53 protein-coding genes (1 of these 53 running past the window's edge) are annotated in these 57,539 nt (G+C 54.1%); 33 read left to right on the top strand and 20 right to left on the bottom strand.

Annotated elements, in window-relative coordinates:
• Window positions 1-279 carry the end of a heparinase II/III domain-containing protein gene (locus tag ACR0EZ_RS20725; protein ID WP_480616584.1) on the top strand. Its footprint begins 1,704 nt before the window's first position, so 279 of the gene's 1,983 nt are visible here — the last part of the coding sequence; its start codon lies off the left edge, out of view; its stop codon occupies window positions 277-279.
• A 239-nt stretch (window positions 280-518) separates the two neighbouring features.
• On the opposite strand, the gene ACR0EZ_RS20720 is transcribed toward ACR0EZ_RS20725, so the two are convergent.
• Complete coding sequence (locus ACR0EZ_RS20720; protein WP_480616583.1) at window positions 519-2,201, bottom strand: FAD-dependent oxidoreductase; 1,683 nt, start codon at window positions 2,199-2,201, stop codon at window positions 519-521.
• A gap of 29 nt (window positions 2,202-2,230) precedes the next feature.
• Between ACR0EZ_RS20720 and ACR0EZ_RS20715 the strand changes: the two genes are divergently transcribed.
• On the top strand, window positions 2,231-2,959 hold the full coding sequence (locus ACR0EZ_RS20715) for an alpha/beta fold hydrolase (protein WP_480616582.1): 729 nt from the start codon (window positions 2,231-2,233) through the stop codon (window positions 2,957-2,959).
• A 374-nt stretch (window positions 2,960-3,333) separates the two neighbouring features.
• On the opposite strand, the gene ACR0EZ_RS20710 is transcribed toward ACR0EZ_RS20715, so the two are convergent.
• The 3 genes from ACR0EZ_RS20710 to ACR0EZ_RS20700 form a co-directional block, all read right to left on the bottom strand.
• A complete protein-coding gene (locus ACR0EZ_RS20710; RefSeq protein WP_480616581.1) occupies window positions 3,334-4,017 on the bottom strand; it encodes a hypothetical protein in 684 nt (227 codons plus the stop codon).
• A 153-nt stretch (window positions 4,018-4,170) separates the two neighbouring features.
• Window positions 4,171-4,431, bottom strand: a complete 261-nt coding sequence (locus ACR0EZ_RS20705) for an ArsR/SmtB family transcription factor (RefSeq protein ID WP_480616580.1) — start codon at window positions 4,429-4,431, stop codon at window positions 4,171-4,173.
• A gap of 281 nt (window positions 4,432-4,712) precedes the next feature.
• On the bottom strand, window positions 4,713-4,925 hold the full coding sequence (locus tag ACR0EZ_RS20700) for a hypothetical protein (protein WP_480616579.1): 213 nt from the start codon (window positions 4,923-4,925) through the stop codon (window positions 4,713-4,715).
• Window positions 4,926-5,211: 286 nt separating this feature from the next.
• On the opposite strand from ACR0EZ_RS20700, the gene ACR0EZ_RS20695 reads away from it, so the two are divergent.
• Window positions 5,212-5,784, top strand: coding sequence for a carboxymuconolactone decarboxylase family protein (locus tag ACR0EZ_RS20695; RefSeq protein WP_480616578.1), 573 nt, complete (start codon window positions 5,212-5,214; stop codon window positions 5,782-5,784).
• A 150-nt stretch (window positions 5,785-5,934) separates the two neighbouring features.
• On the opposite strand, the gene ACR0EZ_RS20690 is transcribed toward ACR0EZ_RS20695, so the two are convergent.
• Window positions 5,935-6,387, bottom strand: a complete 453-nt coding sequence (locus ACR0EZ_RS20690; protein WP_480616577.1) for a YHS domain-containing (seleno)protein — start codon at window positions 6,385-6,387, stop codon at window positions 5,935-5,937.
• Between the two features lie 72 nt (window positions 6,388-6,459).
• Here ACR0EZ_RS20690 and ACR0EZ_RS20685 point away from each other — a divergent pair, with 72 nt between their 5' ends.
• Window positions 6,460-8,322: an adenylate/guanylate cyclase domain-containing protein gene (locus ACR0EZ_RS20685; protein WP_480616576.1), complete on the top strand. Its 1,863-nt coding sequence runs from the start codon at window positions 6,460-6,462 to the stop codon at window positions 8,320-8,322.
• Window positions 8,323-8,532: 210 nt separating this feature from the next.
• The gene (locus ACR0EZ_RS20680; RefSeq protein ID WP_480616575.1) at window positions 8,533-10,383 is read left to right on the top strand and encodes an adenylate/guanylate cyclase domain-containing protein; all 1,851 of its coding nucleotides are present in this window, start codon (window positions 8,533-8,535) and stop codon (window positions 10,381-10,383) included.
• A gap of 201 nt (window positions 10,384-10,584) precedes the next feature.
• Here ACR0EZ_RS20680 and ACR0EZ_RS20675 read toward each other — a convergent pair whose 3' ends face one another.
• On the bottom strand, window positions 10,585-11,517 hold the full coding sequence (locus ACR0EZ_RS20675; RefSeq protein WP_480616574.1) for a LysR family transcriptional regulator: 933 nt from the start codon (window positions 11,515-11,517) through the stop codon (window positions 10,585-10,587).
• Window positions 11,518-11,570: 53 nt separating this feature from the next.
• On the opposite strand from ACR0EZ_RS20675, the gene ACR0EZ_RS20670 reads away from it, so the two are divergent.
• Complete coding sequence (locus ACR0EZ_RS20670) at window positions 11,571-12,524, top strand: hypothetical protein (protein WP_480616573.1); 954 nt, start codon at window positions 11,571-11,573, stop codon at window positions 12,522-12,524.
• Between the two features lie 107 nt (window positions 12,525-12,631).
• Here the strand turns inward: ACR0EZ_RS20670 and ACR0EZ_RS20665 are convergent, their stop codons facing one another.
• Window positions 12,632-13,531: a LysR family transcriptional regulator gene (locus tag ACR0EZ_RS20665; protein WP_480616572.1), complete on the bottom strand. Its 900-nt coding sequence runs from the start codon at window positions 13,529-13,531 to the stop codon at window positions 12,632-12,634.
• Window positions 13,532-13,591: 60 nt separating this feature from the next.
• Between ACR0EZ_RS20665 and ACR0EZ_RS20660 the strand changes: the two genes are divergently transcribed.
• Entirely contained in the window at window positions 13,592-14,275 is a 684-nt protein-coding gene (locus ACR0EZ_RS20660) for a class I SAM-dependent methyltransferase (protein WP_480616571.1), read from the top strand.
• Between the two features lie 66 nt (window positions 14,276-14,341).
• Window positions 14,342-14,815: a GNAT family N-acetyltransferase gene (locus ACR0EZ_RS20655; protein WP_480616570.1), complete on the top strand. Its 474-nt coding sequence runs from the start codon at window positions 14,342-14,344 to the stop codon at window positions 14,813-14,815.
• Here ACR0EZ_RS20655 and ACR0EZ_RS20650 read toward each other — a convergent pair.
• Window positions 14,782-15,789, bottom strand: coding sequence for an AraC family transcriptional regulator (locus ACR0EZ_RS20650; protein WP_480616569.1), 1,008 nt, complete (start codon window positions 15,787-15,789; stop codon window positions 14,782-14,784). The genes ACR0EZ_RS20655 and ACR0EZ_RS20650 overlap by 34 nt on opposite strands.
• Before the next feature lie 137 nt (window positions 15,790-15,926).
• Here ACR0EZ_RS20650 and ACR0EZ_RS20645 point away from each other — a divergent pair, with 137 nt between their 5' ends.
• The 4 genes from ACR0EZ_RS20645 (at window position 15,927) to ACR0EZ_RS20630 (ending at window position 19,262) form a co-directional block, all read left to right on the top strand.
• Window positions 15,927-16,754, top strand: coding sequence for a Rossmann-fold NAD(P)-binding domain-containing protein (locus tag ACR0EZ_RS20645; protein ID WP_480616568.1), 828 nt, complete (start codon window positions 15,927-15,929; stop codon window positions 16,752-16,754).
• A 28-nt stretch (window positions 16,755-16,782) separates the two neighbouring features.
• Window positions 16,783-17,187, top strand: coding sequence for a DUF4345 domain-containing protein (locus tag ACR0EZ_RS20640; protein WP_480616567.1), 405 nt, complete (start codon window positions 16,783-16,785; stop codon window positions 17,185-17,187).
• A 203-nt stretch (window positions 17,188-17,390) separates the two neighbouring features.
• On the top strand, window positions 17,391-18,317 hold the full coding sequence (gene gcvA, locus ACR0EZ_RS20635; protein ID WP_480616566.1) for a transcriptional regulator GcvA: 927 nt from the start codon (window positions 17,391-17,393) through the stop codon (window positions 18,315-18,317).
• A gap of 285 nt (window positions 18,318-18,602) precedes the next feature.
• Window positions 18,603-19,262: an FMN-dependent NADH-azoreductase gene (locus ACR0EZ_RS20630; RefSeq protein ID WP_480616565.1), complete on the top strand. Its 660-nt coding sequence runs from the start codon at window positions 18,603-18,605 to the stop codon at window positions 19,260-19,262.
• A gap of 410 nt (window positions 19,263-19,672) precedes the next feature.
• Here the strand turns inward: ACR0EZ_RS20630 and ACR0EZ_RS20625 are convergent, their stop codons facing one another.
• The 3 genes from ACR0EZ_RS20625 to ACR0EZ_RS20615 form a co-directional block, all read right to left on the bottom strand.
• Window positions 19,673-21,247, bottom strand: a complete 1,575-nt coding sequence (locus tag ACR0EZ_RS20625; protein WP_480616564.1) for a sulfatase family protein — start codon at window positions 21,245-21,247, stop codon at window positions 19,673-19,675.
• The gene (locus ACR0EZ_RS20620) at window positions 21,244-23,103 is read right to left on the bottom strand and encodes a TRAP transporter permease (protein ID WP_480616597.1); all 1,860 of its coding nucleotides are present in this window, start codon (window positions 23,101-23,103) and stop codon (window positions 21,244-21,246) included. The genes ACR0EZ_RS20625 and ACR0EZ_RS20620 overlap by 4 nt, the downstream gene beginning before the upstream one ends.
• 122 nt (window positions 23,104-23,225) lie before the next feature.
• On the bottom strand, window positions 23,226-24,239 hold the full coding sequence (locus ACR0EZ_RS20615; RefSeq protein WP_480616563.1) for a TAXI family TRAP transporter solute-binding subunit: 1,014 nt from the start codon (window positions 24,237-24,239) through the stop codon (window positions 23,226-23,228).
• A gap of 89 nt (window positions 24,240-24,328) precedes the next feature.
• Between ACR0EZ_RS20615 and ACR0EZ_RS20610 the strand changes: the two genes are divergently transcribed.
• Entirely contained in the window at window positions 24,329-25,240 is a 912-nt protein-coding gene (locus tag ACR0EZ_RS20610) for a LysR family transcriptional regulator (RefSeq protein WP_480616562.1), read from the top strand.
• Window positions 25,241-25,530: 290 nt separating this feature from the next.
• On the opposite strand, the gene ACR0EZ_RS20605 is transcribed toward ACR0EZ_RS20610, so the two are convergent.
• Together ACR0EZ_RS20605 and ACR0EZ_RS20600 are read right to left on the bottom strand one after the other, a co-directional pair.
• Complete coding sequence (locus ACR0EZ_RS20605) at window positions 25,531-25,803, bottom strand: DUF4242 domain-containing protein (protein ID WP_480616561.1); 273 nt, start codon at window positions 25,801-25,803, stop codon at window positions 25,531-25,533.
• A gap of 45 nt (window positions 25,804-25,848) precedes the next feature.
• The gene (locus ACR0EZ_RS20600) at window positions 25,849-26,421 is read right to left on the bottom strand and encodes a hypothetical protein (protein ID WP_480616560.1); all 573 of its coding nucleotides are present in this window, start codon (window positions 26,419-26,421) and stop codon (window positions 25,849-25,851) included.
• Between the two features lie 251 nt (window positions 26,422-26,672).
• On the opposite strand from ACR0EZ_RS20600, the gene ACR0EZ_RS20595 reads away from it, so the two are divergent.
• Entirely contained in the window at window positions 26,673-29,252 is a 2,580-nt protein-coding gene (locus tag ACR0EZ_RS20595) for an ATP-binding protein (RefSeq protein ID WP_480616559.1), read from the top strand.
• Window positions 29,253-29,499: 247 nt separating this feature from the next.
• Here the strand turns inward: ACR0EZ_RS20595 and ACR0EZ_RS20590 are convergent, their stop codons facing one another.
• A complete protein-coding gene (locus tag ACR0EZ_RS20590; RefSeq protein WP_480616596.1) occupies window positions 29,500-30,321 on the bottom strand; it encodes an IS110 family RNA-guided transposase in 822 nt (273 codons plus the stop codon).
• A 527-nt stretch (window positions 30,322-30,848) separates the two neighbouring features.
• On the opposite strand from ACR0EZ_RS20590, the gene ACR0EZ_RS20585 reads away from it, so the two are divergent.
• Together ACR0EZ_RS20585 and ACR0EZ_RS20580 are read left to right on the top strand one after the other, a co-directional pair.
• On the top strand, window positions 30,849-31,778 hold the full coding sequence (locus ACR0EZ_RS20585) for an AEC family transporter (RefSeq protein ID WP_480616558.1): 930 nt from the start codon (window positions 30,849-30,851) through the stop codon (window positions 31,776-31,778).
• A 302-nt stretch (window positions 31,779-32,080) separates the two neighbouring features.
• Window positions 32,081-33,079 carry a methyltransferase gene (locus ACR0EZ_RS20580; RefSeq protein WP_480616595.1) on the top strand — a complete coding sequence of 333 codons (999 nt, stop codon included), beginning with the start codon at window positions 32,081-32,083 and terminating at the stop codon, window positions 33,077-33,079.
• A 303-nt stretch (window positions 33,080-33,382) separates the two neighbouring features.
• Here ACR0EZ_RS20580 and ACR0EZ_RS20575 read toward each other — a convergent pair whose 3' ends face one another.
• From ACR0EZ_RS20575 to ACR0EZ_RS20565, 3 genes are all read right to left on the bottom strand, one after another.
• Window positions 33,383-35,068, bottom strand: coding sequence for a GMC family oxidoreductase (locus tag ACR0EZ_RS20575; RefSeq protein ID WP_480616557.1), 1,686 nt, complete (start codon window positions 35,066-35,068; stop codon window positions 33,383-33,385).
• A complete protein-coding gene (locus tag ACR0EZ_RS20570) occupies window positions 35,037-35,444 on the bottom strand; it encodes a sugar dehydrogenase complex small subunit (RefSeq protein WP_480616556.1) in 408 nt (135 codons plus the stop codon). The genes ACR0EZ_RS20575 and ACR0EZ_RS20570 overlap by 32 nt, the downstream gene beginning before the upstream one ends.
• A gap of 342 nt (window positions 35,445-35,786) precedes the next feature.
• Entirely contained in the window at window positions 35,787-36,404 is a 618-nt protein-coding gene (locus ACR0EZ_RS20565; protein ID WP_480616555.1) for a YceI family protein, read from the bottom strand.
• 89 nt (window positions 36,405-36,493) lie between these two features.
• On the opposite strand from ACR0EZ_RS20565, the gene ACR0EZ_RS20560 reads away from it, so the two are divergent.
• The 9 genes from ACR0EZ_RS20560 to ACR0EZ_RS20520 all read left to right on the top strand — a co-directional run bounded on the left by ACR0EZ_RS20560 (window position 36,494) and on the right by ACR0EZ_RS20520 (window position 45,718).
• A complete protein-coding gene (locus ACR0EZ_RS20560; RefSeq protein ID WP_480616554.1) occupies window positions 36,494-37,237 on the top strand; it encodes an endonuclease/exonuclease/phosphatase family protein in 744 nt (247 codons plus the stop codon).
• 76 nt (window positions 37,238-37,313) lie between these two features.
• Window positions 37,314-38,036 carry a CDP-alcohol phosphatidyltransferase family protein gene (locus tag ACR0EZ_RS20555; RefSeq protein WP_480616553.1) on the top strand — a complete coding sequence of 241 codons (723 nt, stop codon included), beginning with the start codon at window positions 37,314-37,316 and terminating at the stop codon, window positions 38,034-38,036.
• Window positions 38,033-39,646: a sulfatase-like hydrolase/transferase gene (locus ACR0EZ_RS20550; RefSeq protein ID WP_480616552.1), complete on the top strand. Its 1,614-nt coding sequence runs from the start codon at window positions 38,033-38,035 to the stop codon at window positions 39,644-39,646. Before ACR0EZ_RS20555 ends, ACR0EZ_RS20550 begins: the two co-directional genes overlap by 4 nt.
• The gene (locus ACR0EZ_RS20545) at window positions 39,643-40,548 is read left to right on the top strand and encodes a lysylphosphatidylglycerol synthase transmembrane domain-containing protein (protein ID WP_480616551.1); all 906 of its coding nucleotides are present in this window, start codon (window positions 39,643-39,645) and stop codon (window positions 40,546-40,548) included. The genes ACR0EZ_RS20550 and ACR0EZ_RS20545 overlap by 4 nt, the downstream gene beginning before the upstream one ends.
• Entirely contained in the window at window positions 40,545-41,540 is a 996-nt protein-coding gene (locus tag ACR0EZ_RS20540) for an ABC transporter substrate-binding protein (RefSeq protein ID WP_480616550.1), read from the top strand. The genes ACR0EZ_RS20545 and ACR0EZ_RS20540 overlap by 4 nt, the downstream gene beginning before the upstream one ends.
• A gap of 15 nt (window positions 41,541-41,555) precedes the next feature.
• Window positions 41,556-42,302, top strand: coding sequence for an ABC transporter ATP-binding protein (locus ACR0EZ_RS20535; protein ID WP_480616549.1), 747 nt, complete (start codon window positions 41,556-41,558; stop codon window positions 42,300-42,302).
• A complete protein-coding gene (locus ACR0EZ_RS20530) occupies window positions 42,303-43,835 on the top strand; it encodes an ABC transporter permease (RefSeq protein WP_480616548.1) in 1,533 nt (510 codons plus the stop codon). It abuts the gene before it with no gap.
• The gene (locus tag ACR0EZ_RS20525; RefSeq protein ID WP_480616547.1) at window positions 43,832-44,881 is read left to right on the top strand and encodes a glycosyltransferase family 4 protein; all 1,050 of its coding nucleotides are present in this window, start codon (window positions 43,832-43,834) and stop codon (window positions 44,879-44,881) included. Before ACR0EZ_RS20530 ends, ACR0EZ_RS20525 begins: the two co-directional genes overlap by 4 nt.
• A gap of 363 nt (window positions 44,882-45,244) precedes the next feature.
• On the top strand, window positions 45,245-45,718 hold the full coding sequence (locus tag ACR0EZ_RS20520) for a DUF6714 family protein (protein WP_480616546.1): 474 nt from the start codon (window positions 45,245-45,247) through the stop codon (window positions 45,716-45,718).
• A gap of 243 nt (window positions 45,719-45,961) precedes the next feature.
• Here the strand turns inward: ACR0EZ_RS20520 and ACR0EZ_RS20515 are convergent, their stop codons facing one another.
• Entirely contained in the window at window positions 45,962-46,324 is a 363-nt protein-coding gene (locus ACR0EZ_RS20515; protein ID WP_480616545.1) for a nuclear transport factor 2 family protein, read from the bottom strand.
• Window positions 46,325-46,707: 383 nt separating this feature from the next.
• Here ACR0EZ_RS20515 and ACR0EZ_RS20510 point away from each other — a divergent pair, with 383 nt between their 5' ends.
• Window positions 46,708-47,736 (top strand): trans-3-hydroxy-L-proline dehydratase, encoded by a 1,029-nt coding sequence (locus ACR0EZ_RS20510; protein WP_480616544.1) that lies wholly within the window; start codon window positions 46,708-46,710, stop codon window positions 47,734-47,736.
• Window positions 47,737-47,740: 4 nt separating this feature from the next.
• On the opposite strand, the gene ACR0EZ_RS20505 is transcribed toward ACR0EZ_RS20510, so the two are convergent.
• A complete protein-coding gene (locus ACR0EZ_RS20505; protein ID WP_480616543.1) occupies window positions 47,741-48,571 on the bottom strand; it encodes a carbon-nitrogen hydrolase family protein in 831 nt (276 codons plus the stop codon).
• A 42-nt stretch (window positions 48,572-48,613) separates the two neighbouring features.
• Window positions 48,614-49,567: a LysR family transcriptional regulator gene (locus ACR0EZ_RS20500; protein WP_480616542.1), complete on the bottom strand. Its 954-nt coding sequence runs from the start codon at window positions 49,565-49,567 to the stop codon at window positions 48,614-48,616.
• Here ACR0EZ_RS20500 and ACR0EZ_RS20495 point away from each other — a divergent pair.
• The 7 genes from ACR0EZ_RS20495 (at window position 49,567) to ACR0EZ_RS20465 (ending at window position 56,659) form a co-directional block, all read left to right on the top strand.
• A complete protein-coding gene (locus ACR0EZ_RS20495) occupies window positions 49,567-51,006 on the top strand; it encodes an aminotransferase family protein (protein ID WP_480616541.1) in 1,440 nt (479 codons plus the stop codon). The genes ACR0EZ_RS20500 and ACR0EZ_RS20495 overlap by 1 nt on opposite strands.
• A 2-nt stretch (window positions 51,007-51,008) precedes the next feature.
• Entirely contained in the window at window positions 51,009-51,938 is a 930-nt protein-coding gene (gene kce, locus ACR0EZ_RS20490) for a 3,5-dioxohexanoate:acetyl-CoA acetone transferase (RefSeq protein ID WP_480616540.1), read from the top strand.
• A gap of 3 nt (window positions 51,939-51,941) precedes the next feature.
• The gene (locus ACR0EZ_RS20485; protein ID WP_480616539.1) at window positions 51,942-52,973 is read left to right on the top strand and encodes a histone deacetylase family protein; all 1,032 of its coding nucleotides are present in this window, start codon (window positions 51,942-51,944) and stop codon (window positions 52,971-52,973) included.
• Window positions 52,970-53,449: a thioesterase family protein gene (locus tag ACR0EZ_RS20480; RefSeq protein WP_480616538.1), complete on the top strand. Its 480-nt coding sequence runs from the start codon at window positions 52,970-52,972 to the stop codon at window positions 53,447-53,449. Before ACR0EZ_RS20485 ends, ACR0EZ_RS20480 begins: the two co-directional genes overlap by 4 nt.
• 217 nt (window positions 53,450-53,666) lie before the next feature.
• On the top strand, window positions 53,667-54,668 hold the full coding sequence (dctP, locus tag ACR0EZ_RS20475) for a TRAP transporter substrate-binding protein DctP (protein WP_480616594.1): 1,002 nt from the start codon (window positions 53,667-53,669) through the stop codon (window positions 54,666-54,668).
• A gap of 87 nt (window positions 54,669-54,755) precedes the next feature.
• A complete protein-coding gene (locus tag ACR0EZ_RS20470) occupies window positions 54,756-55,370 on the top strand; it encodes a TRAP transporter small permease (RefSeq protein WP_480616537.1) in 615 nt (204 codons plus the stop codon).
• Window positions 55,367-56,659, top strand: a complete 1,293-nt coding sequence (locus ACR0EZ_RS20465; protein ID WP_480616536.1) for a TRAP transporter large permease — start codon at window positions 55,367-55,369, stop codon at window positions 56,657-56,659. The genes ACR0EZ_RS20470 and ACR0EZ_RS20465 overlap by 4 nt, the downstream gene beginning before the upstream one ends.
• The last annotated feature ends 880 nt before the right edge of the window (window positions 56,660-57,539 follow it).

Below are 57,539 nucleotides of genomic sequence, written 5' to 3'. Positions count from 1 at the left end.
CAAAGGATGCGTGTGCGCATTCTGTCTCCGAAGGCAGCAAAGTTTGTTCTGCGCTCGGCAAACCCATGCGAAACCGAATACAATTCAGACTGTAAGGATCAGAATCCGAACTCAGGCATCAAAAGGTTGATGGTTGACGTGAACCCGGATGATATGACCGGTACGCAAACCATTGCCATTGCTTTTGAGAGCAATGAGCAGTCACGAGATTTGAGGGTTCTTCCACTACTGGAATGGAGCTTGGCAGCCAGCCTAACGCAAGAGATCCAAGAACAATAAAACTAAATTTTGACTAATAATGACCAGCCGGAGCAAAAACTTTCTGGCTTCCATCCCTTTCGCCAACAGAACTCAAATGGCGTGAAACTTCAGTTCCAGTTTAGAACACAAACAATAGAGTGGTTGCGATGTCCACTTTGCGTAAGCTGCAATGCGGCGAAGACATACTGGCCAAAGGTCCGGTCGGGGCCGTCAAGGTCAAACCAATTCTCCAACTAGGAAGTAACACGCCGCGAACATTACTGAACGGGGCCGCCTGTTATGCCAAAACGATCTACAACGCGGTCTAGCGTATGGCGACAATGCGCGACGTCTTTTGCGGCGCTAGCTTTCATTCGCAGTAAGCCTGCCATGCGGCGGGGCAGAGGATACCAGCGGTCTAGATCAAGCCCGCAACGATCCAAGAGCATGAGCGGCAGGGTTTGCACGGCGACCACTTGGTTCATGTAGGCCTGTGCCGCAGATGCCCCGACCCAGGCATTGCGGTTTTCCCGAAACAGCGCTTCCAGATCAAGCGTATAGAATCCGTGGCCTCGGAGTTGGTTTCGATAGAGCAGATGCGTCGCGAAGAACCCTGAAACGCTTGTAAGGAAATGCAATGCGTTGCGTGCGTTGATCGACAAAATGCAATTGTTTGGCGACACAAGTGGCTTCGCATCGGCCAATGTCTGAGCGCGGAAAAAGCTGCCGGTGCAATTCACAAAAATACAGCCTTCCTGAACCGTAAGAGTCTCGCCACCGCGTAATCTCATTTCGGGGCCCGTCGATGTATCCACGACATCCGTCAGATAATCACAGTGAATTGCTTCTACGCCGTTTTGGATCCTTTCGTGCTCATCTTCAGACTGCAGTCCGTAAAGAAACACGCCGTTTTTTGTCTGCGGATCCGTCGAATGCTCCGCGCGCAGGTGGGCAAGCGTGTGATCTTCGTTTTCTCCGTCGAAATGTAGTGCAACATCGCGAAAAAGACGCGACACCAATTCACCGGACGTCCATCGCTTGAGACCGGTCGGGATGTACTTTGTCCGGTTGATGAAGTTCGTTCCCCGCCCATTGATCAGCGTGACGTTCCGATCGGGATCTTCGGCAAGTACCGCCAGAATCGTGTCCATCCCGGTCTTGCCGCCACCGATCACATGGACCTGCGCCCCGGGATGAACGGCCAATGTTCTACGCAGGTCCTGCGGAATGATCGAGACCACGTTCCGGCTGGAAAGCGACAAGGGTTCTGCCAGAGCGTAGTTCAGGCCCGGCGCATGTATCGCCCTGTTCGCACGTACGGTCTCTTTGCCTGCTTCAGCGCCTGCCGGGTGGTAGTCTATCTCTGCTACGGGCCCCTGGGCTGTAGCTACCTCTTCGCACCGGCTTACGGTCTGGCCGAACTCGGTGGTCAAAGAAACGCGTTCACGAACCAAGGTCAGAGCGCCGATCAGATGATCCCGCACCTCATCCCGCGCGGCCAGATAGTGACGTGGCTTACGCCAGTTCCATTTCAGGTTCCCCACCGTGAACATCGGATGCGGTTGATGCAAGCGCACGTAGTCATAGGCCGTGTTCCACATGCCGCCCGCCTTGTCCTTTTCGTCAAGCAAAAGAACCCGCGCTGTCTTGGGAAGATACTCACACGCTGCGTTGAGAGCGTTCAGACCTGCGATTCCGGCACCGACGACCACAAGGTCATAGTCCGTGTTCGATGCAGAAATTTCGGTATCAACGCGATCCTGATCGAGCATATGTGCCCCTAATGTTTCCCCAACGTCATCTTGCCGGATCAGATCTGACATGTCTCGGGTAATTTTGCCCACGCGATCGGGAACAACCCAAACATCGGACAAGTTGGCGCGCGCAGAGGAGGCGATGGCTGCATCGTGGGGGAAGCACGAATCGCAGGCGCTTGCATTCACGCATTCGAGTGTGTTCACTTTCTTAGCCGTTTCAAAGGAACGATGTTATGAAGCTTTTTATCCATGGAGTGCCGGATACAGGTTACATGTGGGGCCCTCTGGTCGAGGCCCTCGGCTTGGCCGAGGAAGAGTTCCTCGCGCCCACGCTACCTGGCTTTGATGGGGCGACACCAAGCGGGTTTGCCGCGACCAAGGATGCATACCTTGCTTGGGTGAGCCAGACATTGGAAGACACCGCAGCTGCACATGGACCGGTTGACATCGTGGGTCACGACTGGGGAGCGCCTCTGAGCGCCATGGCAGCGCAAATGAACCCAGAGGCGGTAAGGACCTGGACTGTCGTGAACGCGGTGCCGGAACCCAGCTACGAGTGGCATTCCCTGGCCCGGAAATGGCAAACGCCGATTTTGGGCGAGCTCTTCATGGCACTTGGCAGCACGAAGAAATTCCATCAGCAACTTATTGCTGCGGGCATGCCTGTAACCATTGCTGATCACGAAGCCCCGCGTATCGACAACCACATGAAACGCGCCATTCTAAAGCTCTACCGTTCCGCAAAAAACCCGGCAGAGTGGTCGGCAGATTTTTCAGGTATAGCTGATCGAGGATTGGTCATGTGGGGCGCTGATGATCCATTTGTACCGATCAAGTATGCAAAGAGGTTTTGCAATCGTTGGAGTATCTCTTTGGCCGATGAAGAAGGTGTTGGGCATTGGAGCATATGTGAATGCCCAGAGGTATTCGCAGTACACCTAAATGACCATTGGGACCGTTAATTCACTACTCGGATCGAGCATCGCCGCACGAGATGCTAGGGTAGCAGTATGATTGCCGATTTGATGCCAGCCGAATGCGCTTGAATGCGCAAATTTGCATAAAAGTCTGCTTCCGGAATGTAGAGAGGCAAGAAAATTTTATGGCTCAGTGTCTGCAACGGGCCGTCTGCGTGATCAGCTGGCAGCCGGGCCGGGGCCTGTGCTGTAACGGCACCGAGGTCCGCTCCGAGCCCAAAATGCCTGTTAACCAAACGGCCAAACTTGACAAGTATTCCACCAGCAGGGCCATGAGGCTGGCAGTTAGAACACATGGCGATGGTATATCCGTTTCAGATGGCAGATTTTGTACGCAAAATCTACACTGGCCGCAGATACTAACGCGCCGGGATGTAGCTGGACGGATTTCCGTCGCTGCCAGCGTTCACCATGTAGTATTGGTTTTTACTACTATCCCAGACCAGGAATGCGTCAGCATTGGCGGGTTTCGTCTGAGTGCCCCAAGGCGCCTGTATGGTTAGTTCGTTGTCCAGGTCGTAGCCAAGGGCGGAAACTCGTACCATCTCGACTGGTGTCGTCTTCAGCGCGCCGACAAGGCCGTCGGCTCTCTCAATGAACATTTTTTCCACTTCGGGCGCTATCGCCAGTCGCTCAACCAGACGGCCGTTCTTTTCCGCCACCGCGTCCAAGGCAACTAGTTCGTATTTTCTGTCAAATGTTTCTTTGCCTATGATGTAGAAATCGGTGCCGTCCTCGCGCATCTGCAAGGCGACAATTGAGCCCTTGTTCTCGGCCAAATATTCAGCGTCATAGCCTGTGGAATCAACGCTACCCAGTGCGCTGCGGATCGGCTCCGGGATATCCTCAAGTTTGTCGCCGGTCAGTTGCCATCCCAATATTGGACGGTCCTTGATGTAAATTTCGGTCTCCGGTTTGTGTTCGGCCACGCGCAAAGCCAACATCTGCTGGTCTTGGACAGGCAATCCTTCAGCAAGAGTAGGAGAGACCGACAGATGCAAAGCAGTCACAGCAACCACCATTGTGCGATTAAGTAGTTTCATGATTTCACTCTCCTTTCAGTTCTCATCCTAGAATATAGGTTTTGGCAGGCCTTTTTTCAGAAAGGACATGGTGCCTCTCTCTCCCCTTCAACTTAATCCTGCCTCTATTGGAGCGAGATGTCAGCTTTGTCCCACACACCCGACCTTCGCCCCCTATTGCGAACCCTCTTCACTACAAAACAAATCATGGACCACGCGGACCATGCGATACACGCGCTTGTCAATGATGCTGTAATACACAGATTTGCCGTCCCGCCTGTCGGCTACCAGTCCCTCTAAACGCAAGCGAGTGAGCTGTTGGGATGCTGCGGCTTGTCTGATGGACAGCAGCTCCTGAATGTCGCGTACCGATTTTTCGCCAGTGGTCAGATAGCAGAGAATGAGCAAGCGTCCCTCGTGGGAGATGGCCTTCAAAAAGTCTGAAGCTTCTTGCGCTTTTTTTATCCATTTCAGCTTGCAACAAGTGACTCCTCAATGAGAATTCAGAGTCCAAACTCTGGGAATCTGTCTGGCCTCGTCTTTGACGTGAACAACATACACGGCACCAGCCAAGATCGCACCGAAGATCACAAGGTTCACTGTCAAAGCCCTTCCCACGCCTCGCCTGTAGTTCCGCCCTTTCCATGTTCCGCGAAACTCATCCGGTTTACGAGCTCTAGGGTTGGTATGTTCAAAGCGCCTGGGCACACCCGCTCCTATTGTGGACTCTCTTCTACAACATCAAAGAACAGCCACAGAACAATCATCGATCCGAATGGCGACCAGCAAAGCGAGATGATCCACCACGGCCAGGGGCTGTGTCCACGATCTCTGGCGATGTCGCCTACGACGGAGAAAATCAGCCACGTGATCAATATAACGATCAATATGCCGATCAGAGCTAGAGGAAATTCCACGATCTGCTCCATTTTGTGAACTTTCGAAGGTCTGCCGTGAGCCCAAATTGACCGATGTTGCACGATGCCCCAACGACAGGAATGCGCAGAAAGCTAACTTTGCAAATTTACGAGAACCGTACGAAATTACCTTTCACGAAGTGACGAACACGCTGCCACACAATCAGGCAAACCTTCCGCTCGCTGGTTTCCAAAGGACTCTCTGTGCGGAACCCGGAATTGCTTTAAGGTTGCGTACACATCGTTACTTCCTCACTTTGCGACAAAGCTATCCATAGCAAGATTGAAAGAAAATTGAATGAAACGTCTTTTTCCATCTCTGCCGGAGAACGCAACACTTGGAAGTGTCTATCAGGCTTTTCCAGACAAACTTTCTCCACTTTGTGCGTACGAAAGCCTTGTGATGCGGGGCGAGAGCGATCTCTCGGTTGCCGAGCGTGAATTAATCGCAGCCTATGTCTCGGGCTTGAATGCTTGTGCCTATTGTCATGGGGCGCACACCGTATTCGCCAAGGCCTACGGTATTGGTGTCGAGACAATCGAGGCACTGATGGAAGACCGTGATACGGCACCTGTCGAGGATCGTCTCAAACCGTTACTGGCATACATTGAAAAGCTCACTGTCTTGCCATCACGCATGACGGAAGCCGACGCAAAAGCAGTCTATGCGGCAGGCTGGTCAGAGAGTGCTTTGTTTGATGCTATCCAAGTGTGCGGTGTCTTTAATCTCGTGAACCGCTTCATTGAAGGAACAGGTGTCCAAAGTCCTGGCAACGATCCAAGACAAGCGGACGAAGCCACTTTGAACCGATACCGCAGCGACACCTTCTACACCGATTTCGGCCGGGAAAATGGCCTCGACATTCCTTAAATTGATGCCGTGTCAAGCCGCTCAATCTGAATGTACATTGCAAGATAGGCAAGAGCAGCTATACGCATAGCAGCACGGGTCGAGTATCCAATTTCCACGTCAAACTGGCTTTTTTGCGGCATGCCTTGCCAACAAAAAGGATAGGAACCGTTACTTTCCGGCGTTCATAGTCTCCCAGTTGGCATTTGCTTGTTCGATCCTATCGTCGGAGTTTGCGACAAATTCGGACGCGACAGCTTTTGAGAAGTTAAGATATAGCTTTCCGTCAATCACCGCGAAGGCCTCTGGATCGATTGGCGCGCGGTTTCCCAAAGCCATTCCCCCGCTACAGAACCCACCATAACGGGGCGCATAGCTTTCTGGTGAGCCTTGAAATACCGCAAGGTGTTCGGGCGTTGAAAAGCGCCATCGGATTCCACGCCATTCATGCTCATAGTCTTCGGAACCCTCAATTGCGCGTTCCTCCGTGAAATAGGCCACCACATCGTAGCCTTTAACTGCGAGACCTCCCGGTCGTGCATTGATCAAGTCTTCCGCGATAGCATCGCCGGTGATTACACCTAACAGTCCAGTCGCTATCACTATCCGTACCAGCGCGTTCATGATCGCCTCCCAATGTCCGCGGTATGTTACCATAAAGCCTGATCCATCGCGACAATGAGGAATCACAACCACATGAGCGACAGACGTATGATCGCTGAAGTGCCCTCCTCGGGCCGCCGCCTGGCCGCAATCATGCATGCGGATGTTGTGGGATACACTGCAAAGGTCGCCGCAGATGAAACGACAACGCTGGGATTATTAAAAGATGGCCATGCCGTTGCTGAAGTTATTGTCACTGCACATGCAGGCCGCATCGTAAGTACAGCTGGCGACGCTTTTCTTGCAGAGTTTCCAAGTGTTGTAGAAGCGCTTCGTGCGGCAATTGAGTTTCAGGAAAACCGGAAGGCCAAAGATGGTTTGGAGTGGCGCGTCGGACTTAATCTTGGCGACATCGTCATTGATGGCGACGACATTCTTGGCGACGGCGTGAATGTCTCTGCGCGTGTTCAGCAGTTGGCACCGCCTGGGGGCATTGCGATCACATCCGCGGTACTGGAACAGGAAGGCGGGCGTATCGGACTGCTCGTGGATGATCTCGGGCACAAGAAACTGAAGAATGTTCCAACGCCTACACACATCTACTGTATTCGCGGTCATGGATCAGCTGCGGTAAAGGCGGGGGGATGGAAAAGGTTCCGAATACCCGTTTTGATCGCGACTGTAGCGATTGCACTTGTTTTAGGCGCTTATTTCGCTTCCCGCCACGGAGTGCTCAGCGAGTTACTTTTTGCTGAAAGTGAGCCAGAGGCTTCGAAAACTGCCGACAAACCAGTCGTCGCTGTCTTGCCGTTTCGAAATCCGACAGAAGGTGAAGACGACACTTGGTTGGCAGATGGTCTGACCGAAGAGGTCATACGTCAGCTAGGGCGCTTTCCTTCTCTAGTCGTCTTATCGTGGAACGCCGTTGAGCCTTATTCAAGTGACTTTCGGCTGGACGAACTGAAACGCAAGCTGGGGGCTGATTTCGTCGTAAGTGGAACTGTAAGACGGAGTGGCGGCAATCTGCGGCTGGGGGTTGACCTTTCAAACACCGAAGATGGAAGCTTGATTTGGTCGGAACGCTACGACACTGAAATAGAGGATTTTTTTGAAATCCAGGACAAAGTGGCAAACGCTGTTGTTGGATCTCTCGCTGTCGGTTTGAGCCGCGACGTCGAACAGCGTGCGCAGCGGGCTCCAACGGAGAGCCTGAACGCCTATGAAATGTATCTTCGCGGTCGCGTTCTGATGCGAAAAACCGAACGTGAAGCAAATTACAAAGCCCGTAAGTACTTCGCGCGCGCCCTGTCGCTGGATCCGAACTTCTCGGATGCTGAAGCGGGTCTGGCATGGACCCATGTTGCCGACGCCTGGTGGGGATGGAGCGAATGGCCCTACGAGTCAGTGGACCTCGCGCTTGAACGCGTGAATCGGGCAATTGCTCTTGATGCACGTAATGGGCTGGCACATTCAATCAAAGCCGAAGCTCTGTGGATGCGCCAAGAACTCCGAGCCGCTCTTGTAGAGAGCCAAAGGGCGCTTGATCTTAACCCAAACGATGCCTGGGCATTGGCGACGCACGGTGGCCTGCTGCTGCATACCGGCAACCCGGCGGCAGCAATTGAACCCATTGAAATGGCGTTTCGACTGAACCCGCATCCCCCAAGCTGGGCCTTCGCCAACCTTGGAATGGCGTATTACCTGCTTGATCGTGACGACGATGCGGTCGGAGTGCTAACACGCGGTATCAGCGCGATCAAAGAAGACCCTTCGCCTCACGCGGTTTTAGCCATGTCAGCACACCGTGCTGGTCAAAAACAACTCGCTGAGCGCGCCAGAACGACGGCGCTTAGACTGTCGCCTTTCTTTGATCCGGCAACCTATGCTTCTTCGTTCGGTGGCGGCAAGTGGCAAGAAGAGCTGCTATCTGGACTTCGAGCGGCCGGTTTTGAATGACCGCTTCGGGCTGCCACCAGCCGCTCATCAATAGCGCAGAGAACGGCAGGAGAGACCCCCAAAGCGGACCCAATGCGAGACAACGGGCACCGTACTTCATCGGACACCCCGGTACATCTTCTTTCCCCGAGAAAGAGCATTTGACGCGTCATAACGCAGACTACAAAGAAAAAGCTCTTTGAAGTAAGGTTGAGTGATCGGGAGACAATTATGGAACGCCGGTTGACCACCATCCTCGTCGCGGATGCTGTGGCATATTCCCGGTTGATGGGCGAGGACGAGGAAGCAGCTCTTACAGAGCTCACGGCTTGTCGCGCCGTGATTGATGCTCAGATTTCGCATCACGACGGTCGAATTTTTGGAAGCGCTGGCGACAGTGTGGTTGCAGAGTTTGCCAGCCCGGTGGAGGCGGTGCGGGCGGCATTGGACGCGCAGGAGGCACTGAAGGCACATAACAGGGCTAAGTTGGAGGATGGAATACTGCGGTTCCGCTTCGGCATTCACCTGGGTGACGTTATGGACGAAGGCGGCGATCTGCTCGGCGATGGCGTCAACGTTACGGCGCGGCTCGAAGCGCTGGCCCCGCCTGGCGGCATTATTATCTCGAAGCCGGTGGCGGAACAGGTGCTGGACAAGATTGGTGCCCGGTTCGCGCATTCCGGAGTGCATACGCTAAAGAACATTACTAAGCCTATCGAGATTTGGACCTGGCCAGCGGACCAGGCGGTGAAACCGGCGTCGAAGCGCGAAAAAAGAAAGCTAAGTTTATTCGCAATGGCGGCCGTCTTCGTTCTCTTGATGGTTTCGTACCTGATTTACCCGGCTACGGACGATGCCTTACCCAATGGCCCACGAATTCTGATATTGCCCTTTGAGAATGTCGGCAGCGACCCGGAGGATGAATACTTCAGCGCCGGATTGACCCGCGACATCAACGCCTTGCTGGCTAAGTTTTCAAATTTGTTTGTACTGGCGCCAGAGGCAGGCATATCTTTCCGCAACAACACCGATTGCAACGCAATCCGCAACGAACTTGGTGCAAATTACATCTTGAGTGGAACAGTGCAGCGATCCGTAAGCCGTTTGCGGGTCACCACGACATTTACGGATGCCAAATCTTGTTTGCAATTGCAGGCGCCGGGTCCCTTTGAAGGTGATCTTAGCCTCGCCAACGTTCTGGATGTCCAGCTTGAGATCGCCCGGAAGATCGCTGCGCTAATCGGATCAAGTGATGCGCCCTTGTTCAAAACCGAGATGCTGCAATTGATCCGCAACAAGGCGCCGGAAAGTCTGGACGCGTATGAATGCTATATGACGGCGCATTGGTTCTATCAGACCTTTGCGCTGCCGGAACATCGTAGGGCACGAGACTGCCTAATGCATACGGTGGAAGAGGAGCCAGGGTACTCATTGGCCTGGTCGCGCCTATCCTACAACTATCTGGATTCCTATAAGTACTCCTATGACGTAGATCCGGACTGGGCGCAGCTCAGCGAAGATGCGGCCCAGAGAGCCATTGCAGCGGATCGGGACAACCCGGATGCGTATTACGCACTGGCAGTTCGAAGCCGATTGCTTGGCGAAAGTATGGAGGTGTTTCACAGATATGCGCAGAAGGCAGTCGAGTTGAACCCGAATGATTCCTGGATCCTTGCCGACCTAGGTATCTTTCTCGCCTATTCGGGCGACTTTGAAAATGGCCTTGAATGGATCGCACGGGCACGGGCTCTCAATCCAAAATTGCACCCCGGCTTTAGAAACGCCGATCATCTGAATGCAATCGCCAATGGCGATTACCAGGAGGCTATAAACGTGGCACTGACAAAGGGTGCAGGATCGCACATGGCACTGGCCAGCCTTGCCGCCAGTTATGCGCTGAACGGCAATCAGAAAAAGGCGGAAGAAACAGCGTCACAATTGAGGGAACGCTTTCCGGAGTTTCACAAGGACCCTCGCGCCCCGTTTCGCGCACGGGGCATGCCACAAGCTCTAATCGACAGGATCATGGAGGGTTTGGAACGCGCTGGGTATGAAGTGCCAGCAGGGTCTGGTGACAAGTGATTTTTTCATTGAAAACTCTTTACAACCCCTCCGTAGCATGGACGGCTTTCCCGGCTGCGAAGGGCAGAAAAGTCCGCAACACGAGAATTGCAAAGTCGGATATTGAAGGTCCGCTTCGGGCTGTAACCGGTCGCTAGCGCAAGTTGAAGAGGATGTTATTAGTGAGCAAATAACTACGGGGTTCTGCGCTTGCGTCGAACGTCAGCTTATTGTTTTCTGACAAATTTCATTAAGCCAGACAGAAAATGGATTGCCGTATTCAGCGCGAAACATCATGACGGCCGGCGCATCCGCCATTATGAACGGTGTGGGCGTGGCTCTCATACCTAGTCTTTCCGCCGATTTTTCGAACGGTGCTCGGAGTGTGGTCAGCAGAGAGTTGGTCTCCGATGCCAGAATAAGTGCGGCGGAGAAATTCGACGCGTAATTTATGATGTGGCGCTTGATTCCGTGCTTTTTTAGAGCCTTTTCCACCGGCCCTTCATGCGCATAGCCTTTTCCCACAATAATGTGCCGGGATGCGCTCCAAGTCTCGACCGAGGTGTCCCTAACGAACTGATGGTTATCTGGTGCGAATGTGCTCCAATCAAGCGGCTCGATCTCGTGAAGCACAAGATTTGGGTCTGATTTTGGAAAGCCAAATCCAAGTCCGATATCCGCCTCAGACCTCAAAACTGCTTGCCGGGCTTGGCTGCTCTCAATGAATTCAACACAAGCGAGTGGCGCCTGTTTGGCCAATTCGCTAACTAACCCAGTGAAAAGCGACGTACAAAGGTCAGGTGCCGCAATGCGGATGCGGCGCGTGGTGGTAGCCGGATCGAACCCAAAACTTGTCTCAAACATCAATCTGGCGGCCTCTGCCGCGGCGGAAACTCGTGGTTGCAATTCCTGTGCGAAAGGAGTGAGCCGCATCTCCCAGCCGTCACGCACTAGCAGCGGGTCCCGAAAGTGGTCGCGCAGGCGCGCCAGGCTGTGAGACATGGCGGATTGCGTACGCCCCACGGAATCTGCCGCTGCTGAAACCGACCGGTACTCCAAAAGCGCGCTCATGGCGGTGATCAGGTTCAAATCCAAGGCCGCAAGATTGGCATTATTTTGATTCATGAATTCATAATAAAGATCGATTTGTTTCATGTCATTCCATTGTGTCAGCATGCCTGTGCAATATTACAAAACAGGACAACACCATGGAAATTCCACGCTCTTCGCTTTGCCTGCTTGTCGCCAGTATGCTCGGGACACCCGCGTCGGCGCAGGATCAATCAATCGACCTGGACGGCACATGGGAGAGCATCGCCTGTGAACTACGCCCACAGGTCGGGCCGGACGGGATTGCCTCTTGGTATCTCAAGCGTTCCATCAACTTCGCTCCAGGTCGCATTGACGCTCACTTCACGACATTTGCCGATCCGGCGTGTTCCACGCCCCTCGTGGAGCTTAAATTCGGCGGCGACGTGAACGTCGTTGGGGCTTCGGACGTGGCGCCGGGGGCTAAAGAAGTCGATCTGATCGTGAACGATTACCTTACCGTCACGCCCAAGATGGAGGGGTTCGCCGGATTCCTAAACAGCGCTGATCCGGGAGCATGTGGCGCCGAGCAATGGGTGGTCGGTGTCGAGCAGGACATCTTTGAAAGCGGTTGCTCTGTTATGGGCGTTGCCGCGAACGCACCAACGACAGAATACGAAGTGCTCCACTTTTCGGCTGGGCACCTATATTTCGGTGCGCGCCCTGTTGATGGTCGGTCTCTTGCGGCTCCGGAGGATCGTCCGACGACCCTACAAATGCCGCTCAAGCGGCTGGAGGGCGGTATGACTCAGAAAGTTGGCGCAGATGACCTAAGGGTCCCCAAACATGTCGAGATCGTATTGTTCGAACAGGCCGACGGTGCAGACCCAGAGGAGGTGCGCGCATTCTTCGAGGCCATCACCCAAAAGATGAACCAGAACGACACGCTTCTCTACCGAACGGTCGGGCAAGGCGAAGGCGGGGCCTGGCTTTGCGTCAACTATTGGACAAACCGCCCGGACATGGAGGCTTTGAACGCACAAGCACAAAGCTGGGCCGAGGAGTTTGCGGCGATGGGGGCGTTGGTGAAGCCAAGCAGTTTCCGGCTCACCAGCTACGACACTGGTCTTTAATACCCGCAACTCAGACTACTCAGAAGCGGTCGTTCATGCGAAATGCAGCGGATAACTGCATTGAGCCCGAAGCAGACTCCAATTCACGACACCAGACCAACTCACGTTCAATAATTTGTCCGCGAGCCGAGATGGTCTGCAAGCTGATCGAATACCAACCTGATCCTTCGCGCTGTTTGCAACTCAGAGTGTGTGGCCAACCAGATAGGAAACTTGAATGGCTCGTGTTCGGGGAGAACACGCTCCACACCGGGTGTCAGGGCCGCCACATCGTCTGACATAACACTGATGCCGAAGCCTTGGCGCACAAGCTCCCATGACACTATACCGCTCTGCGATCCAATCCGAAAATTCTTGCGGGTTACTTCGATTCCAGCCGGATTGAGAAATCCAATCATCGTGTCAACATCGCCAAAGCCGACGAAATCCAACTTAGCAAGTTCGTCTTCATTTCGTGGTCGCCCAACCTGTTCGAGGTATGAAGGTGCAGCGTAAAAGTGTGCCGTCGCTTCTGCCACGAGCTTTGCAATCAGGTCCGGCATTGTCGGGCGCACATGCCGAATTGCGATATCTGCCTCGCGCCGCTGTATGTCTCGTATGTCATTTGCTGCGACAACGTCGATCTCAAGCCGCGGTGCCGCGAGCCTGATCTGTTTGAGAATAGGCGGTAGCTGATAGGCTGACATCACGTCGGAAGCAGTGATCCTGACTTGCCCTTCAACTGCTTGTGACTGGCTTGTTGCGGTCAGAGAAATTCTGTTCGCGACATTTGCCATTTCACTGACATGCACCAAAAGCTCAGTACCGGCTGTTGTCAGATTAAGCGACTTGCCAACCCTTTCAAACAAGGTGACGCCAAGCGCCTGTTCCAGCGCGGCGACCTGACGACCGACGGTTGGCTGGGTCTGTTCAAGCACGCGCGCCGCGGCAGAAAACGAGCCTTCTTCTGCCGTTGCAAGAAAGGACCGAGCTTGGTTCCAATCGAAATTGATAGCCTTCCATTTCATGCATTAATGCATAACAGTTCTGCAATATCTGGCAATTTAATAAATCGGCGTTTTAAGATAATGGCTGCGGTGACACCAATGGAAAAGAGAAACGATATGGCTGCATTGTCCAAAGATGCTGCATTTTGGAGCAAGATTTCGCGCAAATATGCGGCTGATCCTATCCGAAATATGGAAGGGTATCTGAAAACGCTTGAACGTACAAAGTCCTACCTGAAAGCCGAAGACAGCGTGCTGGAAATCGGATGTGGGACGGGGTCAACCGCGTTGCTACTGGCACCACATGTGGCTCAAGTCATTGCCTCCGATCTCGCACCGGGAATGATCGAAATCGCTAACGAAAAACTCGCTGAAGAAGAGCTGGAGAATGTAACGTTCAATGTGGCCGAGGTTCTGCAGCACGATCCTAACGACGGTTCTTACGACGCTGTCCTCGCTCATAATCTACTGCACCTTGTACCCGATATGGGCCATGCACTCGAACACATTGCGACCCTTACAAAACCCGGTGGGGTATTCATTTCCAAAACCGTCTGCGCTCCAGAGAGTGGAGGGTTCAAATATGGCATAATCAGCCGAATAGCGATCCCGATTATGCAGGTGCTCGGGAAAGCTCCGTTCGTAAATTTTGTATCCGTAGCTGAACTCCAGCATGCCATAGAACTTGCGGGCTTCAATATCGTCGAGACAGCGGATCAAGCCGGGTTATTGCCGAGCCGGTACATTGTCGCGAGAAAGCTGTGAAACAGTATTCGCGCCATAATTACTTTGCATCCAAGGGACAGCTCGGGCCATTAAAAGAGTATAATTATGAAAGATGGGATTTCATTTGCACGCCTTTCGGAAATCGATCCGAATGACATTGCGGTTCATATGTCCGACCCTCGGGTAGCAGAGCATATGCCGCTTTTGACGTTCAAATGGAATGTTGACGTCGCAAGAGATTTTATCGCCAAGAAGGAGGGCTACTGGACACGGGACGGTCTTGGACATTGGGCGTTTTTGTCAGGCGGTCGGTATGTTGGTTGGGGGGGCTTTCAAAAAGAAGGTGACGAGTGGGATTTTGGGTTGGTTTTGCGGCCCGACGCCTTTGGCCTTGGGAAACGGATTTCCAAAATGGCAATCGACTTTGCGATTGCTGACAAACGTATCCCCTTTGTCACGTTTCTGCTGCCACCAAGTAGAAAAAATCTGGGTGCGCTCCGGAAACTCGGTGCCAAACACATCGGCGAGATCGAATATGAAGATGCTCAGTTTCTCAAGTTTCGCCTGGATACGGAGTAAACTCCGTTCTTCCTGATTTTTCCCGGTGGTGCGCCAAACACCCGTTTGAAGGCTTTGTTGAACGCAGGCTCTGACAAGTATCCGATGTCAGCGGCAATCTGCGAGATAGGTTGATCGGTGGACACCAACCTTTCGCTGGCCAGGTGCATACGCCACGTTGCAAGATACTGGATTGCTGGAACGCCTACCAACTCAGTAAACCGTGCCGCGAAAGCGGATCTGGACATACCAGCAACCTCCGCGAGGGACTCGACTGTCCAAGCCGCAGCAGGCGTACGGTGAATCGCGACTATCGTGCACCCGATCTGCGGGTCTCGCGCAGCTTTTAACCAGCCTCGATCTGCATCGGGTGCGCTGTTCAGCCAACGACGAATGGCCTCAATGACAACCACATCTGCCAGTCGCGTGATCACGGTTTCGCCGCCCGGTCTCAATTCCCGCGCCTCTTTTGCGATGAATTGCAAAGTTGCCTGTAACCAGCTTCCGGCGTCTTCCTCCCAAGGGTCGATTTTGAGTACATCCGGAAGCAAGCGCATCAACATATCACTGGCGGTGTGATCTATTCGGACCAAGCCGTACATGATGCCCGTCTCCGCGCCGCCGCCGCCGTATTCCAGTGTTTCATAAAGCTCGGTTAACTTGCGAATGGGCAACTCCTCCAGCGTCAAAAGCGGAGTGTCTTCTGAGCTAAAGAAACCGACCGGTGCTCCGTTGGTCATCAAGACCAGATCGCCTTTTTCGACCTCGAACGGGTCATCGTCACCGACCTTCATCAAGCACCGCCCGTGTGTGATGACCGCAAAGCTCAGTACGCCGGCAAATCCCGGTATCGATACGCCCCATGGTGCAGTCATGCGAGACTGGCAATAGAATGTACCTGTCAATTTCAGCAAATGGAGGATTTCCCCCAGCGGATCGCCGATCGGCTGTGCCAGTGCATCTGGGTCAGGGACATGTGGTTCAACTTTGTTCATGCAGGGACCTTGGCTGAAATTTAGCTCTTCGTCTACATATTTTGGACGATTGAATAAGAATATCGGATTATGAAGAATAGAACATCTCTATTGATTGCCTAATATCGGGCCATCAAGTGAACTCACGGAGATAACTAATGACACAGCAACCCATACTTGTACTTGGCGCGACAGGCAAAACCGGATCGCGGATCGCGACACGTCTGGAAGAAAAAGGGCAGGCAGTCCGGCGCGCATCGCGGAACAGTGAAACGCCATTTGACTGGGATCAACCGGAGACCTGGCCCGCAATTCTGGAAGGCGTCTCGTCTGCCTATATTTCTTACTTTCCTGACATCGCTTTTCCAGGCGCGGTTGAGCAAGTCGAAGCCTTCACAGCATTGGCTCGTGAAAAGGGACTACGGCGTTTTGTGCTGCTAACCGGGCGTGGCGAGTTTCATGCGGAACGAGCGGAAGCAGTCGTACGCAATTCCGGAGTTCCGTTCACTATCGTTCGTGCAGCATGGTTTGCGCAAAACTTCTCTGAAGGGGCCTTGCTTGGTCCGGTCATGGAAGGTGTCTTGCCGATGCCCGCCGGCGATGTACGCGAACCAATCATCGATGTGGACGACATCGCCGATGTTGCCGTAGCTGCTTTGACAGAAGAAGGACACGATGGCGAACTGTACGAGGTCACGGGACCACGTCTCATGACGTTTGCCGACATGGCCGCAGAGCTTTCGCGCGCCATGGGCAGGGCTGTGCAATACCTGCCAATTTCATTCGAAGACTTCCACGCGGAAATCGCGCATGCGAATGGCGAGATGATTGCTGATGTGATTACGGACATCGCGCGTGAAACGCTGGACGGGCGCAATGCGAACCTCGCGGACGGGGTCCAGCGTGCGCTTGGACGCGCGCCACGCGACTTCGCCGACTTCGCAAACAAAGCTGAAATGTCTGGCGCGTGGATCAAAGCCGCTTAAGCCAGGCCAAAGGACATTGGAGACAAACATGAATCTTGAACTTAGAGGCAGACTTATCCTGGGCATGTCCGGATTAACTGCATTCGCCATAGGTCTGGCCATCACTCTGGACCCACAGTCTTTCTACGCCAACTACGGCATCTCACTCTCGCCGCAGCCAAACCTGATGAGTGAGTTGCGTGCACCTGCTGCAAACCTCGCGGTACTTGGCCTGATCATTTTGTGCGGAGCATTTTTCCAAAAGTTGGTCCAGGCCTCAGCCTTGCTTGGGGCTACGGTTTTCTCAGCTTTCGCCGTGGGCAGGACAATCAGTTTCGTCCTCGATGGTTGGCCATCCGAAAACATTCTTGCCGCATTTGCGATAGAGGTTTTGCTTGCGGTGTTGTGTTTGTGGGTTGTCGGTGGAAATGCGAAATCTTCAGCGCCGGCCTGAGACGGCTTTATCCGCAAAGCAGACACAGTCCGCGCACAGAAGATTACGGACATGAAGAACCGAAAGCTCTACCTTGGTCCCCTATCTTCTCAAATTAGATGTTTTCACCTCACCGGTGAGATTTTCGTCCACATGTCAACTGGCAATCGGGTTAGAGTAGAGCGACGAAATAGCGTCGCATCAGGAGAGCAAAGCCGCGCGTCATGGCGAAGATACCGTCGTTGAAAAGCATTCAGGCCTTCGAAGCAGCCTGCCGACATCTGAGTTTCAAGGATGCCGCCGATGAATTATGCGTCACTCCGACTGCCATTTCCCATCAGATCAAATCGCTGGAGGATCAACTTGGGGTGCCCCTGTTCCACCGGCTGACCCGCGCCTTGAAACTGACGGAGGATGGGGCAAATTACGCGCCCCACATTATTGAGGCTTTCAAGAACATCGAAGCTGCCTCTCTCGCGTTGGAGGAAGACGACCTTGCGGGCACATTGACAATCTCAACCACCGGGTCCTTTGCCGCCAACTGGCTTAGCCCGCGGCTGCGAGGCTTTTACGAGAAATACCCGGAGATTTCGGTAAGGGTTCTGTCAAGCGATCAGCTGGTGGATTTCAAGTCCAGCGATGTGGATGTGGCCATTCGGTATGGCTTTGGCGATTATCCTGACAGCAATGTGGCTTGGGTCTTGAATGACTGGGTAGCCCCTGTCTGCAGCGTGGAAAAGGCGAAGTCACTGAGTTCCACCGAAGATCTTCTGAAATCTCGTCTGATCGAATACCAATGGAGCGGGTTTTCCGATGCGGATCCGAGTTGGGAGCGCTGGATGGACGCGGCTGGCTTGCAGACTGGCGATGTCGAGCCCTATGTCACCTATTCCGACGAACACATCTGCTTGCTGACGGCAAGCGATGGTCATGGTGTGGCCCTGGTCAGCCTTTTGGCCGCCGCGCGTTTTCTGGAACGCAATATGCTGGTCGCCCCCTTTGACACTGCATTGAAGAACAAGAGCTATTTTCTCGTCTGCCCGGAAACTTACGCCAATCGTGCACGCGTTCGTGTGTTCCGGGAATGGCTATTGGATCAAGCGGATGAGTTTCGCGACGGCGCCGTTGGTCAAAGGTTTTTTGAAGCTTAGCGCGTTCGCAACGATCTAATCCTTCGCTTGAATTTTTGTCATTTCTAAATTGCCGAGAAGCATGCGTTTCTAAACCCCTAATCAGGAGTTTTTGCGCATGCAAAGTTTTAGCCTTTCCCAACAGGGACGCGGATGTACTTGCGACGGCGTCTCATCTTAAAGGGAATTTTTGGCGATTAGAGATGGCTGAGGTCAGTTCACTCTATTCAGAATTCTCTTCATTTGTACCTGCGCGCCCCTGGCTTCACCTTTGAATGGTTCATTGCAAACTGACTAGGTGACAAGATGACCACAATCCTGAGAATTGACGCCAGCGTACGCCGCACAGACAACCCCGTTTCGGCCTATAACTCCATTTCCCGCGCTTTGGCGGATAGTTTCGTAGAAGAATGGAAAACGGTTGATCCGGACGTCGAAATCATTCTGCGTGACGTCGGAGTGACCCCGCCGGATTTTATTTCCAACGATTGGATCGCGTCCGTTTTCACTGCGGAAGAGGAACGCACTCCTGAACAGAACGCTTTGGTTAGCTTGTCTGACACGCTGATTGACGAACTCGACCGCTCCGACATCCTGCTGATTTCGACGCCCATGTACAACTACGGCATGCCCGCAGCCCTGAAGGCTTGGTTTGATCAGATCATCCGGATCAATAAGACATTTACGTTTGATTTGGCGCGTGGCGACTTCCCTCTGGAACCGATCATGTCAGGCAAAACCCTGGTGCTGCTGACCTCGGCTGGTGAATTCGGTTTTGAGGACGGTGGGGTTCGCCATGACTCGGGTCACCTTTCTGCGCACATCAGCACATTGCGCCAGTACCTGGGAGCAGAACGCATGTTTGAAGCTGCGGCCGAGTACCAGGAATTCGCTGATGAGCGTCACGAAGCCTCGGTCGCCTCAGCTCGGGCCCAGGCACGTCACATTGCTCGTGAGCTAGCCTAGTCGCGGGCCAGTTTTTTGGAAAGTAGAACCTGACGAAACGAAGAGGTTCTAAATTCCCAACTGATCACAGCTCAAGGTGTGTGAAGCAAGTGGTTATGTCCTGCGCCCTTACTTGAGTGGTTCAAGTCGCTATAATTTCACAACGGCAGCGAATGTGGTTGTAAACCTTCATTTCGGATTGGCAGACAGTTTAAACCAATCTCTTGAAACAACATCTCCGTATTCGAACTCCAGGTTCAAAGGCGGACTTTGCTATGCTGTGTTTTAACGGCAGATTTGTTCGCGTTTCGCCAATTCGATTTGCGTGTATTTTGCTTTCGCAGCGAATGTCCGGAAAGCGGGCTGCACTCGCAGCATCGGGCGCCGTCGCTCAAGGTCGGCTCTGGGCCGTTTGATTTCTATCAGCGATTTTAGGCACGATATGCAGGAAGAGGTGCCCGGTCCTGCAAGGTTATCATTCTTCGAAGCATCGTTTCCATGACACTTTGGCGAACACTACTTATTTCTGCTGATGGATCGTCGAACAAGTTTCGCAACTCGTGAGGGTCATTTTCCAAGTCGTAAAGTTCGTTCCAATCTTCACCCTCGCGCAGTGACATTCTGTATCTGTCCGTTACCACAGTTCGCACTCGCTGTGGCCGATCGAAACCGGTCATTGTTCGCTGGCTGTCCTCTTCAACAAGAATGGCCTTTGGGGGCTTTGATGTGAGCAAATCGCGCCCCTGAATACCATTAAAGGCTTGTATGCCCGCGCGGGACAGAATTGTTGCTGCAATGTCGATCGAAGAACCTAAGCCGGTATCAACTACAGCCTGATTTGCTTTGGGGTCTTTCCAGATGAACGGTACGCGGATGATGCTTTGGTAGTGCAGCAAGAGCTTTAGCATCAGCCCGTGATCGCCCATATAGTCGCCGTGATCCGAGGTGAAAATCACCACAGTGTCTTCTGCCAGCCCCAATGCCTCAAGCCGGGCCAGCACCCGACCGATGGCATCATCGATCATGGTGATCATCCCATAGGTTAGCGCTATAATCGCGCGAGCCTCATCCTCGCTGACAGCAAAAGGGTTCTGGCTGTCACGCGGATCTGTTCCCTGTGCCATCGCCTCTTTCATGGCTTTGATCGGTGGCAGATCACCATGACCAAACGAGAGGGGCAACGCCATCTCTGCCGGATCATACATATCCCAATACCGCCCAGGCGGTGTGAACGGGTGATGCGGATCCGGGAAAGACATTTGCAGAAAGAATGGCGCGTCCTGCTGTGCCTGTTCGGTTAGCCAGGCTTCGGTCCGATCGGCAATCCATGAGGTGGAGTAAAGTTCTTCTGGCACAGCTGTCCGCCAGGCTTGAGGCGCTTTGATCCGATTGTTCGGCAACGCGTTGTCAGGACCGGTCAAATTATCAAAGTCAGGCCGCTGTGTACGGGCCCACAGCAGATAGTCACCCGAGGCCTGGTCGCCGTGATCGGCAGTAACCTCTACATGATCAAACCCGTAAAAATCGCCTGTCAAACGCTCGGACAGCGGTCTGTCCCATTTGGGCGCGACTTCAAGATCGTAGTCAGATGAATGCCTGTTGTTTTTGTAGGCGTCCCGCAGAGCGACGGATGGTGCTGTCAAACCGTCCTGTGGCTCGAACTGATTAGTGGCGGGCAAACCGGTAAAACTCTGTAGGTGGGATTTGCCGATCAGACCGGTGTTGTACCCGGCATCGCGCAAAAGCTCGACAAAGGTGGTGTGATCCTTTGACAGGGGAATGCCGTTGTGGCGTGCACCATGCACTGAACACATGCGCCCGGTCATAATGGATGCGCGGTTGGGCATACAGATGGGATTGGCAACATAGAACCTATCCCAGCGCGTGCCTTTCGCCGCGAGACTGTCGATGTTGGGTGTTTGAACAGTGTCATTGCCATAACAGCCCAAGTGATCCGCTCGATGCTGATCCGTAATGATGAACAGGAAATTTGGTCGTTTGCTCATTGGGATGCCTTTGAAGTTTCGGGCGTGGATCGACCTGCCATGAAGTCATATGCGACCAGCGCCATTCCGATGCCGATGGCCAGAACCTGGATCAACGGATCAGTCGCGAGGCAGGCAAATGCAGTACCAAAACGCACAACGATTTCAGGGATGGTCAGCTTGCGTCTGTCGAAACCCGACAAGGCCGATGAGAATAGCCAAATGCAAAAGCAGGTGCGAGCAACGATCCAAAGGAAAGGAAATAGACTGAATTGCTCGATAATCAGGATGGTCGGATAGAAAGCAAAGACAAAGGGTATGATGAACTTTGCCATGCCAAGCCGGAACGACATGAAGGCTGTCATCAAAGGATTGGCCTGCGCGATAGGGGCTGCTGCATAGGCCGCGATGGCAACGGGGGGTGTCAGGGATGAGGCAACGCCGTAATAGAAGACGAACATGTGCGCGGTCAGCATCGAAACACCCAGTTCCTGAATGGCAGGGCCCATCACAAGTATGATAATCAGATAAGCGGGTAGTGTGGGCATGCCCATCCCAAGAACCAGAGCCCCTACCATCGCGACCAGCAGCGCCGAGAACAGACTTTCTCCGCGGATCGTAGCAATAACATTGGCCAGTTTGAGGCCAAGGCCGGTGCTGTCGAGCGACCCGACCAGAATACCGATTGCGGCGATGGCGATCAAAAGCAGTGCGCCCGATTCCGCACCTTTGAGAAACGAATCCCAGATACGCTTTGGATCGGCTCGAACTTCTGGGTTGATCGCAGACAATACCAGGAGAACCACAACGGCGTAGAATCCTGCGGCAGAGGTGGACAATCCCGCTAGCAGAGAACCGATCACGACAAGAATAGGCCCGACGAACAGGACGGAGTTTATGAGGTCTGTGCGGGTGATCTGATCGTCAACGGTCATGGGTTGAACCTCGATACCTTGACGGCGCGCCTCAACCGTCACGGCAGCAAACAAACTGAAATAGTAAAACAGTGCCGGGAACAAGGCAGCGATAATGATGTTCAGGTACCCAACGCCGGTCAAATCCGCCATGACCAGAGCTGCTGCGCCCATGATCGGCGGCATGATTTGCCCTCCGGAAGAGGCGGTGGCCTCGATCCCAGCTGCAAATGTGGGCGAAAAGCCCCGTTTCTTGATCATTGGGATAGTGAATGTACCGGTACCCACGATATTGGCCACTGTTGACCCCGACATCGTGCCAAACATGGACGATGCTAGAATGGCGGCGTGCGCCGGACCGCCACGTGTACGCCTGGTGGCAAGGAAAGCGAATTTCAGAAGAGTGTCGCCAGCACCGGTTCCTTCGAGCAACACCCCAAAAATGATGAACACGAATACGGTGCTGAGAACGATGTTTGTGATCGAACCGAACACGCCCTTGTTGGTGTTGTACCAAAGCGCCTCGGCAACTTCTCTTAGAGAGAAACCCGCATGCGCCATAATGCCCGGTAAGTCCTGCCCAAACAAAAGGTAGATGACGCCAAGCGTGCCAACCGCAAACAATCCCCATCCCCAAAGGCGGCGGCACAGTTCAAGGAATACTGCCAATCCTGCCAACGCCGGCCATGCATCTTTCGTAGTCACGTCGTAAAGCGCCGTTTCCATCTCGGTCTGTACGAAATAGAAAGACCAGATCGCCCACATCCCAACAACGATTAGGGCGATATCGATCAGGACACGCGCGCTGCTTAGCTCCCCATAGATCGACTGACGCTTTTGCGAGACCGCAACGGCAACGATCAGGGCTAGCGCAAAACCGGCGGCCCGGTGAATCTTGGGGTCGATCAAACCCACGCCGGATGAGTAGAGTGTGATCAGGCCGAGTGCACAGCACGCGGCCATCGAGGCCAGGGCGAATAGTCTCATTGAGACACGGGTGATGGAAGCCGCATCAGTCATCGGAGCATCTCTCATCCAAAAGGAAAGGGGATACGCCAGGCCAGTGCGTTGGCCTGATGTAAGCCTTAGGAGCCGGGGCGAAGGTCGTCTGGAACTTCGAAGCCGGCTTCGTCGTAGTAACGCAGGGCACCGGGGTGCAGCGGCACGTTGATCGAAGTAAAGGCCGTATCTTTGGTCACGTCCTTGAGGAAGAACGCGGTTGCGTGCACTTCGTCCAAATTTTCCCAAAAGGCCTTGGTGGCGTTGTAAACCACGTCGTCGGAAACATCCGCGTGTGTACCCACAAACTGTGTAAAGCCCAAGGCTGTAATCTCGCCGTCGGTCAGTTGCCCTTTGTAGACGTCGCCATTGAATTGCATCATGCCTCGGCCCGGTCGTCCGAACAGCGCCTGCATTTCGTCGCTGGAAACTTTATCCTCGGGGATGGACAGGACGCGGAATTCACCCGACAGACCAAAGCGTTCAATGTTGGCGGAACCGATCTCGGCAGGCCGTACCATCATATCTATTTTACCGTCGGCAAGTGCTGCATAGCCTTCGCCCCAGCCGAGCCGCACTGCTTGGTAGTCTTCTCCAGCAACATAGCCTGTGATGTTCTTGATCAACGCCTCAGACGTCGCCGATGCAGACCCGGCCGGCGGCCCTGTGAAAACGGTTTTACCTTTGATATCGTCCCAAGTTTCAATCCCTGAACCTGCCAGCGTAACAGGGTGATAAGCTCCAGCCTTGAAACCAAGGATTGCGCGGATGTTCTTGGAGAGTTCGGGCGCACTCTCGACTTTTTCGTACATCCGTTTTTGGCCAGCCATGAGATTGACTAACGATGGCACGGTCGAGAAAAAGTCGATCTCACCTTTTGCGCCCCTCAGCATCGACTTGGTCAGTGTCTGACCTGCGTTGACCTGAATTTCGACACCGGACTTACCCGCTTGGTTCGAGAACGCAACGAACACTGTGTGGACCGGATCACCAACACCTGCTGTCTCTCCTTTGAATATCTCAGCCGATCCGGCATTTGCGGCCGCGAAAGCAAAGGTCGCCGCCGCAAGCGTACGACCCAACGATTTGAATAGAAACATGGACTCCTCCCAGTCAATTGCTGACTAATTTAGCAGTATAAAACTATATGGAATAATCAAACTTTATGCCTTATACATAACAATTAGATATGAAACTTGACCCCAAGCATCTCGCCCAGCTCTCTGTTATCGTCGAAGCCGGTTCCTATCAGTCTGCCGCAAGCCGGTTGGGTACCACGCAGCCAGCACTTAGCCGGAACATGAAAGCGTTAGAGGATCGACTGGGTACACAGCTTTTTCAGAAAGTGGGGCGGCGGTCTATTCCAAACAATTTGGCACTTAGACTGGCGCGAAACGGGTTGGCCATCCGATTGGCGGAAGAGCAAGCCGGTATTCTTGCAGACCAGTCTACGAATGGCTCGATCGGTGAATTGCGAATTGGCGCGCCTCCGATCGTTTCAGGGCGTTTCCTAAGCGATGCTCTGGCGCAATTTATCAAGGCAAATCCCAATTGCAGTGTCGAAATCAGAACTGGGCTTGTTCATGAACTTCGGACGTTGCTCGAGCGAGGTGAAGTCGACCTCGTGTTCGGTCCTGAAAGCTTGGCTGAACCTGTGGATGGACTGGAGTTCGAAGAACTCATCGACGACGGTGTCGCGGTAATGTGTCGGACAGGTCATCCCCTGACCGCTCTTAAACGGGTCATGGCGTCAGATCTCGAAGTGCAGATTTGGCTTGCGCACTCTCGGGGGAGTTTGCTGCGTCAACAAACCGAAGCAGCCATGATTGCCTCAGGTGTTCGCTCCATGCGGATCGGCTGCGAAACAGACTCCATTCGATCCGTCCTGGAGATCGTTTCCGAAACCGATTTGATTACGACTATGCCGAGGGCGACGACCGCACCATACTTGGAAGACCGACTGCTCTTTTTGAATTTCGATCATCAGCAATTTCATCGGCCTCTAGGGGTCATTCGGCGCGCAGGAGTTTCCGCAAGCAGAATTGAAGATCGCTTCTTACACACACTCAAGAAATCGCTTGCAGTTCATTTTCCTGTCTGAGCTTGGAGCGTTTTACGAGACCGCACTATCTGCGTTTTGCAAAAAGCGTATTCTTTTACTCCGAAATAATTCTCGAGCAATTTGCACAACCCGTTTTGTCACAAGCACCGTTGGTTCAACTGGTGTCAAGTTTTGTGGACGAAACGAATGTCCGCAATGCGGGCTGCAGACGCACCGTTTGAACGCGATGCTCAAGGTCGGCTTTGGGCCGCCCTTGCAAGCGGCCCCAGCGATCACCTGTCGAGGTGTCAGTCATCGCAAAAGCTTCCCAAAGCCCCACACCGTGGGCTTCAACTCGCCGTTGTTGGATCAATGATCTGGGATACTTCTGTCACCGCGTTGGCCGGGAAGCCAGAGAGTTCGGCGTGTTTGTGGATCGCTTGTTCATTTTCAGCAAGGTATATGCAGAATGTCTTTGACCGCGTGACATATGAGTGAAGCCATTGAACCTTGGGCGCGAGCTTGTCGAGCGCGTCGTTCGATGCTTTTGCCGCTCCGCTGATTTCTCCTTCGTTCATGTCGCCGACGCCGGGGATCTCGCGTTCGATAACGTACTTCTTCATTGGTCTTCTCCTTCTTCGGGTTTGTTTGAGTTTCGTGAAAGGTGTTCAGGGCGCGGTGGACAAACCAACCATTCCCGAAAGCTCGGTGCTTCGCGTTTCTCTCAGGTATGCCTGATGGATCACAAAGCCGACCTGTGGATCGATCCGCATGAGGACCGCCGCGAACCAGCCGGGGGTTTCAGTGATTTGCGATATGCGCATCCGGCGCATAAACGCCGCGATGCCCATCGAGCAGAGAGGTGACGCATGCGCATCCTCGAGCCGGACACGGAAGCGTCTCCGGCCTAACAGGAGGTCGCGGGCCAACTCCTGAACAGCTTCCCAGTTTCGGCGCACAAGTTTGCGGGCTCGCCATGCGGCTTCGGCCTGTTCGATGGCTGCAAGCGGGTCCGGGCGGTCTGAATGGAATCCTCTGGCCGTGCCGGTTTTCCGCACAAGCCAGAACAGGGTCCCGTCATGCATCGCCAAGGCGCGGATCGCGCGCGTCTCGCCTTTGTCAAAACTTATGACGTGGCCGTAATCGACAAAAGCATCCACCCAGTCTTCCCGCTCCTGCACGATTTCGCCAGACGCGGCTGCGATTTCACGGTCCAGAAGTGATGTGTATTGCCGCTGCATGGCAAGTTTGAGGCGTAGGGGTTTTCGGGCCAAAGGTCCGCCGAGCATGCGTCGGCGCAAATGGGTTTTTGGAAATTCTTTCAGCATCTGCAGCTCCAATTCGATTGAACTTGGTTTTTGGCTTCCCTCAATCTCGCAGGTCTTTGATACCATCGCGTCGGGAAGCTTCCCTATTTTCCGTTTCACCGTTCCCTATTTTTCGGTCCCTATTTATTTGAATGGGCGCTAGTATTCCTTTCGGAAAGTCGCCTATGGAATTGGTTGAACGCGAAAAGGAGCTTTCAGAGCTCTCAACACTTCTAGACCGCGCTAGACGCGGCCAAGGGATTGTGGTCGCTGTACTGGGAGAGGCGGGAATTGGAAAATCCAGCCTCGTGCGTGCCTTTCTGAATGGCGCTGGTACCGACATTCGGGCGCTAAGCGGGTTCTGTGACGATCTTGGGATTGCCGAACCCCTCAGCGTTCTTCGCGACCTGGCTCGGGAAACAGGCGTCGATCTGCCTGAGAGCCTGAGTGACTCTAATGAACGCTTGAGTGCTTTCTCTGAAGTGCTCCAAAGAGCAATCGCACAGTCGATGCCGACTGTGATCTTTGTCGAGGATGTTCATTGGGCTGATGACGCGACGGTCGATTTTCTTCGATACCTGACAAGACGGGTTGCTGGAACAAGGGTCATGATTGTCCTCACCGCGCGGACAGACGAAGCCAAAGGGCGCACAAACGTTCGGCGGATCATAGGCGATGCCGTCTCTCAAGATGTGCGGCGCATTGACTTGAAGCCCATCTCTGAGGCGACCGTGGCGCGGCTGGCGATTGAGGCGGGCAAGGATCCGCAAAGATTAAACGCAGTGACCGCCGGTAATGCCTTTTTTGTGACAGAGCTGCTTTACGCTGGTGACGATGATGCTTCGCCGACAGTGCTGGAGGCAGTGCTCGCCCGCGCAGATCGCCTGTCTCATGCGGCGCGGAATGTGCTTGAAACCGTTGCCATCTTTCCAAGAAGCGTGAGCCGCGCGTTGCTAAGTGACTTACTCGCAAGCGATGTCACCAGCGCGATAGACACCTGCATCGACGGCGGTTTTCTGGTTGGAGAAGGCGCTCTAGTCTCGTTTCGGCACGTTCTAGCGCGCCGCGCCATCCTCTCCGAGATGCGTCCTGACCGGAGAATGGAACTGAATGAAAGGCTGCTTGAACTCCTTGAAGCACAAGGCGAAACGACACCGTCGCGCCTCTTGTATCATGCCCGCGAGGCCCAAAACGACAGGGCAGTGCGCCAGCTCGCGGTCGAGGCTGCGGATGAAGCAGCAAAGCTTGGTGCCCGCCGCGAAGCGCAGGAATTTTATCGCCTGGCCGTCGATGTATTAGGAACCAGCGCCCCTGCCAGTCTTCTCGAAGACGCGGCCTATGCTTGCTATCTTGTTGGCGTCGACTCCGATGCGATTGATTACCAGAACCGGGCTTTGGACATTCACGTTGCAAACGGTGATCGGCTACGTAAGGGCAACGGTCTCCGACTGCGGTCGCGTTTTCATTGGTCAGCAGGAGAGTTCGAGCCGGCACGACGCGATGCCCGAGCAGCGGTCGAAGTCCTGCAGACCTTGGATGGCCCTGAACTGGCAATGGCATATTCAAATGTAGCTCAGGTTCACATGCTGAACCGAGAGTACCACTTGGTGCGTGAGCCAGCCGAAGCCGCAATTGAAATTGCCGAGGATCTCTATCGATCTGACATATTGAGCCACGCTCTCAATAATCTCGCCTGCGCTCTGCAGTTCACCGACCCATCTCGTGCGAGGCGTGAGATGGACCGCAGCCTGAAACTGGCGCTCGACATTGGGCATGTTGATCACGCAGCCCGTGCTTTCGTAAACGCGACATATGTCGAGATGTATCTGTGTCAGTTCGACAAGGCGAAGGCCTTCGCGACGCGGGGAGTTTTCTATTGCAAATCTCATGAACTCGATGGCTATTGGGCCTATCTTATAGGTGCGCTTGCATTGGCCGAGTTGGGTTTGGGCGAGCTTGAGGGCGCAGGGCGTTCCGCGAACGCAGCCCTGGCCCGAGCAAACAACTTCGATGTCGGCCTTTATCGACACTCCGGATCGGTGGCCATACTGAAGTACCAGGTTCGAACGGGTGCGAGCTTAGACGAAAATGAGATCGCTTATCTCGATACGTTTCGTTCCGATCAGACCGAACTACAGCGTCTCATACCCTATGCAGAATGCATGGCAGAACACGCTTGGATGACTGGGGACGGTCAGGAAAACGCCATCGGGCTTCTGAGAAAGTCGATCGAGTGGGCTCCGATACCGGACGTCGTGCAAACCTGTCATCTTTGGCTCAAGCGGTTCGACCCTGAGCACGTCCCTCCGTCGTTCGAAGGGTTCCTTGACTGCCACAGGCTTGAGATACAAGGGGACTTCGCCGGCGCCGACGAGGCTTGGGCTTGCCGGTCTGCAACTTACGAACACGCTCTCTGTCTTGCTCAGGGCGACCTGGCATTGCGCAAGCGTGCAGTCCAACTCTTCACCAACCTCGGCGCTTCGGTAGCCGCGCGACGTGTGGGTGCCACGCTGTCGCGCTCAGGGGTTCGCGCAGCGTCAAACCCGCGCGCGTCCACACGCAACAACCCAGCCGGTCTGACAAAACGTCAAATGGACGTTTTGGATTGCTTGCAAGATGGCCTGTCCAATGCAGCTATCGCAGATCAACTGTACATCTCGGCCAAAACCGTTGACCATCATGTCTCCGCAATTCTCGCAAAACTGGGCGTCCGAACGCGCGCCGAAGCTGCTGCAAAGGTCGGCAGCGGAGAGCTCGATCTGTAAATACGCGATCATTGGCAAAGTTCTCTATCTGCGGTTTTGATTTCAAGGGCAGAATTAGGTCGCATCGGGCTCATGGTTCTCTCCGGGGTGGAACGAACTGCCCCACAATGGCGTTGGTGACGGAATGCCTTCTGGAAGTCCGCTGCGAAGTCACCCGGTGAGGTGCATCGACTTTGCATCACGAGGTCATCCAGTCTCCGTCCCGATAGGACCAGTTTCCACAGTTTGCGGATCTCTGTGTTTCAAATCATGCGGGCAAAGCCTCCTTTGTCCAGGCGAACTCGGTTCCATCTCGCCAAAGCCGTGTCAGGATGACCGCCATCTTGCGCGCAGTCGCGACCGTCGCCTTTTTGAGCCCTTTGCGTTGCACAAGCCGCATTGCCCAACCCTTCAACAGGCTGAACTTTGCGACCCGCTGGATGAGTATGTTCGCAGCCTCATAAAGCAATTTGCGCATGCTTCGGTCACCGCGTTTAGAAATGCGACCGGACCAATCGGTTTCGCCTGATTGGTAGCGTCTCGGCGTCAATCCTAGATACGCACCGACATCCACCGCACGCCGGAAACGTGTTGCGTGATCTATGGTGGCAATAAAGCTCAGGGCTACGATAGGCCCAACCCCAGGCACGCTTGTCAGGCGCCGTGCCAGCGGGCAATCCTTTGCATATTTCTGGATCTCGGCATCAAGGTCGGTGGTCTCATGGCAGACTGTTTCATGCACCTTGATCAGCGATGCGAATACGACCTCGAGGATCGGATCACCGGAAACAATCTCGCTGAGTTGATCGCGGAAGTCGCGTCGGCTCCGTCCTTTACGCACAACGCCAAGACGGACGCCGAAGGTTTTCAAAATGCCGCGCGCCTGACCTTCGATGTCCATGCGGATGCGAACCAGGCGTTCGCGGGCTGACAAGAGCAGGCGCAGCCGGTCGCTGTTCTCGCTCTTGATATGTACCTCGCGATACCAGCCGGTTCGCGCCAACTGAGCTAACGCCTCCGCATCCGAGCGATCTGACTTGTTCATACGTGCCGACAGAGCTTTGTGTGCCGCACGGGCGTCAATACACACCACCGGCACGCCACGGCGATCAAGCTCGCGTGAGAGCCAAATGGACAGCGGCCCAGACTCATGCCGATCCGTTCAACGCAGCCAGCTTGTAGATAAACCGTCTTGATGATCTCATCCGGGTCAGTCGAGCACTCACCCTCGAAAACGCGCGGGCCATCCTCTTGCAGAACACACACTGCGCAATTGGTCAGGGACACGTCTAAGCCAACATAGTTTTTCATGGTTGTCTCTCCTTCAGCTAAAGGTTTTCGAGATACGACAATAGCCGCTCTCAATACCCTTGAAGCCGAATGTTCAGCAGATACGCCATGTCAGCTTTCCGGAAGCTGCGCCGCAGCGTTGGATCGCACAATGAAGGTCTGCTCTGGGCCGCCTGCGACACGGAGGTTCGTTTTCAAGCCAGCACCAGTGTTCGAAATCATGGGGCTGATCTCGGGGGTTGGCTCGTCGTTTCACTCTGGGTTACGGTCGAGCGAACGTTATGTGCTTGAGGATGGGTAGTGTAACAAGTGCAATTTGAAAGTCTGTTGGACTCGTTCATCGTGATGATTGCCCTAGTTGGGGCCGCGATCTGGTTCCGGCAAAAGAATGTCATTCAAGCACAAGAACAAGGTGTGTTTGCGCGCCTAGTTACAGACTTTGCTCTGCCTGCGTTGATTTTTGCCAATCTTAGTAGAGAGCCCTTCAACTTAGGCAATCTTAAGCTCGCCTTTGTCATCTTCGTTTCGATCGCTTTGGTAATGGTGGTGGCTTGGGTAGTAGGCCGGTGGATGCGGTTGGAGCGCCCTGTCTTAGGCTCAGTAATCCTGGTCTCAGGAGTTGGAAGCACATCCACGCTGGGCTACTCACTGGTCCACGGCATATTTGGCGAAAACACAGAGGTGATGAGCCAGCTTGTTATCATGGGGGAAGTTGGCGTCGTCCTACCGCTTTTCACGTTTGGTGTCGCGATCGCCAGTTATTTTGGCACTGATTTAGAAGATGGCCCGGATGTGATCGATGCAACCAAGGCGTTCGTTCGATCTCCCATCTTCATAGCCTTTGTTCTGGGAGTTCTGGTTTCGTCCTTAGACCTGGCTCCAGATCACAAGGTCATGAATTTGCTAGCAAGTGTGCTGAGAATCGCGAGCGACTCACTGACTTTTCTGGTCGCATTTACAATCGGCCTCATGTTGAAGCCCATCTCATTCCGGGAGATCGCCGGGTTACTTTTGTTGGTATGTGGATTGAAGCTAATCCTCGAGCCCGCAGTCGCGGCAGCCTTTGCGACGGCGCTTGGTTTGACCGAGTTTCAAAAAGACATGTTAATTATCGAAGCGGCTATGCCGTCGGGCGCTTTGGCGGCTGTGATCGCTGCACGATATGGGTGTGACGCGGCGACTGCATCGGCCCTTTTAATAGCCACTTATGCTGTTGGGCTATTTGCGATCCCCATTGTTGGCCTGATTGCGTTGTGACGCCACATAGGTGGAGCGAACGGTTACAATATAGACCGCGACTACAGCATCAAAGCATTAAGCTGGATTTCGGTTTTGAATTAAAGCATGTCATGCTTGGCCAACATTTGATCTGGACGCAATTCGGGTATCATTTAAACGATTGGTGGTTTTCTGCTTTCTAGTCGAAGTATCAATGTGTTTGACCCAAATGAGCTTTTGGAAACAGGAATGAACACCCTTACGTGGTAGAAGTGTGCTTTGGCGAGCGGCGAACGCACCAATGGGAGGCAAGAGTGACCAAACCGACGCTTGATCACATTATGACCGTCGCGTCGGGCTATGGGGTGTCGCGTGTTTTGCTGGCAGCAACCGGGGCTGGCCTGTTCGGTCGGTTGGCGCAAGGTGGCATGACACTGTCCGAGATCCGCGCGGTTTATAACCTGCGGGAGCGCCCGGCTATGGATATGTTGGATTTGCTCGTCTCGGTGAAGCTTCTCAACCGTACAGGCGATGGGCCGAGCGCCGTTTACAGCAATACCGACGAAACAGCGGCATATCTTGACCCCGCAAAGCCCGGATACATTGGCGGAATCCTCGAGCTTTGGGACAAGCGCAACTATCGATACTGGGATACGATCTTTGAAGCCGCGCAGACGGGCGAAGCTCAGAACGAAAGCAAATGCAAGGAAACCGGTTTCTTTGAAACGCTTTACGCCGACCCCGCGCGGCTGGAAGCCTTCATGGCGGCCATGAACGGATCGTCGCTGCATGCTTTCAAGGAATTGGCGCGCGTCTTTCCTTTTGAAAACTATCATAGCGTGACAGATATCGGTGGTGCGGACGCGCTGCTTTCGCGTCTGTTGGTCCGGGCGCACGGTCACCTGAAATGTGCTTCGTTCGATCTGCCTGAGGTCACTGCAATCGCTCAGAGACGCGTGGTGGAAGATAATCTTCAACACCGCATAACATGCGTGTCTGGCGACTTTTTCAAGGATCGTTTTCCACCTTCCGATGTGATCACCATGGGCATGATCCTGCACGATTGGGATCTGGAGCAGAAACATCACCTGATCCAAAAGGCATATGAGACGCTTCCGCCTGACGGTGCCCTTGTCGTGATTGAAGCCCTCATCGACGACGCACGGCGTGAAAACACCTATGGGTTGTTCATGTCTCTGACCATGTTGATGGAGTTCGGCGACCGCGCCTTTGATTTCAGCGCTGCGGAGTTCGAAACCTGGGCGCGAGAGGTCGGCTTCAAACGGTTTGAAACTTATTCGCTAACCGGTATCACACGCGCAGTGGTGGCGTACAAATGAACGACCAATTGTGGCGACGACAGTATGTCACCTGAACCCTGGCCCGTGCCCGTTGGCAAAAACGCGATCAATCGACCGCAGTAGTTGGTTCCTGGGAACGTGCCCTTCGAGTAAGAACTTGTAGAACAATGCCACCTCAACCAACAGCTATCGTTTTGGTGCTATCTGGCGCTTGCGGTGGCGCGCCTTTACTTCGCCGCAGCCCAGGGCCCTCGCAGGGCATCGCCTGTATTCTCACTGCGGGTTTTCCAGCCTGAAAAAAATCCGGGGCGAACAGGTTCAATGCGGCTTGGCGGGTTGACCCTAGTCCATTTGAGCCAGTTGTGCAGAAATCGCTTCTGATGTCCGAAGCGCCAAGGCCGCAATTGTCAGTGTCGGGTTGGCTGTACCGCCAGAGGGAAAAACAGCGGACCCCACGACGAAAAGGTTGGTGGTATCGAAGCTGCGCAAGTCCTCGTCCAATACGGCTGTCTTTGGATCAGTGCCCATCCGTACCGTACCCATAATGTGGCCCGCACCTCTTGCCACGGGATCATGGCCAATTTCGGACGCGCTAATCGCGCTGAAGATGTCTGTATGCGCAGCCTCGGCCGCCTTAAGCCCGGCTTCGGTGTAGGGGTCGATGCTGAAAAAGATACTGACTTCAGGCACACCGTTTTTGTCACGGCGGTCCGGATCCACGGTTACACGGTTTTCCGGGACCGGAAGTTGCTCGACCATGGAGGATATTTCGATCTGTCGCGAAGTTACGTCGAAGATTGCTTGATCCAACGCTGCGCCCCGTAACCCTTTGGCGATGAGATGCTGTACATTCGAGGCGGGCGCGTTCCTGGACCACGCCTGACCCTGATTGCCGATTTCAATCAAAAGCGCCGCGTGGTCGGTTCGAAACGCCCCATCTCTCAGAGTGTCACATGTTGAGGTGATGAGCGGACCTCGAAACGGCCACACAGGGTCTGGCGCCATGGCCCAGCTGAGTTTCACCGGATGATCCATCAGATTTCGACCGACCTGATCGGATGAGTTAGCTAGCCCGCCGGCGGCGCGCTCTTGCGCGGAATTCAGCATCAGCCTCGGCGTTTCGATGCCGTTGGCGGCGAGCACAACAATCTTTGCACGCGCTTGGCCGCCGGTCCCATCAGAACGCCGAAATTCGACCGACTTGATGATCCCGGTTTCATCAAGATGAAGCATAGTCGCCGTTGTCTCAGGGAAAAGGACCGCACCGGCAGCTTCGGCTTTGGCTACATGGACCGTCGCATCATATTTTGCCTGAATCGGACACAGAGGAATACAGGACGCACTTCCGCAACAAGCGGGCCGGTCGTCATGAGAGATTGAATTGCGCGCCTGTGGCACGGCCGAAAACTCATACCGGGTTCCTGTCAGCGCCGTAGCGACTTTCCGGTCACTGTAGGACTGTGGGATCGGGGACATAGGATACGGGGTGGAGCGCGGCGATCCGCGATTGTTGTCACTGTCGCCGGACGCCCCCAATTCGCGCTCTGCCCACCCATAGTAGGGCTCCAATGTCGCGTAACTGATCGGCCAATCTTCTCCCAAGCCATAGGTCGTGCGAAGCCTAAAGTCCTGCGGCAGAAATCTTGGTATGCTGCCCAACCAATGCCAGGTGGTACCGCCAACTGCCCTGAGATAGTCTGATTGGAAAGACTGCGGGCCGGTCTGGCGGTAAATCGTTTCCTGCCCCTCGGCGTTTTTGTAGGATGGGGCCGTGCCCGCGGGATAAGGGCTTGCCAAGTCTTTCACGGCAGCACTCAGGAATTTACTGTAGGCTTCATCGCGTTCGATACGCGGACCTGTCTCAAACATGACGACACGCAGGCCTTGTGATGCCAATTCGGACGCGGTAAGCGCCCCGGCAACGCCAGAGCCGATGACCAAAATGTCCGCTTCGATATCGACTGCAGTAGCGACGGAGCTTCTCCTTTCAGTGTGCTCAGAGAGCGGGAGCTTCGCTCCAATCTTCAACAGCGCAGAACCCGGGTGCTTTTGTATAAGACATGGCTTGCCACACCAGCGCAGTACCGTAGGTCACCGCTTCGGGATTTGAGGGATCGGGGGAAATCCCCGTGTACCACGCCGTGAGTATCCTTGCTTCAAGCTCCGGTTGCGGTTGACCCTCTGAAAGAGCATGCAGGCCCTCGCCATCCCCGATCGCCAAAAAGCCCTGCAAGAACTTCGCGGCAACATCCGGGTCCAGGTCTTCGCGCTGCAATAGCTTTTTCGATAGTACCAGAAAGCCATCGGCATCAATGCTCGGCGCAGCATGCAGGCGCAGCCCGCTCCACGAAGCCAGGGCTGCCACACCACAGATCACAAAGCCACGTCGGTCAAAGAACACCATTAAGCCTCCGTCAACCAAAGCCCAAACCATGCATCATCTCGCTCACCATACCTGCAGACTGCCCGCATAGAAAGTTTCGACGATGTACTGAAACTGTGACTCGTACGCGTCAAAGGAAATCCAGATATTCAGTATTCTCGCTCGGATGTTTGGTTTGGTCCGCAAAAGCAGTCAACGGTCAAAGCCGAGAAAGTGCACCCGCAGCGAATGCCAGCAAAGCGGGCTGCAAACTCAGCATTCGAAGACTGCGCTCAAGGTCGGCAATGGGCCGTTCATCGAAGCCAGGCAGTATGCTGTCTACAGGATCGATTTGCTGGCCAACACACCAGTCATGTACCGAAATCAATCGTCGTCCTTGATTGCTTCCGTTTCGATATTGATCGTTACTTTATCGCCGACAAGCCCGTTTGCGACTCCGTAATCCATTCCGAACTCACTGCGCAATATGGAGGTGTAGAGCGATAGTCCCAAGACCTTGCGTTTATGACCGAACGGGTATTCCGCAACTTTGTTAAGCGTCACGGTGAGTGTTATTGGCAGAGTTTGGTCCAATACCGTCAGCTCTCCGGTTACTGTGCCACTGTTGGTGTCAGTAGGATTGCCGCCATTAGCAACAAATGTGATCTCGGGATATGACGTCACATCCAGGAAGTCTCGGTTTCGAACATGATCGTCCCGTGCCTCGTTGAACGTGTTGACGGATGCCGCCTGGATCACGACCTCGACGTCGCTCAGCTCTTGTGTGTCGGTATCGTAAATGAAACTGCCCGTCACATCCGTGAACACGCCGAGGGTTTTTGCGTAGCCGATGTGATCAATCGTGAAATAGATTGCCGTGTGCGTTGGATCGAGCTCATACCGCGCCATATCGGCGTTGGCCGCTATTGCGCATGTAAAGAGTGCTGCCGAGGCTGCGATCGTTTGAGTTGCAATGCCAAACTTGCCAGAAACGGTTTTCATTCGCACAAAAGCCATAGTTCGAAGACCTCCGAGTGGTAACCAAGGTTGTGAGGAATATAGGCTGCAATCCTGCAAAGGCCGTAAAAAACATGAGCAATTCTACAATTCGTTGTGCGACATGGAACATTCATCGCGCCAAAGGATCCGATGGGCAGATCGATCCAAACCGCGTGGTTGGTGCGATCGAGGCCGAGCTGGTTCCGTTGAGATTGGACGTTTTGGCGTTACAAGAAGCAGATGAGGAATGTCGACCGCACGCCCGAATTGTTGACGTGCAAAAAATCTCCGAACTTACGAGGCTAACTTACACGCAAGAGGCGCCCACCTTGCGTTGGGGCAGTCAGAGTGATGGATTTCTGGGAAGCATCCTGTTTCTAAGTGATAGATTTCAGCGTACCCATGCAGATGTAATCGATCTACCGGGCCATTGCCACCGGGGTGCCTTGTCGGTTGAAGCGCTGGTCGATGGGTTTTGGTTGCGCATCATGACGATGCATCTGTCCCTATCGCAACCGCTTCGCGTTATCCAAATGCGCATCATCGGGCAGTACCTACATCGTCGTCCAACGATGCAAACACTCATGCTGGGCGATTTCAATGAATGGCGGCCTTGGGGTGGTTTGATGTTTCATCGACGGATCGTAGGAACAGCCTTTCAGGGACCTACCCGAGCCAGTTTTCCAAGCCGCGCACCTTTCTTACCTCTGGACAGAATCTTGACGGATATGCCCGGCACGGTTTCAGAGGTTAAGGCACTAAGATCAGAGGTTTTGATGCGCGCTTCGGATCACTTGCCTTTGACTGGCACAGTTAAGCTTGGAAAAACAGATTGAGCGGTTGTTTGCCCGTAAGCCTACCAGAAAGCCGTTGGCGTGCTAATTTGCTCTATAGATCAAATGGGTGACATGCATGTCTGGAGGCGACTTTTACAACGCGGCACGGCCTGTTGAGGTAGAACCTCCAGTTGCCAACATGTGCTTGGCTAGCGCAGTAATTGCTCTTGCACTGGCAGTTTTTTCATTCTTGGCGTTTGGTTCGGCACTGGCCCCTTTGGTCGTTTTTGGGGTGTCCGTTGGGTTGCTGGTATTCTGCCTGCGACAAACCTACCCGTATGAAGTGTTGGGTCTGTGTAATCATGTAACACTGACCCGCCTTGCAATGGCTGCATTTTTAGCTGGGACCCTGATGGCGCAGAACGCGAATCCTTGGCTGGTGTTTATGGTGGCAACAGTCGCATTCGCTTTGGATGGCGTAGACGGCTGGTTGGCACGGCGGTCGGGACTGACCTCCCGCTTTGGGGCGAGGTTCGATATGGAAACGGACGCCTTGCTAGGCGCCATCCTCTCTGTGTGGCTGTTGGTGTCAGGGACAACCGGTCCGGAAATTCTGGTTCTGGGCTTCATGCGCTATACGTTTTGCGCTGCAGGTTTGGTCCTGCCTGCATTGCGGGCTGACTTACCCGAGGCGTTCCGTCGAAAGGCTATTTGCGTGGTTCAAATTGGTGCGTTGGTCACGCTCCTCTTTCCGTTGACGCCAGCAATCGCAATTTTGCCGATATCGTTTACGGCCGCGATACTTCTCGGGTGGTCGTTCTTCGTGGACATCAAATGGCTTCTTGGACGCGCTGAATGAAGCAAATATTTTTCTTCGCCTTGGGGGCTCTGGCTGTGTTTGCCGTCCTCGCTCTGCCGAACCATCCGAACGCTTTTGGCTGGGGGGCGTTGATGCGCTGGCCGCTGGAGTTGCCCGTTATCCTGCTTTTGATCATAGCGTTGGGCCATCGTCTAATCGTCATACACGCGGTCGCGCTGGCGTTGTTAGTTGTCATAGTCTGGAAGCTCGCCGATTACGCGATGTTCAGTGCTTATGACCGACCATTCAATCCGGTCGTCGACATGTCCTTGATCGCCGCTGGGTTCTCGTTCGCCCGCGGTAGCCTTGGGTTGGTCGCATTTGTCCTTGCTGTGTCCTTTGCCGTTTTACTCCTGACATTGTTTTATATTTTACTGTTCCGGGGCCTTGCTGCTTGGGCGACACTCGGACGAAATGCGAAGACAGGTGTCGGGGCAGCTTTGATCGGCATCGGCTGTGCAGGATGGGCCGTCGCGGACGCGGGCCATCACCTCAAGTACTGGACGTTTGGAAACAGCCCGCCGGGAACCACCTGGACCTCTCGCTTAGCAGTAAATCGCGTTGAGCAAATACAGAGAACAACCAAGGACTTGGCCGAGTTTCGCAAGGCCGCGGAATCGGATGCCTATGCCAATCAGTCCGGACTGTTGAACGAGCTTGATGGGCGAGACGTGATCCTGATCTGGATTGAAAGCTACGGGCGCGCGAGTTTCGACAACCCGCTTTATGCGCCAACGCATGTTGCGACGCTGCAGGCAGCCGAGGAGGCGATCGCCGGTTCGGGACTTACCATTAAGAGCGGTTGGCTGACCTCGCCAACGACGGGTGGACAAAGCTGGTTGGCGCATGGGGCCTTGGGTTCTGGCTTGTGGACCGCAGATAACGGGCGCTATCAGGCAATGATCGACAGTGGACGAAAGTGGCTGTTCCACATCGCTCAGGAGGCCGGGTATCGGACAGCCGCTGTCATGCCTGCAATCACCAAGCACTGGCCCGAAAGCCAGGCGATGGGATTTGACCTTGTTTTGGACGCTGCTCAAATCCCCTATGCGGGTGAGAGTTTTCGCTGGGTCACGATGCCCGACCAATTCACCTTGGCTGCGTATCCTGAGCTTTTACTGCCGGACCCGAGGTCTGACTTTGTCCAGATCGCGCTGATCTCGTCACACGCCCCTTGGACGCCGATCGCTGACGTGATCCCGTGGCAGGATGTGGGAGACGGCACCGTCTTTAACGAGATGGCCGCGCGCGGACCGGCACCCGAAGTGTTGTGGAAAGACCGCAATGCAGTGCGTGACGCGTATCGCAGATCGTTGGACTATGTTTTGCGGGTGGTCTTTTCCCATATTGTCCAACTTGCCGACGATGCACCACTGGTCATAGTTGCAGGGGACCATCAGGCCGCCGGATTTGTATCAGGCAGCAACAATAGGGACGTACCCGTTCATATGATCGGACCTCTGCAAGTCTTGGAGAAGATCGACCATTGGCGCTGGACAGATGGGCTTATCCCCACACCCGACGCACCCGTTCGCCGAATGGACAGTTTTCGTAATGACTTCGTCGCGGCGTTCTCTGACGAGGCTTCGACGGCCATGGTGTCGCAATGAACCGGTATTGGGTCAGGTTAGGCGTATCGATCACCGTGATTATCGCGCTGTTTTGGTGGATGGATGCGGCGCGTGTCGCTGCCCATCTGCGGATGCTCAGCCTGGAATGGGTCGGGCTTTCGATCCTTGCGACAACCGGCGCTACCTTCTCGATGGCGTATCGATGGCAACTTACAGCACGCGCGCTGGAAGTCCGTTTTGATTACTCCTTTGCCTTTCGCGAATATTATATCGCGCAACTGGTGAATATGGTTCTACCCGGCGGCATTCCGGGGGATGTGACCCGTGCTGTTCGGGCGCGGAAGAAAGCCGACCTCAAACGCTCAGCTCAATCGGTTTTGGCTGAACGCCTGTTGGGGCAAGTCGCGATCATGGTCGCTCTTTTTCTGGGCGTGAGTGCATCGCTGATGTGGCCCGGCGGCTTTGATCACCCTGTGCTGAGCATGACAGTTCTTGCTGTGTTGCTATCCGCCCTAATCGTGGTGAGCATTGCATCTTTTGTACTTCCATCCATGGGGAAGCTCGTTGTCTTTTTGGTCAGGCTACAACGCCAAACGGTTTTTATTCTGCTGGGCCTAGTCAGCACTGCATGTCTGATACTGGGATTTTATGCATCAGCAAGGGCCGTAGGGGTTGTCATACCGCCAGGGGGTGTGTTGATCGTCATTCCACTAGGTTTGACCGCAATGCTGATCCCCATGTCGATTGGAGGTTGGGGTTGGAGAGAAGGGGCCGCTGCTGCTCTGTTTCCAACGATCGGGGCGTCATCCAGCGCGGGTGTTGCTTCGGGTGTCACTTACGGTGCCGCCATCCTGATCGCCTCGCTACCGGCAGCTGCAATTCTGCTATGGCCCAGACCGATTGAACCACATCTATCAACAGAGAAAAGAAATTCATCATGACACAACCAGCCCATCTTACGCGCCGTTTCTTTCTTCAAACCGGAGCAGCCGGTTTTGCCGCTTCTGCATCCGGGTTGCCTGCGTTAGCAGCCAATCTGCAACCTGTGAACTTCCAGTTGTCCTGGCTTCACTCCGTGCAGTTCGGTGGAAGCTACATTGCGAAAAACAAAGGCTATTGGTCCGAACAGGGTTTGGATATTTCGCTTTTGCAAGGCGGTCCTAACGCGCCTGTAGAACCACCCGTGGTTTCGGGAACCGCATTGGTTGGAATATCCGCCGCCGATTACACCGCCGCCGCTGTGACGCAAGGTGCGCCGTTCAGAATCATCGCCGTTGCAATGCAAAAGAACCCATTCGCGATTGCATCTCTTGCGACCAACCCGGTGAACGAGCCTGCTGACCTGATTGGCAAGAAGATTGGCATGGCAGTTGCGAATACGCCCGTCTTGCAAGCCCTATGCACCTTGAACGGGATAGACATTGATCAAATCGAAATTGTCCCGACCCAATATGACCCGGCCCCGCTTGTCAGTGGCCAGGTGGATTGCCTGCTGTCCTGGGAAACGGATTTGCCCGTTGCGATGACCGTACAGGGTGTCGACAACACCACCATGCTTATGGCCGATTACGGTTATGCCGTGCATTCACAAACCTATATTGCCACCGAAGACTCCCTTGCTCAAAGGCGAGCAGAGCTGGTGTCATTGCTGAAAGGCGAAGTCATGGGGTGGAATGACTATCACAAGGACACCGACGCTGCAGCAGAGTTGACGGTGGAGATGTTCCCAGATGCAGGTCTGGATCTCGCCGCGCAAAAACTGCAAGCTGCGCGGCAAGTGCCTCTGATGTTCTCGGACCTGACGGCCGAGTTCGGGTTCGGGTGGTTCACCGAGGAAACCGTGGCGGCCAATGTGGAAACACTCGCGCTGTTAGGTCGAACTGTCACTCCTGACCTCTGGGACAGGTCGCTGCTGGAAGAGGTGTATGGCTGACCCGAGGGTTGACGCGTGAGCACGGCCAGAATTTCCTGCTCCGACATCCGAAAGAGTTTTGACCGCACAGAGGCGGTGTCTGAGCTTTCGATTGACTTTTTGTCCGGACAGACGACGGCGTTGGTTGGCCCGTCCGGCTGCGGGAAATCCACCATTCTAAGAATGATTGCTGGATTGGAAACACCCGATACTGGGCGCATTGCAATTGGCCTGGAAACACCAAAGCAGGTCGCCCGTCGCGGGGGGCTTGCCATGGCGTTTCAAGACGCATCGCTGCTTCCATGGCGAACTGTGCGATCCAATATCGCATTGGGTGCGGAACTTGCCCGCAAACCGGTGGATCGCGTGGATGACCTGATCGATCTTGTCGGGCTGGGCGGGTTTGCCGGCTATCGGCCTGCGGAACTATCAGGTGGTATGCGCCAACGCGCTGCAATAGCGCGCAGCCTGATTTCAGAGCCAGAAGTCCTGCTGTTGGATGAACCTTTCGGGGCCGTGGATGCCATCACGCGCCGCCGTTTGAACCGGGACCTACCCCCGTTGTGGCGTCAGCGCCAAACGACAACACTTCTTGTTACGCATTCGGTTGAAGAGGCGGTTTTGCTATCGGATCGCGTGATTGTGCTGTCACCTCGGCCTGCGCGCATTTTGGCCGATATCCAAGTCGATTTTCACCGAGACAGCACCGTTTCCGCTGCAACTTCACCAGAGGTGCGGGCTTTTACTACACAAGTTCTGGCTGCGCTGGAAGAGGCTGAGTAGGTGGCACCGGGACGCACAACGCTGGGTGTTTTGCTTACGCTTCTTGTTTGGGAAGGCTTGGCGCGCGTTCAGCCAAACAGCGTGCTGATCAGCGGACCATTTGATATCGTCGCGTATATTACTGATCATTCTGGCCTGCTGTTCAGGGCTGCGACCGAAACGACAATGAACGCTGCGCTCGGGTTCATTTGGGGGAACCTTGCGGCGGTGGTCTTGGCCTGTTTCGTGATCTTGGTGCCAAAGTCGGAGAGGATCGTCTCTGCGCTCGCCCTGGTATTGTTCTGCATCCCTCTGATTGCGAGCGGCCCGATTTTAAGGGTCCTGTTTGGGCCCGGAGCAGGGCCGCAAATCGCGTTGGCGGCTTTGGCTGTTTACTACACCACATTCCTCGCCGTGGCCGTGGGCCTTCGAGCGATCTCTCAAAGCTGGACAGATTTGATGACCGTGTACGGCAGGGGCCGCTTGTCGACGCTATTCGTAGTGCGATTCAGAGCCAGCTTGCCTTATCTGTTTGTGGGATTGCAAATCGCTGCCCCAGCAGCCTTTCTGGGTGCGATGATTGGAGAATTCACAGGCGCAGAGCGAGGATTGGGTGTCTTAACCTTGAGGGCCATACGCGGTCTTCAAACGGATGCGACCTGGGCGTTGGCGGTTATTTCTGCGTCTCTCGCTATGCTCGGGTACGGATTCGTTGGATTAATCAAAAGTAAACTGACACCACATGCACCAACAATCCTGTTATCGACGCCCAGTCTTGGTCGAAAGCGCGCGCTTTCTGGTCAAGTACTTGGTGTTGTTTTTCTCGCTGTTCTAGTTTTGGTTCTGTGGCAGGGATTGATGGATTTGTTCAACCTGAATTCGTTCTTTGCAAAGCGGCCAGCAGACATTTGGAACTTCGTTTCCGACACCACAAACCTAGACACCTTGCTGACTGCGCTTGGCGAAACCCTAGCTTATGCGATCCCCGGCTATCTAGCCGGCTTGTCACTTGGAGCTGGACTATCCATGGTGTTAACGCTTTGGCCGCCCGTGGCGCGGGCGATTATGCCAACGGCCATCACGTTGCGCGCCGTGCCGATCATAACAACCGCGCCATTGCTGGTTCTAGCATTTGGGCGCGGCTTTGCTGGGACCGTTGCAATTGTTGCTGTCATGGTTTTCTTCCCCACTCTCGTTGCCTGCCTGCAGGGTCTACGACAGACCCCAACGCAAATCGTGGATCTTTTCGAAAGCTACGGTGCCAGTCGGTCAAAGCTGCTGCGATCCGCCCGGATCCCCGCCATGTTGCCCGCTTTGTTCGCGTCTGCCCGCATGGCAGTGCCTGCCTCCCTATTGGCTGTCACAACTGCAGAATGGTTGGCGACCGGGCGTGGCATAGGTGTTTTGATGGCGCTGACCGCGAGTACGTCCGATTACAACATGCTGTGGTCCTGCGTTGTACTTTTGTGTCTTGCAGCCGTTGCCGCATACTCAGGGGTTGCATGGTGTGAAAAACAGGTTTTGAGCATTTATGCGAGCGAGCAAGTGATATGACAAAGGCCATTTTTGCAATTCCAGGTGACAAAGACCAGCGCACCGGCGGATTCATCTACGAAGCCACCGTTTTGCGGGTTCTAAACGAAATTGGTTGCAAGACCGAACATCTGCAACTGCCGGGCCGCTTCCCCAACCCAACGCGGGACGATATGGCAGCGGCGCTGAGAGCCCTGCGTGCTGTACCGGAAACACGCCCGATTATTCTTGATGGGTTGGTATTCGGTGCTATCGATCCAGAGGGTTTGGAGGGGGTGAGTGCCCCAATCATAGCGATGATCCACCACCCACTTGGCCTGGAAACCGGTTTGCAGACAGAACGGGCAGAATTCCTACTCAAAAACGAAGCGGCAGCGCTCCGATACGCCGCCCATGTTGTCGTTCCCAGTCCAGAAACTGTGCGCGTGCTGGTCACCCGATTCGACGCAAACCCGGATTTGATAACCATTGCCTCGCCGGGTTTTGACCGTCCGGTTGTCCGCAAACAGCCAAAGCGCCCTCCTTTGATTTTGTCGGTTGGCCTGTTGGCCCGGCGAAAAGGGCATGACACTCTTCTAAGCGCGCTTGCGACAATCAAGGACTTGGAATGGCAGGCCGTTATCGTTGGTAAGGAACATGACCAAACCACAGCGATTGAACTTTACTCTCAGTCAAAGGCCCTCGGTCTAACCGAGCGCGTGACATTCACCGGAGAGTTGGACCAAGCCCCGTTGAACGGTTTGTTCAACTCGGCGACCCTTTTTGCGCTGGCAACCCGATACGAAGGTTATGGTATGGTTCTCAGCGAAGCGATGATGTTCGGGCTTCCAATCGTGTCCTGCGATGTAGGCGCTGTGCCGGAAACAGTGGGCGAAGCAGGGATTCTGTCGCCACCTGATGACGCTCTGGCGTTCGGGGCTAATCTGCGTTTGCTTCTCGAAGACCAAGGCACGCAAGCCCGTTTGGGAAGGTTGTCAGAGCAAAAATCAATGTCTCTACCGTCGTGGCGCGAAACGGGTGGGAAATTCGCCTCTGTGATCAAATCACTCGTCGAGAAGACCAATTGAAAGAACTTTTTAGCAAGAGCGCCGCGAATAGGTATTTCGAGGATTGGCTTTTTTGGCAGGTCAATCATGCAAAATTTAAATAGAATAATGAAATACTTGCTCCAAACCCCAACTGCCAGAGCAATCCTCATGGCACTCTTCGTAATTATTGTTGTGAGAGTATGCAGCTATGACAGTTATGAAACGGCTGAATATCAGGTGCCTGATAAAGAGTATTGGGGTGCGGCGACTCTCTTCAGTTTGAACGCAATTGAACCACGTGGAAATTTTTATTTTTCTTCCCTAACCTTCCCTAAAGGGAGCCTTCGGTAAAGCGTCGACTCACGGTCGAATTTGGAGTTTCAACTCGGTTAATATGTCACCATGCCAAAGGTGACGACAAAATCGGAAGCTCTTGCAACTCAGATCATTGCTGCATTTGACGGCCTAGATCCACCTACTGATGATGAACTTCTTCACCCCGAATGTATGGATGACGTGGATATTCTTGAATTCTACGGCGGGGTCAAATGGCTTGAGATGACCGATCCAATGATCGTATATGGATACGCGGCACCCACTGCTTTCAGCGCAAAGGCATTTCAGTATTACTTGCCCGCGTATCTGCTATGGACTCTGCGAAATTCAGACAGCCCGGAATATGCAAGTGAGAGCATTCTTCTGGCACTCGATCCCGGCACATCGAAAGAAATGCTGCACGAGTTCCGGAAGTCCAAGTTCAACCAATTGACGCGGGCACAGAACGAGGCCGTGTCAAAGTTTCTGTACCATTTCAGCGATCATCCTGAGCTTGGTGAATATGCGGAAGCCGCTTTGGTTAACCACTGGATTGAATAGAGCGCGTGGGCACAGGGTCGATGATTTTTACCTGTTTGATTGGGCTCTTCGCAGCATTTTTTGTCAAAATCGGTTTGCTGTTTTTTGGAGACTGAGAATGAGCAATGGCAGCGACTGATTGGTGGATTTAGTGCGTTGTCACTTGGCGTTTTGCAATCTCGATGGTAGCAAATGGTTTGCTTGGAGGCCGGAAAAGAATTCGGTTTTCGATTATCCGTCGCTCCAACCAGCCGCATTTGTTCTTTATGCGAGCCATTGAAATGCCTTGATGACAATCTGCCAGCGCCCTTGGTCCTTCAGCAAAGTAAGCGTGTCGCAGAACCTTCGTTGTCCCCATTGGTCGTGGACAACCGCGACCGCGGTTGCGCCGGACACATTCAATGATCTTATTTCCCAGTCCGGAACTGGACCCTCGGGATCGGGAGCAACATCTGCACAGAAATCCGCGAACCCCTCTGCGCTATCCCACTGAAGTTCGCCATCGATTAGCCCTGACGACACAAATCTCGGATGGAATGCCTCCATTAGAAGTGCCTTTTCACCTCGATTGAAGCCGGTCACATACATGTCGATTACGGCCCGGATGTTCTCTTCATCATTGCCCATTTTCGCGTCTCATCGGCGTTTAGCAGCGACGCTGTGGTGCGGTCACAGCGCTTGATTGCCATCAAGCTACGGTATCGCATCCTGCCGCCGTTACCAACATCGGCCCCGGTCCGCATCGCGGTAGTTTCTTGCAACACGTCTAGTGTCTACATTGAGAACAAAGCTGCCATGTCCCACATATGCCCGGTTGGAAAACACAGTCTAAATTCTGGTTTGGCGGCACTCTGCCGCTGAACCGCGAAAGTTCGCTTACTGTCCAATTCTCGGGAAGCCCCGAGGTGTCATGACGTTTTCACGGTGATCTCGAGGGGTCCAAATACGTGTTAGGCTGGGGCGAAATGGTTTGAGTTTCGCGTTTGGGCAGAATCGCGGATAATGCCGGGATGCGTAGCACAAAAACCATCCACATTGTTTCTTGCCACGCCGAAGGCGAAGTTGGCGACGTTATCGTTGGTGGGGTCGCACCCCCACCCGGTGACACGCTGTGGGAGCAGCGGACTTGGATTGCGCGCGACAGAAACCTTCGCAACTTCGTTCTGAACGAACCGCGAGGTGGGGTGTTTCGCCATGTGAACCTGCTTGTTCCGCCCAAGAACCCCGAAGCGCAGGCCGCCTGGATCATCATGGAACCTGAAGACACGCCTCCGATGTCAGGTTCAAACTCGGTCTGCGTATCGACCGTACTTCTGGACATGGGGATCATCCCGATGCAGGAGCCCGAGACGCACATTGTTCTCGAAGCCCCCGGTGGGCTTGTTCGGGTTCGCGCCGAATGTGCCGGCGGAAAAGCCGAGCGCATTCATGTCCAGAATGTGCCGGCGTTCGCGGCTGAGCAAGGGATTAAGCTGGACGTGCCCGGTCAGGGCGAAGTTCTTGTGGATACCGCCTACGGTGGCGACAGCTTTGTCATTGTCGACGCGGGCAAGCTCGGTATCGAGTTCGAACCGGATGAAGCGCGCAAGCTAGCGGAACTGGGCGTGAAAATCACCAACGCCTTCAACGCAAAGCATCGGTTCACTCACCCTGAGAACCCGGAATGGACCCATGTCTCATTTTGTCTCTTTGCCGGCCCACTTACTGAGGGTGAGGGCGGTTTGAGGGCGTCGTCTGCCGTCGCCATTCAGCCCGGCAAAATTGACCGATCCCCAACGGGCACATCTGTCTGCGCGCGGATGGCGTTGTTCCAAAATCGCGGACAGATGGGTGTTGGCGATACCTTTGAAGCACACTCACTGATCGGGTCCTCATTCACAGGCAAGATCGTCTCGGAAACTATGGTTGGCGATACCCGGGCAATTGTCCCAGAATTCTCTGGACGCGGGTGGATCACGGGGGTCCATCAGCACATGCTTGATCCAACCGATCCTTGGCCTGAAGGGTATCGACTAAGCGATACCTGGCCCAAGTATTGACGGTTCAGAGCGCGTCGTAGTCCGGCAATCGATCCTTCAGGAAAGTGTAGTCGTCCCGCGCACGCAGCAGTTCTTCCTTGGCCATCGTGATGACGCGAAACTCCTCAGCGGTTTCCGCGAATTTGATCGGTTGCGTGTTCTCATCCATCCAAGGAAGACAGAAAATCGAGTTTCCCCAGGTCAGCCCGGCCCGGTTCAGAGACAAAAAGAAGATCTGGTTTTCCATGGCCCGCGCCGCCGCAAAATTGTGCCAGGTCTCAAAGCTTTCGTCACGATAATACGCCCCACAGTGTAAGATGAGATCGACGTCGCGCTTCAGCGTCAAAGTGCGGGATAGTTCAGGGATGCGAATGTCGTAACAGATAATCGGAGAAACTGTTAAATTTTTAATATTAAACGTGAATATGTGATCACCCGCCGAGAAAAACTCCTTCTCCATCGACGCTCCGTATTGGCAAAGATGAAGTTTGTCATAGTGACCAACCAGCGTTCCATCAGGGGCGACGACAGCAATCGAGATATAGTTGCCTCCTGCGCCTTTGCGGGGAAAGCTATATGACACATGGACGTCGAACTCGATGGCAACGGCCCGCCAAGTCTCAAACGATTTCCCGTCCAACGTTTCTGCGATCTCATCAAGCCGGTCGAAAGCCTCGCGTGAGTAATCTATGCTGGAAAGCTCTGGCAGAACTACCAAGTCGACGTTTCGCTGACTGAGTTGCGTTCGGACTTTTGCAGCGGACGCCGAGAGATGCTTGTCGCGTTCCTTGACACTAAGGGTCGCAGGTATTTCAATCTGGCAAGCCAGCAGAGAAAGGCTTTTGGTTGCGGTCATTTGGTTACCCTTTGTGCGGAGATCTGATCTGACATCCGAGATTTAACCGCGCTCTGCAAGTGGAACGCTTTCCATCCGGTCTTTGAATATTTCGAGAATTGCCTGCTCTGCCCGGTTCAGCCGAGTGTTCTTGTGTTGGACCAGGTTGATATCGATTGCTAACGTGTTTTCGTAGGGCGGCAGACGCCACAGCTGACCGCGCTCCACAAACCGCTGCGCCACATGGACCGGAAGCGGTCCAAAGCCGAGACCCGCGCCGATCATTCTTTGCGCCTCGCCTAGGTCGGTCGTGTATCCAATCACATTTTTGTCCAGCTTATGCCGGGCCCGCAGCAGGGCAACTGGGCGCAATGCATCCCAAAGCTGATCCGTTCGGAACGACACTGAGGTGTGGTCGCGCAAGTCTTGCAGCGTTAGGTTGCTTAGCCCAAACAATGGATGGCTCGGGCCGCAATAGAAACCAAAGTAAGACCGATACAGCACCTCGTGATGCAGGTTCGGATGGGCTTCGTGCACCAGACAGACGCCAAGCGTGGCAGATTTTTCCAGCACTGCCTGCCGAACTGCTTTGCTGGACATCACTTCTATATCAAAGCTGACTTCCGGGAACTGGTGATGAAAATCAGTCAGAATCTGGTCAAAGAACGCGTTCTCAATCTTGCTGAGCAGCGCGAGCTTGACGGTGCCAGTGACTATATCCTCTGTGCCCTGAGCGCTTTGAATTGCACGTGCCATGTTGCCGAACATATCCACACAATCCTGGTACAAGGCCCGCCCAGCGGGAGTGACGCGGAAATGAGATGGGCTGCGGTCGATCAATTCAGTTCCCAACTGCGTCTCTAGCCGCTTTAATGCCTGACTGACCGAAGGTTGTCGCCGCATTAGCCGCGTTGCCGCCAGTGTGATGCTGCCTTCCTGCACGACGAAGACAAATGTGCGCAGTAGGTTCCAATCCAACTCGCGGATCAGCTTCTCTTGTTCAGTGACTTCACTCATTGATTTCACCAATAGCCAAGATAGAAACTATCTATTTGCTCTATAATGGTTTCAAACACAAGGTAGGGCAGAGAGAGCCATCACGTTATCCACGAGAGAAGACCTTGAAGAAATCGAACCTGTTTTATCAGAGTCGTACACGCCGCCCCGAGGTGGAGCGCGCAGAAGGCATCTATGTTTGGGGTAAGAACGGCCAGCGGTATATCGATGGGTCCTCCGGCGCGATGGTCAGTAACATCGGTCATTCGAATCCGAACGTCCTGGCGGCCATGAAAGCGCAGATGGACAGCGCTACTTTCGCCTATCGTCTGCATTTTGAGAATGCTCCGGCAGAGGAACTAGCAACGGAAATTGCCGACCGCACTCCTGACGGGCTTAACAAGGTGTTCTTTGTGTCTGGTGGGTCGGAGGCCGTCGAGTCTTGTGTGAAATTCGCCCGTCAATGGGCTGTTTCCTCGGGGCAGGAAGACCGCTGGAAAGTCATCTCGCGGTTTCCCTCATATCACGGTTCAACCTTGGGCGCGTTGGCGATCACGGGCTATGGCCCACTGACCGACGCATTCGCACCTCTCTACAAAGATATGCCCAAAATCCCCGCCCCCCGGTGCTACTTGGATCGGGACAACCTGACGGATCATGACCAAGGGCTCAAATATGCCGAGATGCTGCGGGACGAGATTATAACACAAGGGCCCGACACTGTTCTGGCCTTTGTAATGGAGCCTGTCGGAGGCGCATCGACCGGTGCCTTGGTTGCGCCCAACAGCTACTATGGTCGGGTTCGCGAAATCTGCGATGAATTCGGGGTCTTGCTTATCATGGACGAGGTTATGTCGGGTGTCGGTCGAACGGGCGCGTTTCTGGCATCCGATCACTGGAACATTCGGCCAGACCTCGTGGCCCTATCGAAAGGGTTCGGCGCAGGCTACGCCCCGCTGGGCGCGATGATTTCCGATGAGGGCATGGTCGATACCGTTCTGAATTCTGGCGGCTTTGCCCACGGCCACACCTATGCGGGCAACCCATTGGCATGCAGCGCCGGTCTTGCCGTTCTCTCCGAGATCGACAGGTTGGACCTGATAATCAACGCTCGCGTTATGGGCGACATTTTGAAGACTGGGCTTCACGACCTGATGAAGCGCTTCTCCTTCATCGGCGACGTTCGGGGCAAGGGCTTGCTGACGGCCTTCGAACTTGTCGCCGATCGCGACACGATGGACCCATTGCCCAAGGACCTCAACGCGCATGAACGATTCGTCGAGATATGCTATGAGCGCAGCTTAATCACCTACTCGCGCCGCAGCCGTGGCGGCATAGACGGCGACCATTTCCTGGTCTGTCCGCCGATGATCGTGACGAAGCCGCAGATTGATGAAATCCTCAACATTCTCGACGACAGCCTGATGGTTTTCGCGCGGGAGAACAGGTTGGAGAGCTGATTATGGCGAAAAAAATCATTCTTACGTGCGCGATAACCGGATCGATCCACACGCCGAGCATGAGCCCCTACCTGCCCGTAACGCCGGTCGAAATCGCCACATCAGCAATTGAGGCTGCGGAAGCTGGCGCGTCAGTTCTACACTTGCATGCGCGTGATCCAGAAACGGGACGCCCAAGCGCTGACATCAATGTGTTTCGGCAATTTCTGCCACGGATCACGAATGCCACTGATGCCGTCATTAACCTGACTACTGGTGGCAGTTCTCAAATGACCGTGGAGCAGCGCCTGTCGGCCCCGGCCGAACTGTCGCCGGAAATGTGCTCGCTTAACATGGGGTCAGTTAACTTCGGGCTTTTCCCGATGAAAGAACGCTTTTCAGACTGGAAGCACGACTGGGAAGAGCAGTTCCTGGAAAAAACACGTGACACCGTGTTCAAGAACACCTTTCGTGACATCGAAGCCGTTTTTCGTATGATTGGTGATGCCTGTGGTACGCGGTTCGAATGCGAATGTTACGACATCGGTCATCTGCAGACGGTGGCGTTCTACCTGCGGCAAAAACGCCTTGTGCCTCCGATCTTCCTGCAATTCGTTCTAGGCGTTCTGGGCGGCGTCGACGCCAGCCCCCACAGCTTAATGTTCATGAAAGAAACCGCCGATCGCCTTTTGGGCGAAACGTATCAATTTTCAACCCTCGCTGCTGGTCGCCAGCAGATGGGCTTGGGCACAATGAGCGTCGTCCTGGGCGGCCACGTGCGAGTCGGCCTTGAAGACAGTTTGTTGATCCGACGTGGTGAGCTTGCCACAAGCAATGCACAACAAGTCACAAAAATCCGCAGAGTTCTGGAAGAACTCGGCTATGAAATCGCAAACCCGGATGAGACACGCGAAATGCTGAATCTCAAAGGTGCGGACAAGGTTGGGTTCTGAACGATGAAGGTTTTTTCCGCACATGACCACCAATCTCAACACAATCCCAGCGGCTTTCTCGTCAACGGGATCATGCAGCCAAACCCCGAAATGCCCGAGCGCTTGGAACGGCTGCTGGCGGGAATAGCGTCTGGCAGTCACGAGCTTCTCGCGCCAGTCGATCACGGCTTAGGTCCGATTGCCGCTGTCCACACTCCGGCCTATCTGAAATTCCTCTCGACCTCCTACATGCGCTGGAAACGAGTGCCGGAGGCGACGCCGGAGATATTCCCGAACATCCACCCTGACCGCCGGGACGCAAGCTATCCCATGTCGGTTGTCGCGCAGGCAGGGTTTCACGTCACTGATATGTCTTGCCCTATCGGTGAGCATACATGGGAAGCCGCCCGCTGGTCGGCAAATTGTGCAATTTCGGCGACCAAAGCGGTAGTTGACGGCGACAGCATGGCTTATGCGCTTTGCCGCCCACCAGGGCATCATTGCTTTGCTGATCTGGCAGGTGGGTTCTGTTACCTCAACAACAGCGCTATTGCGGCACAACAATTGCGCAGCACCTATGATCGGGTCGCCATCATAGACGTCGACCTGCACCACGGAAACGGAACCCAGGGCATTTTTTATGCGCGCGATGACGTTTTTACTCTGTCGGTACACGCTGATCCGACGCGCTTTTATCCTTTCTTCTGGGGGTACGCCCACGAAGTCGGCGAAGGTTTTGGGCATGGATACAACCTAAACGTCCCCCTCGCTCGTGGCACTGCGGACGACGGCTTCCTGAAGGCCTTGCGCGATGGTTTGGTGCACGTCCAGAACTTCGCGCCGGGCGCCATCGTGATCGCCCTGGGACTGGACGCATTCGAAGGCGATCCCTTCGGGGGCCTCAAAGTTTCGACACCGGGGTTCGCCGAAATGGCGAAGATTCTGGCCACCCTCGACCTCCCGACCGTGATCGTCCAAGAAGGTGGATACCTGTGCGATGAACTTAGTGACAATCTCCATGCCTTTCTATCGGGTTTCGAAGAAGGCACGGCATGACCCAGGAGATTACCTCAGCGATCCGCCGCGTTCCCGAAGCCTGGATCGACTACAACGGTCACATGAACCTTGCTTACTATGTATTGGCCTTTGACGAGGCTTTGGATGTCATGCTGGATGACGAACTGGGCGTCGGCGCCACCTATGCAAAGACTTACAACGCAGGTCCCTTCGCGCTGCAAAACCACGTCCACTATCTGGATGAGCTTGTAGCAGGCGAAGAGTTCTTTTGTCGTTTCCTGCTGCTTGATGCAGACGCCAAACGCTTGCACGTTGCGGGCAAGATGATCCGCCCAAGGGACGACAAGACCGTCTGTGTGATGGAACAAGTCCTGATCAATGTTGATCACAACACCCGCAAGTCAACGCCTTATCCGGCAGAGGTTCAAACCCGTATTTCTGAGCTTTTGGCAAATCACGAACCTATCGCCCGCCCGGTCCAGATCGGGCGTCCAATTGGATTGAGAAGGCAATGAAACGCTTTGCCAATATACTTTCGCCCAAAGGTTGTGGCCCAAAATGGCCGGCCAAAACAACCTAAAGGAATGTGGATCATGCCCGGCCTAGGAAAGTCCGTAAATCAATTTGCGCTGCCGGATTTGTTCGCTTAGCGTACGCAGATGCCACTCGAATTGCCGCGGTTACTGAACTTAGAAATTGGCAACTAACTATAAACTGGGAGAGAAGTTAATGATGCTTTCAAATATTACCAAGGGCCTGATGGTCGTTACGCTGAGCGCCCTGATGTCAACCGCCGCGTTTGCGGACGACATGAAGCTACGTTTTGCTGGTGTGTTCCCGATCGATCATCAGGGCACAAAAATGATGGAACAGGTTGCTGCAGATGTTGCTGCGGCAAACGTTGGCCTGACCATTGAAGTGTTCCCGGCGAACCAGCTCGGTTCCGGTGAGGCCCTGTTCGAAGACGTTGCCCGCGGCAACATCGATCTGGCTGCTGCCTTTATCTATGCCGACACCGATCCGCGCCTGGAGTTCCTGTCGATGCCGTTCCTCGTGGGTGGCTGGGACGACATGAACAACATCATGCGCAACATGGATTCTGAATATAACAAGATCCTGCAAGAGATCACCGACGAGTATGGCGTTCGCGTGATGGCTCAGAACCCCGAAGGTTTCGTAGGCATTGTGGCCACGCAAGAGCCGACCAACTGGGCCAACTTCGACGACAAAGGCATGAACATCCGTGTATGGTCGTCGCCTGCGGTTAAGTCGATGGTTGAAGCGCTTGGTTATCAGGCTACCACAATGGCTTGGGGCGATATTTTCCCAGCAATCCAGTCCGGTATCGTTGATGGGGCGATTTGTTGCACCAAGACGGCGACTTACTCGATCTTTGCACAGTCGGACGTTGGTACTCACTTCGTCGAGTACAACTCGATTTCAGAATTGACGACGTTCTACGCGTCGCAGCGTACACTTGATAAGCTCAACGATGAACAGCGCAACGCACTTCAGGCAGCGATGACAAAAGCGTCCGATGACTTCTTCCAGTACAACCGCGACAACGATGCGGCCTTCGGGGACAAGCTTGTTGAAAAAGGCTATACCATCCTCAGCCTGAATGACGAACAGCAAGCCGCTATGGCAAAGCACATCCAGGAAAACATCTGGCCGATGATGGCCAAGAACGTTGGTCAGGACGTGATTGACCGTCTGCTAGCGGCCAAGAACTGATAAGCGAAAGATGAATAGGGCCGGCAGGGTTGCTGGCCCTTTTTCTGATTCCTGACAAGAAAACTTAGAATAACGGGGGCGATGTATATGTCGGAAGGCTTAGACGGGACACCTAAGATCGTTGGCGATGAAGATGCCGACAAGCCACAGAAAATCACCGACGAGCTACCGCCAGTCATCGGGTATCCGATGAAGCTAATTGCGCTGATATGCCGACAGATTGTGATGTTCTGCGGCTTCCTGATGGCATTCACTTTCGGCGCAGTCGTGGTGATCAGATACGGCTTCGGCGGCGACTTGTTTGCCTATGAGGAATGGCTTCTGGCATTCTCGATCATCGGCTTTTTTGCTGGCGCTGTGTTGGCCTCTGCGCGTAACCTGCACATCAACGCCGATATTCTTGGTATCGTTATCCACGACCCCAAGCTGATCTGGTGGCGCGGGCTAATCGTGCTGCTGGTCGAACTGATCGTCATCCTGTTCCTTTTCTACGCCTGTTATATCTCGCTGGTGGACGATTTTTCGTTCCCGCGGCTACGCTCTACGCCTGTGTTGCGCATTCCATTTGTCACCTGGCGTATCGCAATCATGTGCGCCTTCGGCTTCATGGCCATGTTCACTGCCGCTTACCTTTACGTTCACATCCGCAAAGGTCTCGGTCTTCCCTTGCGCTCTGAGACGATGAAAGGAGCCGCAAAATGATCATCGGCGGAAGTCTTCTTATTGTATGTTTCATGCTGCTTCTCGGCGTCAGCGTATATGTGGCGTTCGGGGCGGTTCTGATCTTCATCGCGATAGTGGGTGATCAATCCATCACGGGTTACCTGCCAACGGGTTCAACCGGTATCAGATCACTGGTCCTACTTGCTATCCCGCTCTTCATGATTGCCGGCGGTATAATGGAGAAAGGCAAGATCGCAGCACCTCTTGTCGCTTTGGCTGAGATGTTCATTGGTCATATCAAAGGTGGATTGAACGCCGCGTCGGTGTTTGCCTGCGGCGTCTTCGGATCGATCTCGGGCAGCGCGAACGCGACATTGACCTGCATCGGTGGCATCATGATGCCACACCTTAGACAGGCCAACTATCCGCGCGGACAATCGGCGGCACTGATTGTGTCGGCAGCACCGCTGGGCCTGTTGATCCCACCCAGTTCCTCGCACATCCTTTATGGTTGGGTCGCACAACAGCACGTTCTCAAGTGCTTCCTGTCGACGGTCATTCCGGCGATCATCCTGATTTCGCTGTTGGTCATCACCAACCAGTTCATGCTGCGTAAGTACGACAACATCCAGCTAAAGTCGAAACCCGATCCGTTCATGCCCGCACTGCTGGGTCAGGGCCGTTTGGCCGGACCCGCGCTGATGATGCCTATCATCATACTTGGTGGCATTTATGGTGGCATCATGACCCCGACTGAGGCCGCTGGTATCGCTGTTGTTTATGCGATCCCGGTTGCGATCTACTTCTATAAGGGTCTGACCTGGAGAACTCTGGCCCAGACCATCCAAACGTCAGGCGTGACGATTGGCGTGGTTATGGTAATGATTTTTATGGTTCTGATAGTGTCGGACAACCTGATCTCGCAGGGTGCGCCTCAATTGGCCAAAGACCTGGTCTATTCGGTCTCGGACAATCCGATCGTGATCCTGTTGATGATCAACGTGGTGATGATCCTGATCGGTATGCTGATGGACGACATCTCGGGTCTGCTGCTGGCAACGCCGATCCTTCTGCCGATTGCACAAAGCGTCGGTGTCGATCCGATCCATTTTGCCGCGATCATCGGCGTCAACCTCGGCATGGCCAATATTACACCGCCGACAGCGCCTTTGTTGTATCTGGGTGCTCAGGTCTGCGATGCACCGGTGTCCAGTATGCTTTGGCCGACACTGGTCTTCATCACTTTCGCCTGGCTGCCAACGCTGATGCTGACCACTTTCGTACCAGAACTGGCTCTTTTCCTCCCGGACTTGTTGCTTAGCAGGTAGCCTGGCAATCCTCAGAGAACTAAAGGCGCCTGAAGATCGGGCGCCTTTTCATTTTCTAGCTTGAACGTGTCCACTTTCTGTTGCCGCTCAACCCGCTCTGAATTCAAAAGTAGTAGCCTTCTTTCGGCGAACTACAGGACATAAATCCAAGAATGCAGAGCAACAAATGAACCGGTTGCCGCAACCATTGCTGCGATTCCCAGAGCGTCTTTTGAAACGTTTTTCATTGTCCTGATCCTTTACAGGTATTGCAGATACGAAAGGCACATAGACAACGGATCGAGGTGTGAGTACCATCTATCCTTGCATATGCGACTTGCAAGGAATGCATATCATAAGGAAACTCAGGCCTACGCTTTATCAAACTTCAGCCCCCGCTGCGAAAGCCTTACAAAAAATCGCAAAGTACGGTCGTCAACGAAACCAAAACCATTGAGAATGACCAGAAAGATCTGCGGGAGAAAAACTCCATGTAGGCGCATACTCCGTTTCTTCTGTCGTCAAAATTAGCATACGGATGACAAGATCCGGCGCAAGAATATGTCCGCTTTGTACGCACTCCGGAAGTTGTTGTCGTCTGAGCTGGCTCAATGTTCCACCGAAACCGTCAGATGATTGCTGTGAGCCCAATGCGGAGAATGGATTTCGGCACTTCGGGCAGAAAACGGTCATTCGCAAAATTCAATTGAAACGGCAACAATACGCGGCTTGCCATTGGTCGTTCAAGTAAAGAGCAGATGTGAGTGTGCCCTGGTTTCCGCAATGATCTCAATGGCAAATGACGCTGGTGTCGGCCAGTTGGGATGCAAGATTGCTTCAACAATATCTGCATCAGCTACAAACTGCGCGTTGTGTTTCGCAGCAAGATGGCGCATGTGGT

It is taken from the genome of Ruegeria sp. AK4 (genome assembly GCF_056541025.1).
This window is presented reverse-complemented; position numbering and strand designations above follow the sequence as displayed.

Coding starts and splice junctions, on each gene's coding strand:
- ACR0EZ_RS20640 (WP_480616567.1), top strand. CDS start 16,783: ATGAATCTTGAACTTAGAGGCAGACTTATCCTGGGCATGTCCGGATTA.
- ACR0EZ_RS20565 (WP_480616555.1), bottom strand. CDS start 36,404: ATGAAAACCGTTTCTGGCAAGTTTGGCATTGCAACTCAAACGATCGCA.
- ACR0EZ_RS20680 (WP_480616575.1), top strand. CDS start 8,533: ATGGAACGCCGGTTGACCACCATCCTCGTCGCGGATGCTGTGGCATAT.
- ACR0EZ_RS20695 (WP_480616578.1), top strand. CDS start 5,212: ATGAAACGTCTTTTTCCATCTCTGCCGGAGAACGCAACACTTGGAAGT.
- ACR0EZ_RS20690 (WP_480616577.1), bottom strand. CDS start 6,387: ATGAACGCGCTGGTACGGATAGTGATAGCGACTGGACTGTTAGGTGTA.
- ACR0EZ_RS20465 (WP_480616536.1), top strand. CDS start 55,367: ATGATCATCGGCGGAAGTCTTCTTATTGTATGTTTCATGCTGCTTCTC.
- kce (WP_480616540.1), top strand. CDS start 51,009: ATGGCGAAAAAAATCATTCTTACGTGCGCGATAACCGGATCGATCCAC.
- ACR0EZ_RS20660 (WP_480616571.1), top strand. CDS start 13,592: ATGGCTGCGGTGACACCAATGGAAAAGAGAAACGATATGGCTGCATTG.
- ACR0EZ_RS20515 (WP_480616545.1), bottom strand. CDS start 46,324: ATGGGCAATGATGAAGAGAACATCCGGGCCGTAATCGACATGTATGTG.
- ACR0EZ_RS20630 (WP_480616565.1), top strand. CDS start 18,603: ATGACCACAATCCTGAGAATTGACGCCAGCGTACGCCGCACAGACAAC.
- ACR0EZ_RS20675 (WP_480616574.1), bottom strand. CDS start 11,517: ATGAAACAAATCGATCTTTATTATGAATTCATGAATCAAAATAATGCC.
- ACR0EZ_RS20610 (WP_480616562.1), top strand. CDS start 24,329: ATGAAACTTGACCCCAAGCATCTCGCCCAGCTCTCTGTTATCGTCGAA.
- ACR0EZ_RS20510 (WP_480616544.1), top strand. CDS start 46,708: ATGCGTAGCACAAAAACCATCCACATTGTTTCTTGCCACGCCGAAGGC.
- ACR0EZ_RS20670 (WP_480616573.1), top strand. CDS start 11,571: ATGGAAATTCCACGCTCTTCGCTTTGCCTGCTTGTCGCCAGTATGCTC.
- ACR0EZ_RS20570 (WP_480616556.1), bottom strand. CDS start 35,444: ATGGTGTTCTTTGACCGACGTGGCTTTGTGATCTGTGGTGTGGCAGCC.
- ACR0EZ_RS20620 (WP_480616597.1), bottom strand. CDS start 23,103: ATGGCCGCGTGCTGTGCACTCGGCCTGATCACACTCTACTCATCCGGC.
- ACR0EZ_RS20485 (WP_480616539.1), top strand. CDS start 51,942: ATGAAGGTTTTTTCCGCACATGACCACCAATCTCAACACAATCCCAGC.
- ACR0EZ_RS20715 (WP_480616582.1), top strand. CDS start 2,231: ATGAAGCTTTTTATCCATGGAGTGCCGGATACAGGTTACATGTGGGGC.
- ACR0EZ_RS20700 (WP_480616579.1), bottom strand. CDS start 4,925: ATGGAGCAGATCGTGGAATTTCCTCTAGCTCTGATCGGCATATTGATC.
- ACR0EZ_RS20655 (WP_480616570.1), top strand. CDS start 14,342: ATGAAAGATGGGATTTCATTTGCACGCCTTTCGGAAATCGATCCGAAT.
- ACR0EZ_RS20470 (WP_480616537.1), top strand. CDS start 54,756: ATGTCGGAAGGCTTAGACGGGACACCTAAGATCGTTGGCGATGAAGAT.
- ACR0EZ_RS20480 (WP_480616538.1), top strand. CDS start 52,970: ATGACCCAGGAGATTACCTCAGCGATCCGCCGCGTTCCCGAAGCCTGG.
- ACR0EZ_RS20665 (WP_480616572.1), bottom strand. CDS start 13,531: ATGAAATGGAAGGCTATCAATTTCGATTGGAACCAAGCTCGGTCCTTT.
- ACR0EZ_RS20520 (WP_480616546.1), top strand. CDS start 45,245: ATGCCAAAGGTGACGACAAAATCGGAAGCTCTTGCAACTCAGATCATT.
- ACR0EZ_RS20505 (WP_480616543.1), bottom strand. CDS start 48,571: ATGACCGCAACCAAAAGCCTTTCTCTGCTGGCTTGCCAGATTGAAATA.
- ACR0EZ_RS20650 (WP_480616569.1), bottom strand. CDS start 15,789: ATGAACAAAGTTGAACCACATGTCCCTGACCCAGATGCACTGGCACAG.
- gcvA (WP_480616566.1), top strand. CDS start 17,391: ATGGCGAAGATACCGTCGTTGAAAAGCATTCAGGCCTTCGAAGCAGCC.
- ACR0EZ_RS20580 (WP_480616595.1), top strand. CDS start 32,081: ATGACCGTCGCGTCGGGCTATGGGGTGTCGCGTGTTTTGCTGGCAGCA.
- ACR0EZ_RS20550 (WP_480616552.1), top strand. CDS start 38,033: ATGAAGCAAATATTTTTCTTCGCCTTGGGGGCTCTGGCTGTGTTTGCC.
- dctP (WP_480616594.1), top strand. CDS start 53,667: ATGCTTTCAAATATTACCAAGGGCCTGATGGTCGTTACGCTGAGCGCC.
- ACR0EZ_RS20500 (WP_480616542.1), bottom strand. CDS start 49,567: ATGAGTGAAGTCACTGAACAAGAGAAGCTGATCCGCGAGTTGGATTGG.
- ACR0EZ_RS20540 (WP_480616550.1), top strand. CDS start 40,545: ATGACACAACCAGCCCATCTTACGCGCCGTTTCTTTCTTCAAACCGGA.
- ACR0EZ_RS20525 (WP_480616547.1), top strand. CDS start 43,832: ATGACAAAGGCCATTTTTGCAATTCCAGGTGACAAAGACCAGCGCACC.
- ACR0EZ_RS20560 (WP_480616554.1), top strand. CDS start 36,494: ATGAGCAATTCTACAATTCGTTGTGCGACATGGAACATTCATCGCGCC.
- ACR0EZ_RS20595 (WP_480616559.1), top strand. CDS start 26,673: ATGGAATTGGTTGAACGCGAAAAGGAGCTTTCAGAGCTCTCAACACTT.
- ACR0EZ_RS20625 (WP_480616564.1), bottom strand. CDS start 21,247: ATGAGCAAACGACCAAATTTCCTGTTCATCATTACGGATCAGCATCGA.
- ACR0EZ_RS20645 (WP_480616568.1), top strand. CDS start 15,927: ATGACACAGCAACCCATACTTGTACTTGGCGCGACAGGCAAAACCGGA.
- ACR0EZ_RS20605 (WP_480616561.1), bottom strand. CDS start 25,803: ATGAAGAAGTACGTTATCGAACGCGAGATCCCCGGCGTCGGCGACATG.
- ACR0EZ_RS20615 (WP_480616563.1), bottom strand. CDS start 24,239: ATGTTTCTATTCAAATCGTTGGGTCGTACGCTTGCGGCGGCGACCTTT.
- ACR0EZ_RS20685 (WP_480616576.1), top strand. CDS start 6,460: ATGAGCGACAGACGTATGATCGCTGAAGTGCCCTCCTCGGGCCGCCGC.
- ACR0EZ_RS20710 (WP_480616581.1), bottom strand. CDS start 4,017: ATGAAACTACTTAATCGCACAATGGTGGTTGCTGTGACTGCTTTGCAT.
- ACR0EZ_RS20545 (WP_480616551.1), top strand. CDS start 39,643: ATGAACCGGTATTGGGTCAGGTTAGGCGTATCGATCACCGTGATTATC.
- ACR0EZ_RS20555 (WP_480616553.1), top strand. CDS start 37,314: ATGTCTGGAGGCGACTTTTACAACGCGGCACGGCCTGTTGAGGTAGAA.
- ACR0EZ_RS20600 (WP_480616560.1), bottom strand. CDS start 26,421: ATGCAGCGGCAATACACATCACTTCTGGACCGTGAAATCGCAGCCGCG.